52 protein-coding genes and 2 tRNA genes (2 of these 54 cut by a window edge) are annotated in these 56,564 nt (G+C 74.7%); 25 read left to right on the top strand and 29 right to left on the bottom strand.

Features of this window, described 5'->3' with window-relative positions; all coding sequences use genetic code 11:
• The 6 genes in view from dnaG to VKV23_01840 are tightly spaced (at most 45 nt apart) and all read right to left on the bottom strand, a layout consistent with a single transcriptional unit that may run on beyond the window.
• Window positions 1-16 carry the 5' end (the start) of a DNA primase gene (gene dnaG, locus VKV23_01865; protein ID HLI14786.1) on the bottom strand. It extends 1,838 nt beyond the left edge of the window, so only the first 16 of its 1,854 coding nucleotides appear in the window; it begins with the start codon at window positions 14-16; the stop codon falls past the left edge of the window.
• A 45-nt stretch (window positions 17-61) separates the two neighbouring features.
• Window positions 62-1,378 (bottom strand): glycine--tRNA ligase, encoded by a 1,317-nt coding sequence (locus tag VKV23_01860; GenBank protein ID HLI14785.1) that lies wholly within the window; start codon window positions 1,376-1,378, stop codon window positions 62-64.
• Between the two features lie 9 nt (window positions 1,379-1,387).
• The gene (gene recO, locus VKV23_01855) at window positions 1,388-2,134 is read right to left on the bottom strand and encodes a DNA repair protein RecO (GenBank protein HLI14784.1); all 747 of its coding nucleotides are present in this window, start codon (window positions 2,132-2,134) and stop codon (window positions 1,388-1,390) included.
• Between the two features lie 3 nt (window positions 2,135-2,137).
• Window positions 2,138-2,368 (bottom strand): hypothetical protein, encoded by a 231-nt coding sequence (locus VKV23_01850; GenBank protein ID HLI14783.1) that lies wholly within the window; start codon window positions 2,366-2,368, stop codon window positions 2,138-2,140.
• On the bottom strand, window positions 2,365-3,081 hold the full coding sequence (uppS, locus tag VKV23_01845; protein HLI14782.1) for a polyprenyl diphosphate synthase: 717 nt from the start codon (window positions 3,079-3,081) through the stop codon (window positions 2,365-2,367). The genes VKV23_01850 and uppS overlap by 4 nt, the downstream gene beginning before the upstream one ends.
• Window positions 3,082-3,091: 10 nt before the next feature.
• On the bottom strand, window positions 3,092-3,790 hold the full coding sequence (locus VKV23_01840) for a bifunctional precorrin-2 dehydrogenase/sirohydrochlorin ferrochelatase (GenBank protein HLI14781.1): 699 nt from the start codon (window positions 3,788-3,790) through the stop codon (window positions 3,092-3,094).
• A 95-nt stretch (window positions 3,791-3,885) separates the two neighbouring features.
• Between VKV23_01840 and VKV23_01835 the strand changes: the two genes are divergently transcribed.
• The 4 genes from VKV23_01835 (at window position 3,886) to VKV23_01820 (ending at window position 12,922) form a co-directional block, all read left to right on the top strand.
• Entirely contained in the window at window positions 3,886-4,596 is a 711-nt protein-coding gene (locus VKV23_01835; GenBank protein ID HLI14780.1) for a phosphoadenylyl-sulfate reductase, read from the top strand.
• Window positions 4,597-4,681: 85 nt separating this feature from the next.
• Window positions 4,682-7,741 (top strand): PD-(D/E)XK nuclease family protein, encoded by a 3,060-nt coding sequence (locus tag VKV23_01830; GenBank protein ID HLI14779.1) that lies wholly within the window; start codon window positions 4,682-4,684, stop codon window positions 7,739-7,741.
• Window positions 7,734-10,958: a UvrD-helicase domain-containing protein gene (locus tag VKV23_01825; GenBank protein HLI14778.1), complete on the top strand. Its 3,225-nt coding sequence runs from the start codon at window positions 7,734-7,736 to the stop codon at window positions 10,956-10,958. The genes VKV23_01830 and VKV23_01825 overlap by 8 nt, the downstream gene beginning before the upstream one ends.
• Window positions 10,959-10,996: 38 nt before the next feature.
• Window positions 10,997-12,922 (top strand): ATP-dependent DNA helicase, encoded by a 1,926-nt coding sequence (locus VKV23_01820; protein ID HLI14777.1) that lies wholly within the window; start codon window positions 10,997-10,999, stop codon window positions 12,920-12,922.
• 41 nt (window positions 12,923-12,963) lie between these two features.
• On the opposite strand, the gene era is transcribed toward VKV23_01820, so the two are convergent.
• The 15 genes from era to lepA all read right to left on the bottom strand — a co-directional run bounded on the left by era (window position 12,964) and on the right by lepA (window position 27,235).
• Window positions 12,964-13,872 carry a GTPase Era gene (gene era / locus VKV23_01815; GenBank protein HLI14776.1) on the bottom strand — a complete coding sequence of 303 codons (909 nt, stop codon included), beginning with the start codon at window positions 13,870-13,872 and terminating at the stop codon, window positions 12,964-12,966.
• Window positions 13,869-15,179, bottom strand: coding sequence for a hemolysin family protein (locus tag VKV23_01810; protein ID HLI14775.1), 1,311 nt, complete (start codon window positions 15,177-15,179; stop codon window positions 13,869-13,871). Before VKV23_01810 ends, era begins: the two co-directional genes overlap by 4 nt.
• Window positions 15,176-15,703 (bottom strand): rRNA maturation RNase YbeY, encoded by a 528-nt coding sequence (gene ybeY / locus VKV23_01805; GenBank protein HLI14774.1) that lies wholly within the window; start codon window positions 15,701-15,703, stop codon window positions 15,176-15,178. The genes VKV23_01810 and ybeY overlap by 4 nt, the downstream gene beginning before the upstream one ends.
• 4 nt (window positions 15,704-15,707) lie before the next feature.
• Window positions 15,708-16,661: a PhoH family protein gene (locus VKV23_01800; GenBank protein HLI14773.1), complete on the bottom strand. Its 954-nt coding sequence runs from the start codon at window positions 16,659-16,661 to the stop codon at window positions 15,708-15,710.
• A 55-nt stretch (window positions 16,662-16,716) separates the two neighbouring features.
• Entirely contained in the window at window positions 16,717-17,091 is a 375-nt protein-coding gene (locus VKV23_01795) for a histidine triad nucleotide-binding protein (GenBank protein HLI14772.1), read from the bottom strand.
• Window positions 17,088-17,321, bottom strand: a complete 234-nt coding sequence (locus VKV23_01790; protein ID HLI14771.1) for a helix-turn-helix domain-containing protein — start codon at window positions 17,319-17,321, stop codon at window positions 17,088-17,090. The genes VKV23_01795 and VKV23_01790 overlap by 4 nt, the downstream gene beginning before the upstream one ends.
• Before the next feature lie 57 nt (window positions 17,322-17,378).
• Window positions 17,379-18,485: a radical SAM family heme chaperone HemW gene (gene hemW / locus VKV23_01785; protein HLI14770.1), complete on the bottom strand. Its 1,107-nt coding sequence runs from the start codon at window positions 18,483-18,485 to the stop codon at window positions 17,379-17,381.
• Between the two features lie 6 nt (window positions 18,486-18,491).
• Window positions 18,492-19,022 carry a transcriptional regulator gene (locus VKV23_01780; GenBank protein ID HLI14769.1) on the bottom strand — a complete coding sequence of 177 codons (531 nt, stop codon included), beginning with the start codon at window positions 19,020-19,022 and terminating at the stop codon, window positions 18,492-18,494.
• A 68-nt stretch (window positions 19,023-19,090) separates the two neighbouring features.
• Complete coding sequence (locus tag VKV23_01775; GenBank protein HLI14768.1) at window positions 19,091-20,563, bottom strand: aldehyde dehydrogenase (NADP(+)); 1,473 nt, start codon at window positions 20,561-20,563, stop codon at window positions 19,091-19,093.
• Window positions 20,564-20,583: 20 nt separating this feature from the next.
• A complete protein-coding gene (locus VKV23_01770; GenBank protein HLI14767.1) occupies window positions 20,584-21,459 on the bottom strand; it encodes a fumarylacetoacetate hydrolase family protein in 876 nt (291 codons plus the stop codon).
• A gap of 68 nt (window positions 21,460-21,527) precedes the next feature.
• Window positions 21,528-22,310 (bottom strand): RsmE family RNA methyltransferase, encoded by a 783-nt coding sequence (locus tag VKV23_01765; protein HLI14766.1) that lies wholly within the window; start codon window positions 22,308-22,310, stop codon window positions 21,528-21,530.
• Window positions 22,307-23,407, bottom strand: a complete 1,101-nt coding sequence (gene dnaJ / locus VKV23_01760; protein ID HLI14765.1) for a molecular chaperone DnaJ — start codon at window positions 23,405-23,407, stop codon at window positions 22,307-22,309. Before dnaJ ends, VKV23_01765 begins: the two co-directional genes overlap by 4 nt.
• Window positions 23,407-24,453, bottom strand: coding sequence for a heat-inducible transcriptional repressor HrcA (gene hrcA / locus VKV23_01755; protein HLI14764.1), 1,047 nt, complete (start codon window positions 24,451-24,453; stop codon window positions 23,407-23,409). Before hrcA ends, dnaJ begins: the two co-directional genes overlap by 1 nt.
• A gap of 72 nt (window positions 24,454-24,525) precedes the next feature.
• Window positions 24,526-25,437 carry an oxygenase MpaB family protein gene (locus VKV23_01750; protein HLI14763.1) on the bottom strand — a complete coding sequence of 304 codons (912 nt, stop codon included), beginning with the start codon at window positions 25,435-25,437 and terminating at the stop codon, window positions 24,526-24,528.
• Between the two features lie 10 nt (window positions 25,438-25,447).
• Window positions 25,448-27,235 carry a translation elongation factor 4 gene (lepA, locus tag VKV23_01745; protein HLI14762.1) on the bottom strand — a complete coding sequence of 596 codons (1,788 nt, stop codon included), beginning with the start codon at window positions 27,233-27,235 and terminating at the stop codon, window positions 25,448-25,450.
• Window positions 27,236-27,341: 106 nt separating this feature from the next.
• Between lepA and rpsT the strand changes: the two genes are divergently transcribed.
• Entirely contained in the window at window positions 27,342-27,626 is a 285-nt protein-coding gene (gene rpsT, locus VKV23_01740; GenBank protein HLI14761.1) for a 30S ribosomal protein S20, read from the top strand.
• A gap of 13 nt (window positions 27,627-27,639) precedes the next feature.
• Here the strand turns inward: rpsT and VKV23_01735 are convergent, their stop codons facing one another.
• The gene (locus VKV23_01735; protein ID HLI14760.1) at window positions 27,640-28,920 is read right to left on the bottom strand and encodes a glycosyl hydrolase family 18 protein; all 1,281 of its coding nucleotides are present in this window, start codon (window positions 28,918-28,920) and stop codon (window positions 27,640-27,642) included.
• 91 nt (window positions 28,921-29,011) lie between these two features.
• Here VKV23_01735 and VKV23_01730 point away from each other — a divergent pair, with 91 nt between their 5' ends.
• The 18 genes from VKV23_01730 (at window position 29,012) to VKV23_01645 (ending at window position 46,804) form a co-directional block, all read left to right on the top strand.
• A complete protein-coding gene (locus tag VKV23_01730; GenBank protein ID HLI14759.1) occupies window positions 29,012-29,203 on the top strand; it encodes a ferredoxin in 192 nt (63 codons plus the stop codon).
• Window positions 29,200-30,624, top strand: coding sequence for a glutamate--tRNA ligase (gene gltX, locus VKV23_01725; GenBank protein HLI14758.1), 1,425 nt, complete (start codon window positions 29,200-29,202; stop codon window positions 30,622-30,624). The genes VKV23_01730 and gltX overlap by 4 nt, the downstream gene beginning before the upstream one ends.
• Window positions 30,625-30,635: 11 nt before the next feature.
• Window positions 30,636-31,259, top strand: a complete 624-nt coding sequence (locus VKV23_01720) for a YdcF family protein (protein ID HLI14757.1) — start codon at window positions 30,636-30,638, stop codon at window positions 31,257-31,259.
• A 48-nt stretch (window positions 31,260-31,307) separates the two neighbouring features.
• Window positions 31,308-31,379 (top strand) — tRNA-Gln (locus tag VKV23_01715).
• Between the two features lie 69 nt (window positions 31,380-31,448).
• Window positions 31,449-31,524, top strand: a tRNA-Glu gene (locus tag VKV23_01710).
• A 1,203-nt stretch (window positions 31,525-32,727) separates the two neighbouring features.
• Window positions 32,728-33,765, top strand: coding sequence for a LacI family DNA-binding transcriptional regulator (locus VKV23_01705; GenBank protein HLI14756.1), 1,038 nt, complete (start codon window positions 32,728-32,730; stop codon window positions 33,763-33,765).
• 283 nt (window positions 33,766-34,048) lie between these two features.
• Complete coding sequence (locus VKV23_01700; protein HLI14755.1) at window positions 34,049-35,284, top strand: M24 family metallopeptidase; 1,236 nt, start codon at window positions 34,049-34,051, stop codon at window positions 35,282-35,284.
• Between the two features lie 157 nt (window positions 35,285-35,441).
• Window positions 35,442-36,686: an ABC transporter substrate-binding protein gene (locus tag VKV23_01695; protein HLI14754.1), complete on the top strand. Its 1,245-nt coding sequence runs from the start codon at window positions 35,442-35,444 to the stop codon at window positions 36,684-36,686.
• A 70-nt stretch (window positions 36,687-36,756) separates the two neighbouring features.
• On the top strand, window positions 36,757-37,482 hold the full coding sequence (locus tag VKV23_01690; protein ID HLI14753.1) for an ABC transporter ATP-binding protein: 726 nt from the start codon (window positions 36,757-36,759) through the stop codon (window positions 37,480-37,482).
• Entirely contained in the window at window positions 37,479-38,321 is an 843-nt protein-coding gene (locus VKV23_01685; GenBank protein ID HLI14752.1) for an ABC transporter ATP-binding protein, read from the top strand. The genes VKV23_01690 and VKV23_01685 overlap by 4 nt, the downstream gene beginning before the upstream one ends.
• Complete coding sequence (locus VKV23_01680; GenBank protein HLI14751.1) at window positions 38,318-39,190, top strand: branched-chain amino acid ABC transporter permease; 873 nt, start codon at window positions 38,318-38,320, stop codon at window positions 39,188-39,190. Before VKV23_01685 ends, VKV23_01680 begins: the two co-directional genes overlap by 4 nt.
• Window positions 39,187-40,209: a branched-chain amino acid ABC transporter permease gene (locus tag VKV23_01675; protein ID HLI14750.1), complete on the top strand. Its 1,023-nt coding sequence runs from the start codon at window positions 39,187-39,189 to the stop codon at window positions 40,207-40,209. The genes VKV23_01680 and VKV23_01675 overlap by 4 nt, the downstream gene beginning before the upstream one ends.
• A gap of 58 nt (window positions 40,210-40,267) precedes the next feature.
• A complete protein-coding gene (locus tag VKV23_01670; protein ID HLI14749.1) occupies window positions 40,268-41,128 on the top strand; it encodes a cupin domain-containing protein in 861 nt (286 codons plus the stop codon).
• Window positions 41,125-42,180, top strand: a complete 1,056-nt coding sequence (locus VKV23_01665) for a thiamine pyrophosphate-dependent dehydrogenase E1 component subunit alpha (GenBank protein ID HLI14748.1) — start codon at window positions 41,125-41,127, stop codon at window positions 42,178-42,180. Before VKV23_01670 ends, VKV23_01665 begins: the two co-directional genes overlap by 4 nt.
• On the top strand, window positions 42,177-43,142 hold the full coding sequence (locus VKV23_01660; GenBank protein HLI14747.1) for an alpha-ketoacid dehydrogenase subunit beta: 966 nt from the start codon (window positions 42,177-42,179) through the stop codon (window positions 43,140-43,142). Before VKV23_01665 ends, VKV23_01660 begins: the two co-directional genes overlap by 4 nt.
• Complete coding sequence (locus VKV23_01655) at window positions 43,139-44,629, top strand: NAD-dependent succinate-semialdehyde dehydrogenase (protein ID HLI14746.1); 1,491 nt, start codon at window positions 43,139-43,141, stop codon at window positions 44,627-44,629. The genes VKV23_01660 and VKV23_01655 overlap by 4 nt, the downstream gene beginning before the upstream one ends.
• On the top strand, window positions 44,626-45,702 hold the full coding sequence (locus VKV23_01650) for an amidohydrolase family protein (GenBank protein ID HLI14745.1): 1,077 nt from the start codon (window positions 44,626-44,628) through the stop codon (window positions 45,700-45,702). Before VKV23_01655 ends, VKV23_01650 begins: the two co-directional genes overlap by 4 nt.
• Complete coding sequence (locus tag VKV23_01645; protein HLI14744.1) at window positions 45,695-46,804, top strand: carbon-nitrogen hydrolase family protein; 1,110 nt, start codon at window positions 45,695-45,697, stop codon at window positions 46,802-46,804. Before VKV23_01650 ends, VKV23_01645 begins: the two co-directional genes overlap by 8 nt.
• A 30-nt stretch (window positions 46,805-46,834) precedes the next feature.
• On the opposite strand, the gene VKV23_01640 is transcribed toward VKV23_01645, so the two are convergent.
• Genes VKV23_01640 through VKV23_01630 form a run of 3 tightly spaced genes read right to left on the bottom strand, consistent with a single transcriptional unit; the run spans window position 46,835 to window position 50,180 of the window.
• Window positions 46,835-48,232, bottom strand: a complete 1,398-nt coding sequence (locus tag VKV23_01640) for a Xaa-Pro peptidase family protein (GenBank protein HLI14743.1) — start codon at window positions 48,230-48,232, stop codon at window positions 46,835-46,837.
• Between the two features lie 14 nt (window positions 48,233-48,246).
• Window positions 48,247-49,305, bottom strand: a complete 1,059-nt coding sequence (locus tag VKV23_01635) for a transketolase C-terminal domain-containing protein (protein ID HLI14742.1) — start codon at window positions 49,303-49,305, stop codon at window positions 48,247-48,249.
• Window positions 49,302-50,180: a 1-deoxy-D-xylulose-5-phosphate synthase N-terminal domain-containing protein gene (locus VKV23_01630; GenBank protein HLI14741.1), complete on the bottom strand. Its 879-nt coding sequence runs from the start codon at window positions 50,178-50,180 to the stop codon at window positions 49,302-49,304. Before VKV23_01630 ends, VKV23_01635 begins: the two co-directional genes overlap by 4 nt.
• Window positions 50,181-50,316: 136 nt before the next feature.
• On the opposite strand from VKV23_01630, the gene VKV23_01625 reads away from it, so the two are divergent.
• Window positions 50,317-51,093, top strand: coding sequence for an FCD domain-containing protein (locus tag VKV23_01625; GenBank protein HLI14740.1), 777 nt, complete (start codon window positions 50,317-50,319; stop codon window positions 51,091-51,093).
• A gap of 122 nt (window positions 51,094-51,215) precedes the next feature.
• On the opposite strand, the gene lhgO is transcribed toward VKV23_01625, so the two are convergent.
• Entirely contained in the window at window positions 51,216-52,418 is a 1,203-nt protein-coding gene (gene lhgO, locus VKV23_01620; protein ID HLI14739.1) for an L-2-hydroxyglutarate oxidase, read from the bottom strand.
• A gap of 53 nt (window positions 52,419-52,471) precedes the next feature.
• Between lhgO and VKV23_01615 the strand changes: the two genes are divergently transcribed.
• Window positions 52,472-53,482 (top strand): NAD(P)-dependent oxidoreductase, encoded by a 1,011-nt coding sequence (locus tag VKV23_01615; GenBank protein ID HLI14738.1) that lies wholly within the window; start codon window positions 52,472-52,474, stop codon window positions 53,480-53,482.
• Between the two features lie 326 nt (window positions 53,483-53,808).
• Here VKV23_01615 and VKV23_01610 read toward each other — a convergent pair whose 3' ends face one another.
• The 3 genes from VKV23_01610 to VKV23_01600 form a co-directional block, all read right to left on the bottom strand.
• On the bottom strand, window positions 53,809-55,428 hold the full coding sequence (locus VKV23_01610) for an MFS transporter (protein HLI14737.1): 1,620 nt from the start codon (window positions 55,426-55,428) through the stop codon (window positions 53,809-53,811).
• Between the two features lie 122 nt (window positions 55,429-55,550).
• On the bottom strand, window positions 55,551-56,186 hold the full coding sequence (locus VKV23_01605) for a class I SAM-dependent methyltransferase (GenBank protein ID HLI14736.1): 636 nt from the start codon (window positions 56,184-56,186) through the stop codon (window positions 55,551-55,553).
• Window positions 56,183-56,564 carry the 3' portion of a hypothetical protein gene (locus tag VKV23_01600; GenBank protein HLI14735.1) on the bottom strand. The gene runs 2 nt beyond the window's last position, so the window shows 382 of its 384 coding nt (coding positions 3-384); only part of the start codon is in view: it crosses the right edge, with 1 base visible at window position 56,564; the stop codon is at window positions 56,183-56,185. The genes VKV23_01605 and VKV23_01600 overlap by 4 nt, the downstream gene beginning before the upstream one ends.

Here is a 56,564-nt window from a genome sequence, read left to right as displayed (position 1 = left end):
CCTCAGGGATCGCCATGCCCGGACGGTACCCGCTCGGCGGAGCGCGCCGGCGGGCCGGCGGTCAGCCGACGCGCCGGGCGAGCTCGTCGCCGAGGGCGTCGAGGGGGAGGCGCACCTGCTCGGTCGTGTCGCGGTCTCGGACGGTCGCAGCGCCGTCCTCGAGGCTGTCGAAGTCGACCGTCACGCACAGCGGCGTGCCGATCTCGTCCTGGCGCCGGTAGCGCCGGCCGATCGACTGGGCGTCGTCGTAGGCGCACACGAACCGGGATCGCAGGCCGGCGAGCACCTGCCGGGCGAGGGCGGTGAGCTCGGCCCGCCGCGACAGCGGCAGGACGGCGACCTGGTAGGGGGCGAGGCGGGGGTGGAGGCGCAGCACGGTGCGCCGCTCGCCGCCGACCTCGTCCTCGTCGTAGGCGGCGAGGAGGAAGGCCATCATCGTGCGCGTCGCACCCGCGGCCGGCTCGATCACGTGCGGCACGTAGCGCTCCCCGCTCGCCTGGTCGTAGAACTCGAGGCGCACCCCGGCGTGGGCGGCGTGCGCGCGCAGGTCGTAGTCGGTGCGGTTCGCGATGCCCTCGAGCTCGCCCCAGCCCCAGGGGAAGGCGAACTCGATGTCCGCCGTGCCCGCCGAGTAGTGCGAGAGCTCCTCGGCCGCGTGGCGCCGCAGCCGGAGCTGGTCCTTCGGAATGCCGAGGCGCTCGTACCAGGCGAGGCGCTCTTGGCACCAGTAGTCGAAGTACCGGGCGGCCTCCGCCGGCGGGACGAAGTACTCGAGCTCCATCTGCTCGAACTCGCGGGTGCGGAACACGAAGTTGCCCGGCGTGATCTCGTTGCGGAAGCTCCGGCCGATCTGGGCGATGCCGAAGGGCGGGCGGAGGCGCATCGTCGTCATCACGTTGGCGAAGTTGACGAACATGCCCTGAGCCGTCTCCGGGCGCAGGTAGGCGACGGCGGAGTCGTCCTCGACCGGGCCGACGAAGGTCTTGAACATGAGGTTGAACGGGCGCGCCTCGGTGAGGTCGGTCGAGCCGCAGTTCGGGCACCGACCGTCGATCTGGTCGGCGCGCCAGCGCTCCTTGCAGCTGCGGCAGTCCACGAGCGGGTCGGTGAAGGTCGCGAGGTGCCCGGAGGCCTCCCAGACCTTCGGGTTCGTGAGGATTGCCGCCTCGATCGGCACGACGTCGTCGCGCTCTTGCACCATGGCGCGCCACCACGCCTCGCGCACGTTGCGCAGCATGAGCGCGCCGAGCGGGCCGTAGTCGTAGGTGGAGCGGATGCCCCCGTAGATCTCGGCGGAGGGGAAGACGAACCCGCGCCGCTTGCACAGGTTGACGACGGCCTCCAGGCGCGCGCCGCCGTGACCGGCCGCGATCGACATGCGAGGAGACTACCGGCCCGACGCGGCCGGCTCGGGCCGGCCACCGGCGCCGATGGGGTGGCGCACCGAGCGCAGCCGGCGGTCGAGGTGGTGCTCGACCGCGCCGATGGCGAGGTCCTCGAGGGCGGCGACGGCCGGCGTCGCCCCGGTGGACAGCGCTCGCGCGAGCCCTCCCGACAGGACCTGGCGGGCGAGCTCGACGACCGGCGGGGAGACCTGGCGGCCGCGCCGGCAGGTGGCGCAGAGGAAGCCGCCCTCCCCGGCGTCGAACGCGACGAGCGGTCCGTCGCGGCCGCACGACGCGCAGGCGTCGACCACGGGCCCGACGCCTTCGATCGCGAGCAGCTTGAGGCAGAAGGCGCCGAGCACGAGCGGTGCGCCGTCGCGCTCGAGCGTGCGCAGCGCCCGGACGAGGAGGGTGAAGACCGCCGGCGCGCCGTGGCGCTCCTGCGCGACCTGGTCGACGATCTCGAGCATCGTCGTCGCGACCTGCAGCCGCCCGAGGTCGTCGCGCACGGCGCGGAAGGAGTCGATCACCTCGACCCCGGTGACGACGTCGAGGTCGCGCCCGCGCCAGCACAGCAGGGCGACGTGGCTGAGCGGCTCGAGGCGAGCGCCGAAGCGGCTCTTCGTCCTGCGGACGCCCTTCGCGACGGCGCGGACCTTGCCGTGTCCGGGGGTGACGATGGTGACGATCCGATCCGCCTCGCCGAGGCGGATCGTGCGCAGCACCACCCCCTCGTCCCGGTAGTGCACGGCTCAGTCCTCGCGCAGGCGGCCGCCGAGCGCGACGAGGCCGGCGCCGGCGACGACGACGAGGAGGAGCACGAGGGCAGGCTTGAAGCCGGCGGCGGCGAGGAGCGCGATCGCGGCGACGAGGGCGAGGCCGAGGAGGGTGCCGGCGATCCGGCCGATGTGGTCCCACAGCCACGTGCGCCAGGGTACGGGCGCCTCCGCTGCCCCCTCCCCGCGAGGTACCTCCCGGCTCACTGGTCGATCCCGCCGTAGCGGCGCTCGCGGTGGCGGAACTCGGCCACCGCGGCGTACAGGTGCTCGCGGGTGAAGTCGGGCCACAGCACGTCGCTGAAGACGAGCTCGGAGTAGGCGAGCTCCCACAGGAGGAAGTTCGAGATCCGGTACTCGCCCGAGGTGCGCACGACGAGGTCCGGGTCGGGCATGTCGGGGTAGTACAGGCGCGCCCCGATCGCTCGCTCGTCGACCTTGTCCGGGTCGACGCCATCGGCGACGAGACGGCGCACGGCGTCGACGATCTCGGCGCGCCCGCCGTAGTTGAAGCAGATGGTGAGCGTCATCCGGCGGTTGGCACGGGTGAGCTCCATCGCCGCGTCCATGTCGCGAAGCAGGCGCCTCGGCACGCGCCAGTCGCGCCGGCCGGCGAAGCGGATGCGGACCCCCTTGGCGTGCAGCTCGTCCCGGTGGCGCTCGAGGATGCCGCGGTTGAAGTGCATGAGGAAGCGCACCTCGTCCGGTGGGCGCCGCCAGTTCTCCGTGGAGAAGGCGTAGACCGTGAGCCACTCGATTCCGAGCTCGAGGGCGCCGTCGATGACCTCGAGCAGGGCGCGCTCGCCGGCCGCGTGGCCCTCGGTGCGCGCCAGCCCCCGCTGGAGCGCCCAGCGGCCGTTGCCGTCCATCACGCAGCCGACGTGGCGCGGAACTCGCTGCTCGCTCGCGTCTGCGGCCACGGACCGGAAGTTAGCCGCCCCCCGGCGTCCCGCCCTGGCGGGCCCCGCCGTCCGGCCCGGCAGGCCCTCCGGAGCCCGTCGGGCCGAGCGCTGCCGTCACCCAGCGCGCCAGGGCGCGGGCGGCTGCTTCGGTGCCGCCCTCGGCGAGTGCGCCCTCGGCCGTCGCGATCGCCGCGGGCCAGTCGAGGCCCTCGGTCGAGCTGCCCGCCTCGTGCACGGCTCGGCGCGCCGCGCCGACGAGCTCGGCGAGGACCGCCGTCTCCGGGCCGACGAGCGCGGCGATGCGGTCGCGCAGCCAGCTGGCGAGCGCGGGGCTCGCCCCGCCGGTCGACACCGCGACCGTCACGCAGCCGCGGCGCAGCACGGCTGGCCAGATGAGCGAGCAGCTCGCCGGGTCGTCGACGGCGTTGACGAGGACGCCGGCCGCCTCCGCGTCGGCGGAGACCTGCCGGTCCACCTCGCGCCGACCAGTCGCCGCGACGACGAGACGGTAGCTGGCGGCCTCGCCCGGCTGGTAGGGGCGCCGGTGGAGGCGGGCCGGCAGCTCGAGGAAGCCCTCGACGAAGCTCGGCGCGACGGCCGTGAGCGCGGCGCCCGCCTCGCAGAGCGCCGACGCCTTCCGCAGCGCGACCGGGCCGCCGCCGACGACGAGGCAGCGGCGGCCCGCCACGACGAGCGAGACGGGTAGGGCCGGTGCGTCGAGTGGCACGGTGCGAGCCTAATTCCTGACTCGTCAGGTCAGGATATATTCCTGATCGGGTCGATCGCAGTTGCTGCCCACGCCGCGGCGCGCGGGGAGGTACGGTGGCCGCCGTCATGGGCCGGGAACCCGACGCCACCGAGGAAGCGGCGCCTCCCGGGGCGATCGCGCTCGCCGAGCTCGCCGAGGTCGCCGAGGCGCTCGAGACGGAGAGCCCCCTCGAGGTGCTCCGCTGGGCCGCCTCGCGCTTTCGAGAGCGCATCCTCGTCACCTCGTCGTTCCAGGACTGCGTCCTCGTCGACCTCGTGCGGCGCGTGGCACCCGAGGTGCCGATCGCGTTCCTCGACACCGGCTTCCACTTCCCCGAGACGCTCGCCTACCTGCGCCAGGTCGAGCGCCGCTACGGGTTCACCGTGCGCGTCGTCTCCGCCGGCCTCGGGCCCGAGGAGTCCCCCTGCGGCGCGCCGGACTGCTGCGAGCGGCGCAAGGTCGCGCCGCTTCGCGAGCTGCTGCGCGACTACGACGCGTGGGTCACCGGCGTGAAGCGGGTCGACACGCCCGAGCGCGCCGACGCGCCGGTCGTCGGCTTCGACCCTGGCAAGGGGGTGGTCAAGGTGAACCCCATCGCCACCTGGACCGAGGACGACGTCGACGCGTACGTCGCGCAGCGGGGCCTGCCGCGTCACCCGCTCAGCGCACGCGGGTACCGCTCGATCGGCTGCGCGCCGGTCACCGCCCCGGTCGCGGAGGGCGACCACCCGCGTGCCGGTCGCTGGGCCGGCACGGGCAAGACCGAGTGCGGCCTGCACCTCTGACGAGCCGCTCGGGGGCGCGCGGCGCGCGCAGCGAGGCGGCCGCCGGGCCCTGCGGCGCGACAGCCGGCTCGTAGGCTCGACCGCCGTGCCGGGCCGCGTGCGCACCGTCGCCTACGGCCCCCCCGCCTTCGCTGCGCTGGCTGAGGCGGTGGAGGCGGCGAAGGAGGCAGATCCCCTCGCGCCGGTCCACGTCGTCGTCGCCTCCCGTCGCGCCGCCTTCGACCTGCGCCGCCGGCTCGCCCGGGCCGGGGGGCGCACCGGCCTCGTGAACGTGCGCCTCGAACCCCTCGCCGACCTCGCCGCGTCGCTCGCGAGCCGCGCCGGCCTGCTCGGCGAGCGGCGACCGGCTACGGCGGCGGCGCTCGCGGCGGCGGCGCGCGGCGCGCTGCGTGCGTCGCCCGGCCGGCTCGCCGCGGTGGCAGCGCACCCGTCGACGGAGGCGGAGCTCGCCACCGTCTACCTCGACCTGCGCCGCCACGAGGACGGGCTCGCGGCGCTCGCGCGCCTCGAGCGGCACGACCGCGACCTCGTCCGGCTGGTGCGTGCCATGCGCGCCGCCCTCGAGCCGAGGTTCCACGACGACGTCGACCGCCTCGAGGCAGCGCGCCGAGCGCTCGAGTCGTGGCCGGAAGGCCGCATCGGCAGCGTCGTCGTCCACCTCCCCGAGGACCTCTCGCCGGCCGAGCGGCGTCTCCTCGCCGCGCTCGGCCGGGCCGGGGCGCTCACCGTCCACGTCGGACTCGTCGGCGACCCCGCCGCGGACGCGCCAGCGGCCGAGCTCGTGCGCGAGCTGGTCGCCGCCGGCCTCACCCTCGTCGGCGAGCTTCCGGACCCGCCCTCGCCGGGCGAGGCCGACACGGCCGTCGCTGGCCTGCGCGTCCTCGAGGCCGAGGACCCCGACGCCGAGGTGCGTGCCGCCGTGCGCCTCCTCCTCGAGCGCCTCGAGGCGGGTGCCGAGCCCGCCCGCCTGGCCCTCCTGTGCACGTCGTGGCGCCGCTACGCCTCGCGTGCGGCGGCATGCCTGGAGGAGGCCGGCCTCGCCTGGAACGGGCCGAGCCCGAGGCGCCTCGCCGACGCCCCGACCGCGCGGGTCCTCGCCTGCCTCCTCGCGCTCGCGGAGGGCGGCCTCAGCCGTTCGGGCGTCGTGGCGCTCCTCGCGGCCGGTCCGGTGCGCGACCCCGACGGGGGCCTCGCGCCGCTCGGGGAGTGGGACCGCTGCTCGCGTCTTGCGGGCGTGGTCGGCGGCGACGCCGCCGCCTGGCGGCGCCAGCTCGGCGCGCTCGTCGAGGAGGCCAGCGTCGAGGCGCGCCGGCGCTCCGGGAAGGGCGCCGACGGCACCGAGGTGGCGCCGGGCGGCGGCGCCGAGCGCGCCGAGCTGGCGGCCACCGCCCTGGCGCGCTTCGTCACCGGGCTCGAGGCGCGGCTCGCGGCCGGAACCCGCCTCGCGCGCTGGTCGGGTTTCGTCGAGTGGGCGGCGTCGCTCCTCCGGGCGTACCTCGGTCCCGACGAGGAGCGCGCTTCGTGGCCCGGCTTCGCCGGTCCAGCCGACCGCGCCGTCGTCGGTGCCCTCGAGAGCCTCGCCGAGCTGGACGGCCTCGACCCGTCGCCCGACCTGACGCGCTTTTCTGCGGCCGTGGCGCGCGCGCTGGACCGCTCGGCCGCGCCGTCCGGCCACCTCGGGTCAGGGATCCTCCTCGCGCCGCTCGAGTTGGCCGCCGGCCTCGACCTCGACAGCGCCGTCGTGCTCGGCTGCGTCGAGGGTGCGCTCCCCCGGCGGGCGCGCTCGAGCCCGCTGCTCGGCCAGGCGCAGCGGAGGGCCCTCGGGCTCGCGGCCGCGAGCGCGGCGGAGGTGGTGGTCGCCGACCGCAGGCGCCTGCTCGCTGCGGCCAGGTCGTGCGTGCGCGCGGTCGTCGCCCTCCCTCGACGCGACGGGACGACCGGGCGGCGGCCGGTCCGCTCGCGCTTCGTCCCCGCGCCCGCCGGTGACGGCCTGCCGGCCCGGAGCTCCTGGCCACCGATCGGGCGCGACGAACTCGAGGTCGCCCTCCTGGAGCGGGCGCGCCGTGGCGGGGAGCCGCTCGCCAGGCACTTCCTCGTCGGGCGAGCCCCGCAGCTTCGCGCCGGTCTCGAGCTCATCGGCGGGCGGCAGGCCTTCGGACCCTACAGCGGACGTGTGGGCGTCCGCGGCCTCGCCGAGACGCTCGCCACCAGGGCGTTCTCGCCGACGACCCTCGAGCGCTACGCCACGTGTCCGTTCGCCTACTTCCTCGAGCACGAGCTCGGCTGCGAGGTCGTCGACCCGCCGGAGGCCCGCCTCGACCTCGACCCGCGCGAGCGCGGCCGGATCCTCCACGAGGTGCTGGAGCGCTTCGTGCGCGAGCTCGTCGAGGCCCCCGTCGAGGAGGCCGGCGACGGCCCCGGCAGCGAGGCGCGCCTCGCGGCGATCGCGGAGGAGGTCTTCGCCCGCTACGAGCGGCTCGGCCGTACGGGCCGGCCCGCCCTGTGGCTGCGCCGACGCCGGCAGCTCCTCGCCCTCCTCGAGGCCGAGCGCCGACGCGACGCGGCGCGGCGCGCCGCGTCGGGCGCGGTTCCGGTCGCCGTCGAGCGCTCCTTCGGCATGGCCGGGCAGCCCCCCGTGCGGCTGCGCATCGCCGGCCGCGAGCTCGCCTTTCGCGGGACGATCGACCGTATCGACCGCGCACCGGACGGCACGCTCGCCGTCATCGACTACAAGTCCGGCGCCCCGAACGACTTCGCCGGCCTCGAGCGCGACCCGGTCGACGCCGGGCGCCACCTCCAGCTCCCCCTCTACGGTCTCGCCGCGCGCTCCCTCGACGGCGAGCCGGCGCGCGTCGCCGCCACCTACCGCTTCCTCGACCACGGCGGCGACCGTTTCGGTATCGAGGTGGACGAGGCGACGGTGCGGCGCCTCGAGGAGGTCCTCACCGTCCTCGTGTCCTCGATCGATGCCGGGTGCTTCCCGCTGCGCCCGGGCCGAGCCGAGCGCGGCGGGTTCGCGCACTGCCGCCGCTGCGACTTCGACCGCCTGTGCGTCGCGGACCGGGCGCGCGCCTGGGACGAGGCGCGCGCCGCCCCCGAGCTCGCCGCCTACGTGTCCCTCGTCGAGCAGGCGGGCGATGCCTGAGCGCGCCGCGCTCCCCGACGCCGCGGCGCGCGAGCGGGTGCGTGCCTGCCTCGACGAGACGCTCTTCGTCGAGGCGGGTGCCGGCACGGGCAAGACCGGAGCCCTCGTCGGGCGCGTCCTCGCCCTCGTGCGGACCGGGCGCGCGCCGATCGAGGAGATCGCGGCGATCACCTTCACCGAGGCGGCTGCCGCGGAGCTGCGCGAGCGGCTGCAGCGCGCGCTCGCCGAGGAGGCGGCCGGGGCGGAGGGGGGCTGGGCGCGCACCGCCCTCGCGCACCTCGACGACGCGGCGATCACCACGATCCACGGCTTTGCGCACTCCCTGCTCGCCGAGCACCCCCTCGAGGCGGGGCTGCCGCTGCGCTTCCGGGTCCTCGACGAGGTCGCCGGCGCGCTCGAGCTCGAACGCCGCCTCGGTGACCTCGCCGAGCGCCTGGCGGGCGAGCCGGCGGGCGCCGCGCTCCTCGGCGCGGCCCTCGCCGTCGGGCTCACGCTGCGCCACGTCGAGGCGCTCGCCGCGCGCCTCGACGAGTGCTGGGACCGCCTGGAGGGCCTCGCCGTGCCGGACCTCGAGCCCCTCGGCGCCGAGGTCCTCGCGGCGAGCGAGCAGCTCGCCGCGTCCATCGGCGAGGTCCTCGCCGCCTCGAGCGGTGCGCCCGGGGCCGACACCCTCGAGGCGGTGGCCGCCGAGGTGGCTGCCGCCGCGTCGAGGCGCCCGCCCGGGCACGACTGGCTCGACCACCTCGAGTGGCTGTGCTCCGTCCCGGCGTGCAGGGCGGGCCGCAGGAGCAGCGGGGCGGGGGGCGGTCCGCTCGACGGCCTGCGCCGTGCGATCGCCGACCTCGAGGACGAGCGCAGGGCGGTCGTGTCGAGGCTCTCCGGCGAGGTCCTCGCCACCCTCGCCCGTCGCCTCGCCGTCGAGGCCCGCCGAGCGGCGGCAGAGCGCTGCACCCGGGGCGAGCTGCGCTTCCACGACCTGCTCGCGCGGGCGATGGGTCTGCTCCGCTCGTCACCGGCGGTCCTCGAGCGCCTCCGCCGCCGCTACCGCTACCTCCTCGTCGACGAGTTCCAGGACACCGACCCGCTCCAGCTCGACATCGTCCGCCTCCTCGCTGAGGACGCCTCCGGCACGGCGGTGCCCGGCAAGCTCTTCTTCGTCGGCGACCCGCGCCAGTCCATCTACCGCTTCCGCGGTGCCGACCTCGACGCCTACCTCGGCGCGCTCGCCGAGCTGGTGCCGGAGGGGCCGACGGAGCTCGTCACGAGCTTCCGCTCCGTTCCCGGCGTCGTCGACTTCGTGAACGCCGTCTTCGGCCCCCTCCTCGTCCCCGACGGCGAGGCACCGGCCCGCTTCGCGCCGCTCACGCCGGTGCGGCCGGCGCTCGACGGGGGCGCCCCGGTCGTCGTGCTCGGCGGTGCCGCCGAGGGCCGCGAGCGGGCGGACGAGCGGCGCGCCCGGGAGGCGGCCGACGTCGCCGAGGCGATCGTGCGGGCGGTCGAGGAGGGCTGGACGGTCGAGGTCGCAGGCGCGCGCCGCCCGGCGCGCTTCGGCGACGTCGCCCTCCTCGTGCCGCGCCGCACCGGTCTCGCCGTCTTCGAGGAGGCGCTCGACGACGCCGGCGTCCCCTACCGGGTCGAGTCCGTCTCCCTCGTCTACCGGGCGCAGGAGGTGCGCGACCTCCTGGCCTGCCTGCGCGCCCTCGCCTACCCCGCGGACGCCTCCGCCGTCGTCGCGGCGCTGCGTACCCCGCTGTTCGGCTGCAGCGACGACGACCTCCTCGCCCACCGGCGCGCGGGCGGGAGCTGGAGCCTCGACGCGCCGCGGCCCGTCGGCTCCCCCGAGCGGGTCGCGACCGCCCTCGACTACCTCGCCGAGGCCGCCGTGCGCTGCCGACTGAGCGGAGTGGTCGACACCGTCCTCGCGCTCGTCCACGAGCGGCGCGCGCGCCAGCTCGCCGTCGCGCTGCGCCACGGGCCCGAGGCCGTGCGCCGGATCGACTTCGTCGTCGAGGAGGCGCGCGCCTTCGCCGAGGCGGGCGGCACCGGCCTCGCCGAGCTGCTGGCGTGGGCGGAGCTGCGCGCCGCCAACAACGCGCGCCTCGTCGAGGCGCCCGGCGAGCAGGGCGACGCGGTCTCCATTCGCACGGTGCACGGCGCGAAGGGCCTCGAGTTCCCGATCGTCGTGCTCGCCGAGCTCGGCAGCGCTGCGTCCGCCCAGTCCGGCCCGCGCCTCGTGGTCGGCGGGGACGGACGGCCCGAGCTGCGGGTGCGCGCCGGCCTCGAGACCCCGGGGTTCGCCGCGCTCGCCGCCGAGGAGGCGCGCCGCGAGGAGGGCGAGCGGCGGCGGCTCGCCTACGTCGGCGCGACCCGCGCCCGCGACCACCTCGTCGTCGCGCTCCACCACGCGCCGGCGCGCTCGGGCCGGCCGTCGCTCGCCGAGCTCGTCGCCAGCCGCCTCGAGGCGGCGCCCGGCTCGTGGCGTCGCCTCGGCCCGCGCCGCGCCCCGGCACCCGGTCGGGCGCTCGGCGCGCCCGGCGCCGAGCCGGACCCCCCCGTCGACGAGCCTGCCTACGACGCCCTGCTCGCGCGCCGTGCGCAGCTCGCCGCGTCGGCCGGCCGACCGACGAGCGTGGCGGCAACCGCCCTCGTCGCCACCGTCCCCGAGGAGGCCGAGCGCCGGGCCGCGACGGCCCTCGGCCGGGCGGTCCACGCGCTGCTCCAGGTGGTCGACCTGCGGGGCGGCGACGACCTCGCGGCCCTGGCGCGCCGCACGGCCGCCGCCGAGGGCTGCCCCGAGCTCGCCGCGAGCGTGGCCTCCCTCGCCTCGGCCGCGCTCGCGTCGCCGGTCTTGCGGCGCGCGGCGCTCGCCGACGTCGTCGAGCGCGAGGTCCCCGTCACGGCGGTGCTGCCGGAGGGCAACCTCGACGGCGTCGTGGACCTCGTGTTCGTGCAGGGGGGCGAGCTCGTCGCGGTCGACTACAAGACGGACGTGCTCGCCGCCCCCGGCCTGGCCCGCGCCGCCGCGGCCGGCCACCGCCTGCAGGCCGGCGCCTACGCCCTCGCCCTCGGCGGCGCGCTCGGCCGCCCGGTCGACCGCTTCACCTTCGTCTTCCTCGCCGCGCCCGGCGGGGCGGTCGAGGTCGAGGTCGCCGACCTGCCCGCGGCGTGCGCGGCCGCCCGGGCGGCGGCCGCGGCGGCGCTCGGCGGGCGCGGCTGAGGCCGGCCTTCCGGGTGCCTCCTCGGTAGCGTGGTCCCGTGGCGAGCGGTGACCTCGAGCGCGACCTCGCTCGGGTCGTCGCCGCGCTCCCCGAAGGCGGCGAGGCCCGCCCGGGGCAGGTGGCGATGGCGACGGCCGTCGCCGCAGCGCTCGAGGCTCGCCGTCACCTCGTCGTGCGGGCCGGGACGGGCACCGGCAAGTCCCTCGCCTACCTCGTGCCGGCCGTCCGCTCGGGCCGGCGCGTCGTCGTCGCGACCGCGACGAAGGCGCTGCAGGACCAGCTCGTCACCAAGGACGTGCCGCTCGTGCGCGCCGGGCTGCGCCGCCCGGTGCGCGCCGCCGTCCTGAAGGGGCGTGCCAACTACCTCTGCGCCCAGCGCGTGCGCGAGGCCGGCGCAGCCGGGGTGCAGGGCCAGCTCGGTGCGGACGAGCGGGGGAGCGGCCCCCTCGCCGCGCAGGCCCGCCGCGTCCTCGCGTGGGCCTCGAGCACCTCGAGCGGCGACCGGGCGGAGCTCGACTTCGAGGTCGATCCGCGCGTCTGGTCCGCCCTCAGCGTCACCGCCGAGGAGTGCCCCGGCGCCTCGCGCTGCCCGGCGGGCGACGAGTGCTTCGCCGAGGCGGCGCGTGCCGCCGCGGCGGAAGCGGACCTCGTCGTCGTCAACCTCCACCTCCTCGGCGCCGACCTCGCCGGGGGCGGCACCGTGCTGCCCGACCACGACGCCCTCGTCGTGGACGAGGCCCACGAGCTCGAGGAGGTGCTCAGCGCCAGCCTCGGCGCCTCGATCGGCGCGGGCCGGCTGCGCGCCCTCGCGACGGCCGCCCGCCTGGCGCTCGGCCCGGCGCGACGCGCCGACCAGGAGGTCTGCGACGCGCTCGTCGACCTCGCGGCCCGCTTCGAGGGAGCGCTCGCGCCGCTGGAGGGCCAACGGCTCGCCCCCGACGGCCTCGGCGGGCTCGCCGAGGTGGTGGAGCTCGCCGCGACGCGTCTCGAGCGCCTCGAGGCCGCGCTGCGCCGGCGCGAGGCGGCGAGCGAGACGGACCAGCGAGCGGCCCGGGCGGCGCGCGCGGCCGGCCGGCTGCGCGAGCAGCTCGTCGCGCTCCTCGCGCTCGGCCCCGACGACGTCGCCTGGGTGGCGGGCGGGGAGCGGCCGACGCTCGAGCTCGCGCCGCTCGAGCTCGCACCGCTGCTCGCCGAGCGCCTCTTCGCGCGCCTGCCGGTCGTCCTCACGAGCGCGACGGTGCCGCCGGGCCTCGCCGCGCGCCTCGGCGCAGATCCCGACCGCACCGACGAGCTCGACGTCGGGAGCCCCTTCCACTACGAGGAGCACGCCCTCCTCTACTGCGCGGCGCACCTGCCGGACCGCCGACGGCCGGAGGCCGCGGCCGCCATCGCCGAGGAGCTCGCCTTCCTCATCGACGCTGCGGGGGGGCGTACCCTCGCGCTCTTCACGAGCCGCGCCGCGATGCTCGAGGCCGCGGCCGCGGTGCGAGCGCGCGTCGCCTACCCGGTCCTCGTCCAGGGCGACGCGCCGAAGGCCGCTCTGCTGGCCGCCTTCGCCGCGGCGCCCGAGACGTGCCTGTTCGCCACGATGGGGTTCTGGCAGGGGGTGGACGTGCCCGGGCAGACCTGCTCGCTCGTCGCGATCGACCGCCTGCCCTTCTCCCGTCCGGACGACCCGCTCGCCGCGGCGCGCCGCGAGCGCGCCGGGCCCGCGGCCTTCCGCACCGTCGACCTGCCGCGCGCCGCGAGCCTCCTCGCCCAGGGCGCGGGTCGCCTCGTGCGGACGGCGAGCGACCGGGGTGTCGTCGCGGTGCTCGACTCGCGTCTCGCCACCGCCCCCTACCGCTGGGACCTCGTGCGCGCCCTGCCGCCGATGCGTCGGACGCGCTCGCGCGAGGAGGTCGCCGCCTTCCTGCGGGCGCTGCGAGCTGGCACCAGCGCCCCGGCAGCATCGCCCGCCTGAGGGCGGGGCGCGCCTCGGGCCGCGCGTCCTGCGCGGCGAGGTCAGTAGCCGAAGCGCTCGATGACCTCGCTGCGGCGCTGCCAGTCGCGCTCCACGACGACGCGCAGGTCGAGGTAGGTGCCGGGCGGGAGCTGGGCGCGCGCTGCGGTGCCGGCCGCCTTCAGCACCGAGCCGGCGCGCCCCACGACGATGGCCTTCTGGGACTCGCGCTCGACGGCAATCTCGCAGCGCACGTAGGGCCAGTCCCACTCCACGACCCGGCAGGCGATCGAGTGGGGGAGCTCGTCGCGCGCGACGCGCAGGAGCTGCTCGCGCACGAGCTCGGCGACGAAGAAGGCCTCGTCGACGTCGCGGACGGCCTCGGGGGGGTAGTAGCGGGGGCCGGGCGGCAGCCTCGAGACGAGGTGTTCGACGAGCTCGGCGACCCCCGAGCCGGTGCGGGCGGAGACCGGGAAGTACTCGGCGTCCTCGAGGCCGAGCTCGCCGGCCGCCCGGGCGAGCTGGTCGAGGACCTGGCGGCGAGAGGCGCGGTCGACCTTGTTCACGGCGACGACGCTGTCGCTCGGGAGGCGGGCGGCGACGTAGCGGTCGCCGCGCCCGATCGCTGCGCTGGCGTCGACGACGAGCACGGCGAGGTCCACGTCCTCGAGGGCGCCCCGGGCCGTCTCGTTGAGCCGCTCGCCGAGCGGCGTGCGTGGGCGGTGGATGCCCGGCGTGTCGACGAAGACGACCTGGTGGTCCGGGCCGTTCAGGATCCCCCGCAGCCTCGTGCGTGTCGTGTTCGGGCTGCGCGAGGTGATCGAGACCTTCGTGTCGAGGATCCGGTTGAGCAGGGTGGACTTGCCGACGTTCGGGCGCCCGACGAGCGAGACGAAGCCCGAGTGCGCGAGCGCGCCCCCCGCCCGCCCCTGCTCGCCAGGCTCGACTCGCCCGCCTCGCGACCCGCTCACCGCTGCTCGTGCTCGAGGTCCCCGGCCGCTTCGGGCACCTCCTCGAGCTGGACGATGCGCACGGTGCGGATGCGCCGCCCCTGGACCCGCTCGGCGACGAGGAGCTGGCGGCCGGCCTGCACCGTGTCCCCCTGCGCCGGCACCTGCCCGCGCAGGTGGAGGAGGAGGCCGCCGATCGTGTGCCAGTCGTCGCCGACGGGCAGGTCCGTGCCGAGGAGCTCGTTCACCTCGTCGACGGGCATCTTCCCCGAGACTCGGTGCTCGCGCTCGGACAGCGGCACGACGAGTGGCTCCTCGAGGTCGTACTCGTCGGCGATCTCCCCGACGAGCTCCTCGATGAGGTCCTCGAGCGTGACGATCCCCGCCGTGCCCCCGTACTCGTCGACGACGACCGCCAGGTGGTACTGCTGGGCCTGCATCTCCCGCAGCGTCGGCCCGACCCGCTTGGTCTCCGGGACGAAGTGCGCCGGTCGGCAGACCTCGGCGACCGGGCGGTCCTCGCCCCGGTCGCGCACCGCGCGCATGAGGTCGCGCGCGTAGGCGATCCCGACGATGTCGTCGAGGCTCTCGCGGTAGACGGGGAGGCGGCTCATGCCCGCGGCCATCGCCCGTTCGAGCGCGGCGCCGACCGGGGTGGAGGCCTCGACGGCGACGACGTCGGGGCGGGGCGACATCACCTCCCGCACGGTGGTGTCGCCGAAGGCGATGATCGAGGAGATGAGGGCGCGCTCGTCGCGCTCGATCACCTCCTCGTCCACCGCGACGTCGGCGAGGGCGAGGAGCTCGGACTCGGTGACCTCGGGCTGGGCGTTGCCCCGGCCCGGCGTGACGAGGTGCGCGAGCCCGATGAGCAGCGCTGAGAGGAAGCGGAAGGGTGGGAAGGCGACGACGGCGGAGACCACCGGCGCAGCGAGGAGTGCGGCACGGTCGGCGTGGCCGACGGCCCAGGCCTTCGGGACGGCCTCGGCGAAGATGAAGATGAAGACCACCTCGAAGACGGTGGCGAGCGCCACGCCGAGGGGTCCGAAGATGCGGGCCGCCTCGACCCCGACGAGGGTGGCGGCGACGAGCTGGCACACGAGCACGAGGAGCAGGACGGGGGCGAGGAAGCCCTCGGGGTCCTCGACGAGGCGGCTCAGCGAGCGCGCGCCGCGCCTCCCGGCCGCCTCGAGGGCACGCGCGCGCGCCCGGCTCGTGCGCACGAGGCCGGTCTCGGCGAGCGCCAGGAGCGCCGAGAAGGCGAGGAGGACGATCACCGCGAGCAGGATCCCGAGGTCGTCCGCGCCGAGGCGCGCGGCGAGGATCACGGCGTCGGCGCGTGCGGCGCGCCGCCGTGGTGGTAGGCGGCGAGGAGCGCGCGCTCGCGCGCCTCCATCTCCTCGGCCTCGGCGTCGTCCTCGTGGTCCATGCCGAGGAGGTGCAAGATCCCGTGCACGAGGAGGAGCGCGAGCTCGTCCTCGTAGGAGGCGGCGTGGCGCGCCGCGTTCGCCCGGGCGACGCTCGGGCAGATGACGACGTCCCCGAGCAGGACGGGCAGCTCGCCGTCCTCCGGCGGCTCCCAGCCCGGTCCGCTCCCGCCGCCATCGGGCGCCCGCCCCGGCGGGGTGAGCTCGTCCTCGATGGGGAAGGACAGCACGTCGGTCGGGCCGGCGTGCCCGAGGAAGCGCTCGTTCAGCGCGGCGATCGTCGCCTCGTCGACGTAGAGCACCGACAGCTCGGCGTCGCCGCGCACGCCTTGGGCGGCGAGCGCTGCGCGCGCCAGCGCGGCCCAGCGCTCGCAGTCGACCTCCTCGTCGGACTGCTCGTTCGCGACGAAGACCTGGAGGGCCATCGCCTCAGCGGCGCCCGCCCGCCGCTCGCCCGTCGTAGGCGTTCACGATGTCGCGCACGATCCGGTTGCGCACGACGTCGCGCTCGTCGAGGTGGACGAAGGCGAGGCCGTCGATCCCGGCGAGGATGTCCTCGAGCCCGACGAGCCCCGAGCGGTCGGCGAGCACGTCGACCTGCGTGACGTCGCCGGTGACCACGGCCTTCGTCCCGAACCCGATGCGGGTGAGGAACATCTTCATCTGCTCGGGCGTCGTGTTCTGCGCCTCGTCGAGGATGACGAAGCTCGAGTTGAGCGTCCGGCCGCGCATGAAGGCGAGCGGGGCGACCTCGATGGCGCCGCGCTCGAGGAGGCGCTGCGTGCCCTCCGGCTCGAGCATGTCGTAGAGGGCGTCGTAGAGGGGGCGGAGGTAGGGGTCCACCTTCGCCATGAGGTCGCCCGGGAGGAAGCCGAGGCGCTCGCCCGCCTCGACCGCGGGGCGGGCGAGGATGATCCGGTTCACCTGCTTGGCCTGCAGCGCCTGCACGGCGAGCGCGACGGCGAGGTAGGACTTGCCGGTCCCCGCCGGTCCGATCCCGAAGGTGATCGTGTTCTGCCGGATCGCCTCCACGTAGCGCTTCTGGCCGACCGTCTTCGGGCGCACCGGCTTGCCGCTCGCGCGCAGCACCTCGACGGTGAGCACCTCCGAGGCCCGCACGTCCGCCTTCACCATCTCGATCGTGCGTCCGACGTTCGCGGCGTCGAGGAGCTGCCCGGCCTCGAGGAGGGCGACGAGCTCGTCGAGGATCTGGCCGACTCGCTCGGCCTGGGCGCCCTCGACGGTGATCTCGTTGCCGCGCACGTGGATCGCGGTGTCCGCGAACTCCTGCTCGAGGAGGCGGAGGTGCTCGTCGCGCTGGCCGAGGAGCCCGACCATGAGGTCGTTCTCCGGGACGAGGATCTTGAGGGAGGTTGCGGACACGGCGACGCGTCGAGGCTACCAGCACCGGCGCCGGCTCCGGCCCTCCTCCCGTGCCTCAGCCCGGCGGCCAGCCGAGGCGGCGGCCGCCGATGACGTGGAGGTGGAGGTGCGGCACCGAGTTCGAGGCGTCCTCGCCGACGTTGAACACGAGCCGGTAGCCCGAGGCGGCGACGCCCTCGCGCTCGGCGACCCGGCGCGCCGTCGCCGCGAGCTCGGCGAGCAGGGGCCCGTGTTCCCGGTCGAGCACCGAGGCGTCCCGCACGTGGGCGCGCGGCACGACGAGCACGTGGGTCGGCGCGACCGGCGCGATGTCGCGGAAGGCCAGCGCGAGCTCGTTCTCCTCGACGATCTCCGCCGGCAGCTCCCGGCGGACGATCCGGCAGAACAGGCAGTCGGTGGGGCCGGTCCCCTCGGCGCCGGCCTGGGTCACGAAGCGTGCGGACGGGCCGCCGGCTCGGGGTAGAGGTGCTCGAGGCTGCCCGGCTCGATCCGGGCGGCGTCGACGAAGCGCTCGAGGTCCTCCTCCTTCAGGCGGATCACCCGGCCGAACTTGTACGCGGGCAGCTCACCCTCGTCGATGAAGCGGTAGAGGGTGCGCAGGTTGACGCCGAGGAACTCCGACGCCTCCTTCGTGCTCAGCCAGTGTGGTGCTGCACTCATCGCCACTTAGCGTAGCAGGGCTCTCTCGTTTCGTGCCCTCTCATGGCATCGTTCCTCCTAGATCGCCACGCTTCGTGGCGCCGGCGGGACCTGCAGACGGAGGCTGACCTCGCTCGCGAGGAGGCGACCCGCCCGGGTGAGGACGACCCGGTCGCCGCGGCGCTCGACGAGGTGGCCGATCGCGGGGTCGTCGCGCAGCGCCGCCGCCTCGACGCCGGCGCGGGTGCGGAGCGCGAGCTCGAGCCGCTCGAGCTCGCGCTCGGCGTCGCTGCGGCGCACCTCGGCGGCGACCGGCGAGCGCCCGGCCGCGAGGCGCTCGAGGTAGCGATCGAGCGAGACGACGTTGTGGAAGCGCCGGCCCCCGAGGTGGCTGTGCGCCGCCGGGCCGAAGCCGAGGTAGTCGCCCTGGGCCCAGTAGTTCTCGTTGTGGCGGCACTCGTGGCCCGGGCGTGCCCAGTTCGACACCTCGTACCAGCGGTAGCCGGCGGCGGCGAGGACCTCGTCGAGGCGCTCGTAGCGCTCGGCGAGGACGTCGTCGTCGGGGTGGCGCGCCGGGTCGCGCGCGAGCGGCGTCCCCGGCTCCACGCTCAGGGCGTACGCGCTCAGGTGGGGCGGAGCCGCGTCGGCGTCGAGGAGGAGGTCGAGCGTGCGCTCGAGGTCCTCGGCGCGCTCGCCGGGCCCGCCGTAGATGAGGTCGACGCTGAAGGAGGCGAAGCCCGCCGCGCCGACGAGGGCGAGCGCCGCGAGCGAGCGTTCCGGCACCCCCCGCCGCCCGAGGCCGGCGAGGACGTGGGGGACGAGGGACTGGACGCCGAGGGACACCCGCGTCACGCCGGCGGCGTGCAGCGCCTCGAGGAGGGGCGCGTCGACGTCCTCGGGGTTGCACTCGACGGTCACCTCGGCGCCCGGCGCCGGCGCGACGGCGGCGAGGATCTCGGCGAGGCGGGTCGCGCCGAGCAGGGACGGCGTGCCGCCCCCGACGTACGCGGTGGCGGGCCGGCCGAGCAGGCCGGAGGCGCGCGCGCCGGCGATCTCGCGGCACACCGCGCGCACGTAGTCATCCACGAGGTGGGCGCGGTCGGTCCAGGTGGCGAAGGCGCAGTAGTCGCAGCGCGCCGCGCAGAACGGGACGTGGACGTAGGCGCCCAGGCCGGCGCCGGTCATCGCCGCCTACGACGGGCGCCGCAGGAGGCCGAGGCGCTCGAGGCGGCTGACCATCTCCTCGGGCGAGTGGCCGAGCGTGGCGCCGATGACGCGCAGGTCCTCGCTGCGGATGGTCAGGACCTGCCCGTTGAAGTCCTGGCGCTCGAGCTGGATCGTGGAGAGGAAGCGCTGGAGCGCGGCGGCCTCCGGCCCGACGGCGCGGCGCAGCGCGGCGAGGTCGATGCGCACGCCCTTGCGCGTGGCGCGCGAGCGCGCGCCCTCCTCGCCGGCGCGGGCCGCGGCGTCGCCGGCGGGGACGTCGCCGGGGAGGAGCTGGTCGACGGGGACCTGGTAGAGGTGGGCGAGGCGCTGGAGGCGCGGCACGGAGATCGCCCGCTCGCCGCGCTCGTAGGCGCCGAGCACGGAAGCCTTGAACTCCTTGCGCGAGGCGATCTCGACGGCCTGGAGGGAGAGGTGCTTCTGGCGGCGCACGGCGCGAAGGCGCGCCCCGACCGCCGCCGCGTACCTCGCCTCGAAGTCGTCCCGTTCCTTGGCCATGGCGCGTCGTGTGCTGGGCCCCTAGGAGACGGTAGTCGACGGGTGCCTCGCGCTTCGAGGGTCGCGGCTCAACGCCCCGCCACGCCGTCGACGCGCCGGGGGATGCCGAGCGGGTTCGCCTCCTGGAGGGCCGGCGGCAGGAGGGCGTCGGGCACGTCCTGGAAGGCGACCGGGCGCAGGAAGCGCTCGATCGCCGCCGTCCCCACCGAGGTGTGCGACGGCGAGGTCGTCGCGGGGTAGGGACCGCCGTGGTGGGTCGCCCAGGTGACCGCCACCCCCGTCGGCCAGCCGTTCCAGACGACCCGGCCGGCGACCTTGGCGAGCATCGCCACGAGGCGCGCGGCCGTCGGGTCGCCGGTCTCCTCGCCGTGGACGGCAGCGCTGAGCTGGCCGGGCAGACGGCTCGCCACCTCGACGAGCGCGTCGTCGTCGTCGTGGGCGACGATGAGGGCCGCCGGCCCGAAGCACTCGACGAGCAGGTGCTCGGCGTCGCGGACCACGTTGGCGAGGTCGGTGGCGAGCAGCGTCGGGGTGACGCGGCGCTCGTCCGGCGAACCGGCGAGCACGACGTCGACCCCCGGGCGGCGTGCGAGCGCCTCGAGGGAGCGGCGGTAGCCCTCGGCGAGGCGGTCGTTCAGGAGCTCGGCGCCGGCCTGACCCGACGCCAGCTCGGCCGCGGCAGCCTCGAAGCCGGCGCCAGCGGGCACGAACAGCAGGCCCGGCTTCGTGCAGAACTGGCCCGCGCCGAGGGTGAACGAGGAGACGAAGCCGCGCACGATCTCGTCGCGCCGGCGCCGAGCCGCGGCGGCGGTCACGAAGACGGGGTTCAGGCTGCCGAGCTCGCCGTAGAAGGGGATCGGGTCGGCCCGCGAGGTCGCGAGGTCGAAGAGCGCGCGCCCGCCGGCCAGCGAGCCGGTGAACGCCGCGACCCGCACCCGTGCGTCGACGATCGCGGCCGCGCCGGCCTCCTGCCCGAAGATGACCCCGAAGGTTCCCGCCGGCGCGCCGGCCGCCTCGAGGGCTTCGGCGACGAGCTGCCCGGTGCGCGCCGACAGGCGCGGGTGGCCGGGGCTCGCCTTGAGGATCACGGGGCAGCCGGCGGCGAGCGCGGACGCCGTGTCGCCGCCCGCCACCGAGAAGGCGAAGGGGAAGTTGCTCGCCGCGAAGACGAGCGCCGGTCCGAGCGGGACGAGCACGCGGCGCAGGTCCGGCCTCGGTGCCGGCGGCCAGCTGGGGTCGGCGTGGTCGATCGTGGCCTCGAGGTACTCGCCGCGCCGCACGACCTCGGCGAACAGGCGCAGCTGGAAGGTCGTGCGGCGCAGCTCGCCCGAGAGCCGCTCGTGCGACAGGTGCGTCTCCTCCCCGGCGAGCTCCACGAGCTCGGCCTCCGCGGCCTCGAGGGAGGCGGCGACGGCCTCGAGGCAGCGGGCCCGCTCGGGAGCGCCGAGCGCGCCGTAGGGGTCGCTCGCTGCCACGGCCGCGGCGAGCAGCGCGTCGAGCGCCCCGGGCGAGGTGTCCTCGATGGTGGCGAGCTCCGGCACCCGAGCCTCCTTCCGATCCGTCAGGCGGGCGATGCGGCGACGCGCCGGCGGGCCGGCAGGCGCTCGACGGCGTTCTCGAGCGTCCCGATCGCCGAGCAGGAGATGCGCACCGTGTCGCCGACCTCGAGGGTGAGCTCCGACGGCGGGACCATCGACGTCCCGGTCAGCAGGAATGCGCCGAGCGGGAAGCTGAGGGAGTGGTAGAGCCACTCGAGCAGGTCGAGCGGCCGGCGGTGCATGCGCTCGACGGGCAGCTCGTCGGCGAAGACGAGCGCGCCGGCGCGCTCGATGCGCATCGAGACGACGAGCGAGCCCAGCTCGCCGAGGCCGTCGGCGAGGACGAGGCACGGCCCGATGGCGCAGCTGCGGTCGTAGACCTTGGCCTGCGGCAGGTAGAGGGGGTTCTCGCCCTCGATCGAGCGCGAGGAGACGTCGTTGCCGAGGGTGACGGCCTCGAGGCGGCCGTCGGCACCGGCCACGAGCGCGAGCTCGGGCTCGGGCACGTTCCAGCTCGAGTCGGCGCGGATCGCGATCGTCTCGCCGCTGGCGCGCACCGCCTCCCCGTTCGCCTTGAAGAACAGCTCCGGCCGCTCGGCGTCGTAGACGCGCTCGTAGAAGTCCGAGCCGTGCGACTCCTCGGTGCGTGCGTCGCGGCTGCGCTCGTAGGTGACACCCGCCGCCCAGACCGGCTGGTGCTCGACCGGCGCGAGGAGCCGGTGGTCGCCGACGGGCCCCGCCGTCCCCGCCGCCTCGACCGCCTGGCGCAGGCCGCCTGCGGCGAGGGCAGCATCGAGGGAGAAGGTCTCGGCGAGCAGCGCCTGCGGACCCGCTCCCGGTTCGCCGATCGCCCAGCGCGCGAGGCCACCGTGCTCGATGCGGAACAGCGCCGTCGCCATCTCCGACTTCCCTTCCTTCGCGCCGCGAGCGTGAGCGCGCCTGGCACGAGCCTCGGCGCGGGCCCAACCTAGACCGCGCCGACCCCGGCGTGCCCGACGAGCTCGGCGCCTGCGCCCCAGGTGCGCCGGGCGCACAGCAGTACCCCAGCGGCGAGGGCGGCGGTGTCGCAGCGCAGCACGGTCGGGCCGAGCCCGAGGCGCGCGAGGGTGGCGGGCAGCTCCCGCGGCGCGAAGCCGCCCTCCGGGCCGACGACGGCGAAGCGGGCGGACGGTTCGGGCGGTCCGCCGCCGAAGTCGGCGGCGACGAGGCCGTCCGGGGGCTCGGCGAGCAGGTCGGCGAGCGGGAGCGGGTCCGCGACCTCCGGCAGGGCCGGCCGGCGCGCCTGCGCGGCGGCCTCGCGGGCGACCCGCCGCAGGCGCTCCCCGCGCCGGCGCCGCGCCGCGGCGTCGAGCGCGACGACGGTGCGCTCGGTGAGCAGGGGGACGATGCGGTCGACCCCGAGCTCGGTGAGCTTGCGCACGGTCCACTCCGCCCGGTCGCCCTTCGGGAGGGCGAACCCCACGCCGACGGCGAAGGGCGGGCGGGGCGCCTCGCGCACCGGCCCGAGCGCCTCGAGGCGCGCCGCCTCCGAGCGCCGGGCGCGCCGGCGGGCTCCGGCGAGCGCCGCGAGGCACCAGCGCCCGGCACCGTCGGCGGCGACGACGACGGCGCCCTCCCCCAGCCGCAGGACCTCGAGGAGGTGGTGGGCGTCGGGCGGCTCGAGGCGGAGGTCGTCGAGGCGCTCGACGAAGACGAACGCCGCGGCGCGCCGCAGCGCCTCGTCGGGCGCGCCGACGGCGGGCGAGGTCACGACAGGCTCGAGCGGATGCGCGCGATGAGTCCGTGATCGGGATCGGCCACGGCCTCGCCCCGCAGGGCGGCGAGCTCACGCAGCAGCTGGGCCTGCTCCTTCGTGAGGTCCGTCGGGGTGTCGACGACGACGTGGACGACGAGGTCGCCCCGACCCCGTCCGCGCACGTGCGGCACGCCGAGGCCCCGCAGGCGGAAGGTGCGTCCGGTCTGGGTGCCGGCGGGGATGTCGAGCGGCTCGATGCCGTCGAGCGTCTCGACGTCGATCCTGGCCCCGAGGGCAGCCTGGGTCACCGAGACGTGCAGCTCCGTCTCGAGGTCCGACCCCGAGCGCACGAAGCGGTCGTGCGGCGCGACGCGCACGTGCACGTAGAGGTCGCCGCGCATCCCGCCCCGGTACGGCGCGGCGCCGGCGCCCGCGACGCGAAGCGTCGTGCCGTCGTCGACGCCGGGGGGCACGACGATCTCCACCACCTGCTCCTCGACGCGCCGTCCCTCGCCTCGACAGTCGCGGCAGGGCGAGGCGACGACCTCGCCGAGGCCCTGGCAGCGCTGGCACGGAGCGGAGGTCACGACCTGGCCGAGGATCGACTGGCGAACCCGCCGGACCTGCCCGGTCCCGCCGCAGTCCGGGCAGCGCGTCGGGGCCGTGCCGGGCGCGGCCCCCGAGCCCCCGCAGGCCTCGCACACGGCGTAGCCGCGGAAGGCGATCGGGCGGGAGGCGCCGAAGACCGCCTCCTCGAAGCGCAGCTCGAGCACCGCCTCGACGTCGTCGCCGCGCCGCGGCCCGCGCTGGCGCGGCGTGGCGAACGGGCTCTGGCCGAAGAAGGCGTCGAACAGGTCGCCGATGCCGGCGCCGAACACGTCCCCCGGGCCGCGCTGGCCGTCGGGCCCGAAGGCGTCGTAGCGGCGCCGGCGCTCCGGGTCACGGAGCGTCTCGTAGGCGACGGTGACCTCCTTGAAGCGGGCCTCGGCGGCCGGGTCGCCCCCGTTCGCGTCGGGGTGCAGCTCGCGCGCGAGCCGCCGGTAGGCGCGCTTGATCTCGTCCTCCGACGCGTCGCGGCGCACCCCGAGGAGCTCGTAGTAGTCGGTCGCCATCACTCGCCCCCGCCCGAGAGCTGGCGACCGAGGCGCTCGCTCACCACAGCCACGGCGGCGAGGGCGTGGCGGTAGTCCATGCGCGTCGGGCCGAGCACGCCGATCGTGCCGACGACGCGCTCGTCGACGGTGTAGGGGGCGACGACGAGCGAGCACTCGGCGAGGGAGGACACGCCGTGCTCGGTGCCGATCGAGACCGACTGGCCCTGCGCGAGGACGTCGCGGATGAGCGAGACGACGACGAAGGACTGCTCGAGGATGGCGAGGACCTCGCGTACGGTGTCGACGGCGCGGAACTGCTCGGCCATGCGCGCCGCGCCGCCGACGAAGACCTCGTCGGCGTCCCCGACCTCGCGCACCCCGGCGAGCGCCCGGTGGCAGGCCGACACGATGCCGTCGAGCGCGCGCCGACCGGAACGCCTCGGCTGGCCGAGGGCGCCGAGGCGCTTGCCGATGAGCTGCTCGCGCAGCGCCGCGGCCGCGGCGTCGATCTCCTCGTCGGTCGTCTCCTCGGGGACGTCGACGACGTGCTTCTCGACCGCCCCGTTCGAGAGCACGACGACGAGCAGGCATACCCGGGGGCCGAGACGGGTGAGCAGGAGGGAGTGGACGCTCAGCGCGTCGTGGGCGGGGCCCACGACGACCGCGGCGTAGTCGGTGAGGCGCGAGAGCAGCTGGGAGGTGTCGCGCAGCATCCGCTCGAGCTCGCCGTGCGCTCGCGCGAAGAAGTTCCGCACCTGCTCCTCGTGTGCCGGGTCGAGCGCGGAGGGCTCCTCGAGGCTGTCGACGAAGAAGCGGTAGCCCTTGTCGGTCGGGATGCGTCCGGCGCTCGTGTGCGGGTGGGTCAGGTAGCCCTCGCGCTCGAGCGCGGCCATGTCCGCGCGCACCGTCGCCGGCGAGACGTCGACCGCGCCCTCGCGCACGATGTGCGCCGAGCCGACGGGCTGGCCGCTCTCGATGTGCTCGGCGACGACGCGCCGGAGGATGGCCGCCTTCCTCGCGTCGAGCACCTCGTCTGTCGGCGTGTTCTGCTTCCTTGCTGCCAACGGGCTCTCCCGTCCCTCGCTCGCGCCGCCGGGGCGGCCGTGCCGGGCGCTAGCACTCGATTCTACCGACTGCTACCTGGCCGGTCGCAGAGCGCAGCGCGCTCGGGCCGCGGCGGCGACGAGGGAGGGTCCGATGGCCCAGCGCATCGCCGCCGTGAAGGCGCGCCCCGCCGTCCGCACGGGCACGGTCCGCAGCGCACCGCAGGGCGTCGCGCCGAGCAGCGCGCGGGCGTGCGCGGGCAGGAGGTCGAACGCCGCGTCCGTGAGGACGCGGTGTCCCACCACGGCCTCGGGCCGGCGCGCCAGCGGCCGGCGCAGGAAGGCCACCGTGTCGAGGGCTTCCGGGGTGGCCTCGAGCTCGCCGGCCACCGCGGCGAGGTAGGCGCGCACCTCGGCGACGCTCGCCGGCACGTCGCGGGCCCCGAGGCGCTCGGCGACCACCACCACCTCGGCGAGGTAGCGGTCGCGCTCGGATCGAAGCAGCGGGCGAGGCCCGTAGCGCTGGAAGGAGCGGAGGAAGCACCAGACCTCCGTGACGTGCACGTAGGTGAGGAGCGCCGGGTCGTTCGCCGAGTAGCGCCGGCCGTCTCGGGCGGTCCCGACGACGCGCTCGTGGGTGCGGCGGACGCGGTCGAGGAGCTCCTCGGCGAGCCGCGTCGGTCCGAACGTCGTCCCGGCGACGAAGCGGGCCGTCCGCTCGAGGCGGCCGAGCGGGTCGGACCGGAAGCCGGAGTGGTCGGCGACGCCCGCCATCGCCAGGGGGTGCAGCGTCTGGAACATGAGCGCGGCGAGGCCGCCGACGAGCATCGAGGGCAGGTCCGCGTGCACGACCCAGGCGAGCGAGCCTGGCCCGAACAGCCCCGGGTCCCCCGCCGGCTCGGCGTAGCGCGCGAGCTCCGCCGGATCGGGGCGCAGCGCGCCGGCGAGGCTCGCCGTGAGCAGCGAGCGCAGCGCGGCGCGGGCACGGGCGGCGGGCCAGGCCACCACGCGAGCCCTAGCCCTCCAGGCGCAGTGCGGAGACGAACGCCTCCTGGGGAACCTCGACGCGCCCGATCGACTTCATCCGCTTCTTGCCGGCTCGCTGCTTCTCGAGGAGCTTGTGCTTGCGGGTGATGTCGCCGCCGTAGCACTTGGCGAGGACGTCCTTGCGCTTGGCCTTCACCGTCTCCCGGGCGATGATCCGCCCGCCGATCGCGGCCTGGATCGGCACGTCGAAGAGCTGGCGGGGGATGAGCTCGCGCAGGCGCTGGGTCATCTTGCGCCCGTAGTCCTCGGCTCGGCTGCGGTGGACGATGGCGGAGAAGGCGTCGACCGGCTGGCCGTTGAGCAGCAGGTCGACGCGCACGAGGGGCGCCGTCTCGAGGCCCGCCGGCTCGTAGTCGAGGCTCGCGTAGCCCTTCGTGCGGCTCTTCAGCTGGTCGAAGAAGTCGACGACGATCTCCGAGAGCGGGAGCACGTAGACGAGCTCGATGCGCTCGGCCGACAGGTAGGCCATCTTCTCCTGGCGCCCGCGGCGCGACTGGCACAGCTCCATGACGGTGCCGATGTGCTCGGCGGGGGTGATGATGGTGACGCGCAGCACCGGCTCCTCGATGCGCTCGAGGTTCTGCGGCGGGGGCATCGCCGAGGGGTTGTCGACGACCCGTGTCGTCCCGTTCGTGAGGTGCGCCACGTAGGCGACCGAGGGAGCGGTGGCGATCAGCGAGAGCCCGAACTCCCGCTCGAGGCGCTCGCGCACGATCTCCATGTGGAGCAGGCCGAGGAAGCCGCAGCGGAAGCCGAAGCCGAGCGCGCTCGAGGTCTCCGGGACGTAGGTGATGCTCGCGTCGTTGAGCTGGAGCTTCTCGAGCGCGTCGCGAAGCGACGGGAAGTCGTCGCCGTCGAGCGGGTACAGGCCGCAGAACACCATCGGCTTGGGGTCCCGGTAGCCGGGCAGGGGGGCGTCGGCGGGCCGGTCGGCGTCGGTCACCGTCTCGCCGACGCGCGCCTCGCGCACGTTGCGCACGCCGGCGACGAGGTAGCCGACCTCGCCCGGCCCGAGCTCGTCAACCGGGCGAGCGCTCGGCGTGCGCACGCCCAGCTCCTCGACGTCGTGCGTCGTGCCGGCCTGGAAGAAGCGGACCCGGCCGTTCGCCCGCAAGGTCCCGTCGACGACGCGCACCGAGGCCACGACGCCCCGGTACTGGTCGTAGTAGGAGTCGAAGACGAGGGCCCGCAGCGGGGCGTCGGCCTCGCCGCGCGGCGGGGGGATGCGCTCGACGACGGCGTCGAGCAGCGCGGGGACGCCCTCGCCGGTCTTCGCCGAGATGCGCAGGACCGTCGAGGCATCGAGCCCGAGGACCTGCTCGATCTCCGCCGCGCAGCGCTCCGGGTCCGCGGCGGGCAGGTCGATCTTGTTCAGCGCGGCGACGATCTCGAGGTCGTGCTCGAGCGCGAGGTAGCAGTTGGCGAGGGTCTGGGCCTGGATCCCCTGGGAGGCGTCGACGAGGAGGACGACCCCCTCGCAGGCGGCGAGGCTGCGGCTCACCTCGTAGCCGAAGTCGACGTGGCCCGGCGTGTCGATGAGCTGGAGGACGTGGTCGCCCCAGGCGACGCGCACGCTCTGGGCCTTGATCGTGATGCCGCGCTCGCGCTCGATGTCCATCGAGTCGAGGTACTGCTCGCGCATCTCGCGGGGGTCGACCGCGTGGGTGAGCTCGAGGATCCGGTCCGAGAGCGTCGACTTGCCGTGGTCGACGTGGCTGATGATCGAGAAGTTGCGGAGCCTGCCGGGGTTGACCACGGGTCCATCGTGCCACCCGCCGGGGGCCGGCCCGCTCGCCCGCCCGGCGGCCGCGGCCGGTCGGCCTGCTAGGCTCCCCCGCGAGCAGCATCGCGTCGAGGGGACGATGGCGAACATCAAGAGTCAGCTGAAGCGGAACCGCCAGAACGAGGCGCGCCGGAAGCGGAACAAGGCCGTCCGCTCCGAGCTGCGGACGCGCACGAAGCGCGCCCTTCGCGCCGCCGAGGCCGGTGCCGAGGACGTCGCCGAGGCGCTGCGGGCCGCGGTCCGGCGCATCGACAAGGCAGCGGCGAAGGGGATCATCCACCCGAACCAGGCGGCGCGCCGCAAGAGCCGCCTGATGCGCCGCGTCAACGCCGCGAGCGGGGAGCGGCAGGCGGCGGCGGGCTAGCGGGCGCTCGACGCTACGGCGCGGGGTGGAGCGGAAGCTTCACTGGCGGCGCCGTGCCGGCGAGGGCGTCGAGCATCGCCGTGTCGCCACCTTCCATGCCGAAGGCCCACGCGCCCACGCCGGCGATGCGGAACTGGGCTGCGAGAGCGGTCTTCAGCGCGAGCGAAACCGGGTCGTCGTACCAGGTCTGGTGCCAGCGGCCTGCGCGGCGGAAGCGGGTGAACACGCTGTAGGAGACGCTGTCCCACAGCGCTGGACGACCGACGCTCGAGATGGCGGCGTAGGTGACCGGGACCGGGTAGCGCGTCGCTGCCCGGGCGCCAGGCCGCGGTCCCACGGTCGTGTAGTCGTTGCCGTAGAACGGGGTGCCGAGGATCAGCTTGCGTCGGGGGACGACCCGCACGTACTGGAGGAGCGCCTGCACGTCGCTCAGGTGCAGGGTCGGGTCCGCGAGAGGCGCCGACGCGCTCGCGCTCGCGTCCTCGTTCATGTCGTAGGCCATGATGAAGAGGCGGTCGGCGATGCGACCGAGCGCGGCGACGTCGAAGAAGCCGTCGTCGCCGGCCGACTGCGGGTAGGTATCGACGACGAGCTCCGCCGCCGGGTCGAGCGCCGAGAGCCGGGCGCGCAACGCGCGCACGAACCGGACGAAGCCGGCCCGACCCGAGCGCCCCTGGCCCTCGACGTCGAGGTCGAGGCCGTCGAGGTGGTCGCTGGCGAGCAGCGGACCGACGACCCCCATCAGCTGGTCGGCGCTTCGGCGCGGCGAGCGCACGAGGGCGCCGATCGCGTTGCTCGCGGTGCTCGTCACGGTGAGGAGGACCCGGTCGCCGGCGCCATGCGCGCTCGCCACGAAGCTCGAGAACGCGGGCGAGGTCAGGGCCTCCCAGGCAGGCCCGCCCTGCGCTGGGACGCCAGTCGGGGTCAGGGTGAGCCCGAACCAGGCGAGCTCGCTCGCCTTCGCGAAGTCGGCGGCGCCGAGGGCGCCCATCGTCCAGTAGGGAACGTAGCCGAGCACCTCGTGGCGGGCGATCGGCCGGGCGAACAGCCTCGTCGGGTCCTGCGGCGCGGGGGCGCCGGTCCTCGCGGGGAGGCGGACGGCGACGAGGCGTACGCACGCGGCGACGGCACGCTCCTCCGCGGCGAGCAGCCGGCGTGCGGCGCGCCTCGCCGCGAGTGCGGCTCGTTCGGCGGGCGAGAGGCCCGGCTGGAAGGCGCCGAGGCCGGCGGCGGCGCCGAGGCCGGCGGCGAGGAGGGCGAGGAGGAGGAGGCCGAGCACGACGCGGCGCGTCACGGCCCTCCACGGTAGTTGGGGCTGCCCCGCTGCTCGCGGCCTGCGTGCGTCGCTACGCTTCGGACGTCACATCCGCTGCGGGGAGGCCTCGATGCGCATCGTCGTCGACTACGAACGCTGCATGTCCAACGGAGTCTGCGTGGGGATCGCCCCCGACCTGTTCGAGATCCGCGACGACGGCTACATGTACGTCCTGGACGAGACGCCGGGCGAGGACGCCCGCTCCCTCGTCGAGCAGGCCGTGCGCTCCTGCCCGACGCAGGCGATCTCGATCGAGGGGTGAGGGCGCCGGGCGCGGTGCGGGTCCGCTTCGCACCGTCCCCCACCGGGTACTTCCACGTCGGCGGCGCCCGCACGGCCCTGTACAACTGGCTCTTCGCGCGCCGCGTCGGGGGATCGTTCATCCTCCGGATCGAGGACACCGACCGGAGCCGCAGCGACGAGGCGTTCACGGCGCCGATCCTCGCCGCCCTCTCCTGGCTCGGGATCACCTGGGACGAGGGGCCCTACTACCAGTCCGAGCGGCGGCACCTCTACGACGCGGCTGCCCGTCAGCTCGTCGCGCGCGGCCACGCCTACGCGTGCGACTGCACGCGGGAGGCGGTCGAGGCCCGCACGAGGGGCAACGCGGTCCCTGGCTACGACGGCTTCTGCCGGGACCGCCACCTCGAGCCCGGACCTGGCAGGGTGCTGCGCTTCAAGGTGCCCGACACCGGCGTGACGAGCGTGCACGACATCGTGCGCGGGAGGGTCGACTTCGACAACGCGACCATCGAGGACTTCGTCCTCGTCAAGTCGAACGGGGACCCGCTCTTCGTCCTCGCCGTCGTCGTCGACGACATCGACATGGCCATCACCCACGTGATCCGCGCCGAGGAGCACCTGCCGACGACGCCGAAGGCGGTCCTCCTCTGGCAGGCGCTCGGTGGTGGCGAGCTGCCCGCCTTCGCCCACCTGCCGGTCCTCGTCAACGAGCGGCGCCAGAAGCTCTCCAAGCGACGCGACCGGGTCGCCGTCGAGGACTACCGCGCCCTCGGCTACCTACCGGAGGCGATGCGGAACTACCTCGCCCTCCTCGGCTGGGGACCGGGGGAGGACCGCGAGATCTTCAGCCTCGAGGAGCTCATCGAGCGCTTCCGCCTCGAGGACGTCAACCGATCGCCCGCCTTCTTCGACGAGAAGCGCCTCGCCCACTTCAACGGCGTGTACATCCGGTCGCTCGACCTCCCGGAGTTCATCGAGCGGGCGCGGCCGTTCCTCGAGTCGGCGAACGCCTGGTTCCCGCCCGATCGCTACCGAGAGGACGTCTTCGTCCGGGTTGCGCCTCTCGTGCAAGAGCGCGTCGCGGTCCTCTCGGAGATCCCCGCGCTCGTCGCCTTCCTGTTCGCCGAGCCGTTCGCGTGGGACGAGGCCTCCTTCGACCGGGCCGTCCGGGCCGACGACGGCGCCCTCGAGATCCTGCGCGAGGCGCGGGCGCGCTTCGCCGAGTGCCCCTTCGACGCCGATTCGCTGAAGGCGGTCGTGCGCTCGCTCGGCGAGGCGGCGGGTCGTCCCCTCGCCAAGGCGCAGGCGCCGATCAGGGTTGCCACGATGGGCCGGACCGTCGGCCTGCCGCTGTTCGAGTCGCTCGAGGCGCTCGGGCGCGAGCGCGTCCTCGCGCGTGTCGACGCGGCCATCGCGGCGGCCGAGCGGCCCGCCGCGTAGCCGGGTGCCCGGTGCTCCTCGCGCCCGTCAAGCTCGCGCTGCGGATCCTGCGCCTCGCGATCCTCGCCGCGGCGGTCTACGTCGTCGTCTCGGGCGTCCAGGTGGTCGAGGCCTCCCACCTGCCGTCGGCTGCCGACGCGGTCGACCCCGCCTCGGCGATCGTGGTGCTCGGCGCGCCGCTCGTCGGCAGAGAGCCGGGCCCCGACCTCACCGCCCGACTCGGGCAGGCCCTCGCCCTCTACCGGGCGCACCGGGCGCCGCAAATCCTCCTCACCGATGCCGACTCGCCGCCCGGGGCACCCTCGGCCGCGGACGCCGGACGCGCCTGGCTCCTCGGCGAGGGCGTCTCGCCCTCCGCGCTGCGCGCGCTGCGCACCGGGGGCGCTGCCTCCGGGCTCGCGCAGGCCGCCCAGCTGCTCGGGGCCCACGCCCGCGTCGTCCTCGTGACCGACGCCATCGACGCGCTCTTCGCGAAGGGGCTCGCCGCCGGCGCGGGCCTCGACCCCGAGGTGTCGCCGGCGACGGGGTCGGAACGGAGCCTCCTCGCGGAGTCCGGCCCGCTCTGGCGACAGGCGACCGCGGTGGCGGCCGGCAGGATCATCGGCTACGGGCGGGTCTCCTGGGCGGCGCCCTGAGCAGAGACGGCCGGCCGTGCGCGGCTGTTAGGATCGGCGGGCACGCCTTCGGGGGTGGTGTAATCGGCAACACGACAGGTTCTGGCCCTGTTATTGGGGGTTCGAGTCCTCCCCCCCGAGCTGAGCGTGGCGCACGCGCCACGCTAGGATCCGGCCGGTTGGCGAAGGCCCTCGGCCCGAGCGCGACGTGGCCCCATCGTCTAGAGGCCGAGGACACCACCCTCTCAAGGTGGAGACACGGGTTCGAATCCCGTTGGGGCTGCCAGGCAGGTGGCGGCGTTTCGGCACGCTGCCCCGCCGCCGCGTCCAGCCGGAGGGCTGCACCCGTTGCCGGCGAGAGCCGGCTGCGAGCCATGGCGGTCCCAGCGGGGCCGAGCGCCCAGGCGGGGCGGCCGGGTCGCCGGGCACGAGGCCGGGTCCCCGCCGTGCCCGCCGCTCGTGATGCGCGCTGCTCGCGGCGGCGGCCGACGGGGCAGGCGGCCAGCCTCGCGTCCACGCGTGTGGCGTCGCTGCGGGCTTGACCGCCGCCCCCACCGGGCGACGCGCCTGCTCGGGGCAGAGCTCCTCCTGTCCGCCAGACGCTGCCGTCACGGACGGGGCGACCTGGTCGCCGTCACGATTCCGGCGTGCTCTCGCGTGAGGCTGGCCCGTCTGCGACCGCCGCGCCGCGCCGGTCTGCCACGAGTCATCGCTGCAGCCACCGTCGAAGGACGAGCCCGCCGCTGTCCTCGAGTGCGAGCAGCGGCGGTGTCAGCGAGCCCGCGCGTCGCCCAGCGCGCTGCAACCGGGTGGCTGCGGAGGTGCCGCCGGATGGCCCGGAGGTTGGGGTGCGCCCCGCCACGCGCCTCGTCGAGGGCCCCGTGCGATCCCGGCGCTGCCGGGTCCGCGGCGCCGGGTGGGCAGGCGAGCTGACCGACCAGCTCGGCCGACCGTCGGCGCGCCGGTGGAGAGCCAACGAATCTTGCAGTTCCTGTGGCACTCCAGTGCGCCCGCGTCGCGACTCCTTGCGGGTGAGCCGGCGTGCTCCGCCCCGGCCACGGCTGGCGAACCCCCGTCGGGGTGCCATCGGAGCGAGCGCAACGAGCGAGGCAGCAGCGGCCGCCCGCGCACGGATCTGGCGGGAGGATCGGGACCGTCCGCCGCTCGAAGGTGGGCAGTGCCGGGAACCGCTGCCTCGGCCGGCGTGTCGGCGCAGGTTGCGCGCTCCGAGTCGCTCCGCGTGCGTGTCGCGACGCCGCGCCCGACGGCGCCGGGCTCGGGTGCGCACGCGGCGGAGGGCGGCGATGCGAGGTTCCGGCTGACGGGCCCCCCTCGCCGCGAGCGAGCGGTTCGCGCAGCAGACCTCCGGGAGCGCCTCGGCGGGCTCGATAGAGTGCAGCCGTGGGTTGCTCGAGAGGCGTTCGGCGGCGGGAGGTCGCGCTCGAGGCGCAGGCGGCGAGTGCCCGCCGGACGGAGTTGGGCGGCTGAGGTGGCAAAGGTCACGCTCTTCGAGGTCGCGAAGCTGGCGAACGTCCATCCCTCGACCGCCTCGCGAGCGCTCAGCCCGACGATCTCGCGCGAGGTGAGCGAGGCAACTCGTCTCAAGGTGCTCGAGGCTGCGACTGCCCTCGGGTACCGCCCGAACGTCGTGGCACGAGGGTTGCGCCAGGGGCGCACGGGCACGATCGGCGTCGTCATCACCGACTTCGAGCACCTCTACAACGCGCCGGTCCTGCGCGGCGTCGAGGTGTCCCTCGAGGAGGCCGGCCTCATGCCGCTCGTCGCGGAGACGCACGACTCCTCGAAGCGCCTCGAGCGCGCGCTCGACCACCTCGTCGGCCGGCGCGCCGACGCCATCATCGTCACGGCGGCGCGCTTCGGCGACGAGCCGGCGATCACGAAGGCCGCCCAGTTCCTCCCGGTGATCCTCGCCGTGAGGACGCTGCCGGGTACCCGGCTCCCGACGGTCGCGCACGACGACTTCGAGGGCGGGCTCCTCGCCGCGCGCCACCTCGTGTCGCTCGGCCACCGGCGGGTCGCGGAGATCGGCGGCGCTCGCGACGTCTCGTCGTTCGTGCAGCGGCGTGCAGGCTTCCGTGCCGGCCTCAAGGAGGCCGGCATCGTCGAGCTCCGCAGCGAGGGAGCGGCCCGGGTGCCCGGCATCGAGGAGGGCTACCGGCTCGCCTGCGAGCTCGTCGAGGAGGCGGCGGAGCTCCCGACGGCGGTGTTCGCGCACAACGACCTGCTCGCTGCGGGGGCGATCGACGCGTTCGCCGAGGCGGGCCTGCGCTGCCCGGACGACATCTCGATCGTGGGCTACGACGACATGGTGCTCGCGGACCACCTCAGCCCGCCGCTCACGACCATTCGCCTGCCCTCGTTCCACCTCGGCCGGCTCGCCGCCGAGCTCGCGCTCTCCCTGCTCGACAAGCCCGGCACGCCGGCTCCCCGCGTGGCGCTGCCCCCGGAGCTCGTGGTCCGGCGCTCGACCGCGCCAGTCAGGACCGTCGAGGCGCGGGTCGGCTGAACGGCGGCCCCCAGGCCGTTGTGGCCGGCCGCTCCGGCGGGCGGCCCCCTGCCCCCCTCTCTCGACCCCCTGCCCCCTCTTGACAGCGCGGGCGTGCTGACGCACGATGGTTACGCAAAGGTTTGGGATCAAGGCAGCAGCGCCGTGAGCAGGGGGAATGACTGAGGCGCTGGTCGTGTGGCCTGCGGGGGAAGGGGTGCCTGGCTGAGGCAGTGCGATGGCAATGCCTCCTACCTGGGAAAGTAGAGGATCGTATGGAGCGCAATCGATGAGCCGCACCGGCATGAGCGCAGCGCCTGCACCGGGCGCGATGGCGGTCGACTTCGAGCAGCGGGTCGACTTCCGACGCCTCCACGAGTACCGGCTCGGCCGGGCGCGCGAAGCACTGGAGCGCTCTGAGCTGGGCGCGCTGCTCTGCTTCGACCTCAACAACATTCGCTACATCACGAGCACGGCGATCGGGGAGTGGACGCGCGACAAGCTGAGTCGCTACGTGGTGCTCGCGCGCAACGCCGAGCCGGTCCTGTGGGACTTCGGCTCGGCCGCGGTCCACCACCGGCTGTACTCGCCGTGGCTTCGGCCGGAGAACTCCCGCGCCGCGTGGACGACGATGCGGGGTGCCGTCGGCCCCGAGGTCGGGCTCGCGGACCTCGCCGTGAGCGAGATCCTCGACACGCTGCGGCAGGCAGGCGTCGCCGACATGCCGATCGGCATCGACATCGTTGACGCACCGACGATCTTCGCGTTGCAGCGCGCCGGCATCGAGGTGCGCGACGGCCAGCAGGTGATGCTCGACGCTCGCCAGATCAAGTCGCCCGACGAGATCATGCTGCTGTCTCGCGCTGCTGCCATGGTGGACGGCGCGTACCAGCTCGTCGCCGAAGCCCTGAAGCCGGGCGTGCGCGAGAACGAGATCGTGGCGCTCGTCAACGACACCCTCTACCGGATGGGCTCCGACGACGTCGAGTCGGTGAACGCCGTGTCGGGCGAGCGCTGCGTCCCCCATCCGCACAACTTCTCCGACCGCATGATCCGCCCGGGCGAGCAGGCCTTCTTCGACGTCATGCACGCCTTCAACGGCTACCGGACCTGCTACTACCGGTGCTTCTCGGTCGGCTACTCGACCCAGGCGCAGCGGGACGCCTACAAGCGAGCCCGCGAGTGGATGGACGGTGCGATCGAGATGATCAAGCCGGGCGTGACGACCGACCAGATCGCGAGGAGCTGGCCGACTGCCGAGGAGATCGGTCTCGCCTCCGAACGCGAGGCCTTCGGGCTGCTCTTCGGTCACGGGCTCGGCCTGGCCCTCCACGAGCGGCCGATCATCAGCCGCCTCAACTCCCTCGAGCACCCGATGGAGATCAAGGCGGGGATGGTCTTCGCCCTCGAGACCTACTGCCCGGCCTCGGACGGGCACTCGGCCGCCCGGATCGAGGAGGAGATCGTGGTGACCGACAACGGTCCGCAGGTCATCACGTTGTTCCCGGCGGAGGAGCTCTTCGTCGCCAACGCCTACTAGCGGCGCGCTTGGCGGCGGCCGAGAGCGGACATCTACGAGCGAGGAGGGACCTTTCGGCGAGCAGGGAGCGCGAGCGAGGAGCGCTCGTGCGGTGTCAGCAGGGGGCCTCGGTGCCCAGGAGAGCCGGCAAGGCGCCGGCAGAGGAAGGGGGGTAGTGATGAGACAGCTCAGACGACGAGGCGTCCGCATCGCGGCATCGGTGCTGGGTGCGGGGGTGCTGCTGGCGACGGGCTTCGCGACCGGGGCCTTCGCGGGCACGCCGAGGACGCACCGGAGCACGAAGACGCCGATCACCATCGGCGGCACGCTCGGCATCACGGGCGCGTTCAGCGAGCCGTCCGCCGAGTACCGGGCCGTCTACCAGCTCTGGCAGAGCCAGATCAACGCGCACGGCGGCCTCCTCGGCCACCCGGTGCGCATCACCATCCTGAACGACAACAGCCAGCCGTCGACGGCCGCGGCGGAGTACCAGACGCTGATCAGCCAGGACCACGTCGACTTCCTGCTGGCCCCGTACACGACCTACGTCGGCGCACCCATCGTCCCGATCGCCAAGGCGGCCGGGAAGATCCTCTTCAACGGGGGCTTCGTCGGGGTCCAGTACTTCAACCAGGACAACGGGTGGATGGTCGGCTCCTACACCTACCAGGAGCCTGACTACCCGCTCGGCGTCTTCCGGCTCATGCAGCGCATGCCGGCCTCGAAGCGGCCGAAGAAGATCGCGATCCTCACGGCGCAGAACCCGTTCACGATCGTGGCCCAGAACGGCTACCAGGGCGTCGGTGGCGCGCTGAACTTCGCCCGTCAGAACCACATGAAGGTGGTCTTCGACCAGGAGTACCCGGCGTCGACGACCGACTTCACCTCGACGATCGAGCAGGCGAAGGCCTCCGGCGCCCAGGCGCTCATCGTGCTCGGCCTGCCGGACGACTCGGACCTCATCGCGAAGACCGTGAAGGTTGTCGGGTGGCGGCCGATGATCGAGTGCATGTGCGGCTCGCAGGTCACCACGCTGCCGAACTGGCCCTCGCTCGGCGCGGCCACGAACGGCGTGCTCGGGACCGACGTCGCCTGGCCGACCCAGCACTTCCCGGGGATGGCCACCCTGCAGGCGTTCGCCCGCCGGCGTGGTGAGCGGGTGATGCCGAACTACGACCTGACCGCCTACGCGATCTTGCAGATGCTCCAGCAGGGCGTCGTCGGCACCCACTCGTTCAACCAGGCGAAGATCCGGGCGTGGCTCCTGAGCCACGTGGTCCACACGGTCGTGGGAAGCTTCAGGCTGCTGCGGAACGGCACGCCGCCCTTCCACGAGATCGTGACCCAGACCGTCGGCTCCCTGCAGCGGCCGGTCTGGCCACCGAGCGTCGCGACGGCGAGACTTGTCGCACCGCTTCCCTAGCACCGCAGTCCGCAGCGGCGCCGTTCGGCTCGAAGCCGAGCGGCGCCGCTCGGCGGAAAGGCTCGAGCTCATGCCGAGGCTGGCAGTCGACAAGCTGTCGAAGCGCTTCGGCGGCGCGGTGGTCCTCGACCAGCTCAGCTTCGAGGTCGACGGCGGGCGCGTGCTCGGCATCATCGGCCCGAACGGGTCGGGCAAGACGACGCTCGTCAACGTGCTGAACGGCGTCTACCGGCCCACGCGAGGGACGATCACCCTCGACGGCGAGCGGATCGAGGGACGGTCCCCGCACCGGCTCATCCGGCTCGGCATCAGCAGGACGTTCCAGAACCCGCGCGTGTTCCAGTCGCTCACCCTGCTCGAGAACCTGCTGATGGTCACCGACGGCATGGGCCGCGAGGCGCGCTCGGCGAGTCGCGCGCGCGAGCTCCTGGAGTTCGTCGGGCTCGCGGACTTCGCCGACTCGGTGGCGAGCGAGCTGTCCGGCGGGCAGAAGAAGCTCGCCGAGTTCGCCCGCGCGCTCATGACGGAGCCCCGGCTCGTGCTCATGGACGAGCCCTTCGCGGGGATCCACCCGACGATCAAGGACTCGCTGATGAGCCGAATCCGCGAGACCTGCGACGAGCGGGGCATTACCTACCTCGTGGTGAGCCACGAGGTGAGCGAGCTCGTCGCGCTCTCCGACCAGTTCCTCTGCATCGCCGAGGGCAAGGTCCTCGCGGCTGGCAGCCCGCGGGCCGTCAGCGAGGACCCGCAGGTCATCGAGGCCTACCTCGGGATGCCGGTGGGAGCGGCATGACGGGCTCGGCCGGGCACGCCGGCGGCGAGGCGGTCGCGATCGAGCTCGTGGACGTGGTCGCGGGCTACTACGCCGACCAGCCGATCCTGCGAGGCCTCGAGCTGGCGTGCGCGGCCGGGCGCGTCACCGCCCTGCTCGGACCGAACGGCGCGGGCAAGTCCACGGCGCTGCGGGTCATGGTCGGACTGCTCCGCCCGGCGGAGGGGCGGGTGCTGCTCTTCGGCGAGGACGTGACGGGCCGCTCCGCGCACGAGCTGGCCCGCCTCGGCGTCGCCTTCGTTCCCCAGGGCCGCTCGGCCTTCCCCGAGCTCAGCGTCCAGAGCAACCTCGAGCTCGGTGCGTGGACGCTCGGACGCAGGCGGCGCAGGGAGGCGGTCGACGCCATCTTCGACCGGTACCCGTCGCTGCGGGACAAGCGCAAGGTGCCTGCCGGGCGCCTGAGCGGCGGCCAGCAGCGGCTGCTCGAGATCTCGCGGGCGCTCGTCGCCGACCCGAGGGTCGTCGTCGTCGACGAGCCCTCGGTCGGGCTGTCCCCGATCCTCGCCGAGCGCTCGTACGAGGAGCTGCGGCGGGTCAAGGCCGAAGGGCGAACGGTGGTCCTCGTCGACCAGAACGTCCGGCCCGCGATCGCCCTCGCCGACTACATCTACAGCCTCCGTCAGGGCAGGGCCGAGCGAGCCGGCAGGCCCGACGAGCTCGCCGGCGACCTCACCGAGCTCGTGCGCGAGTGGCTCGGCGTGGAGCACGTGCAGCGCGCGCCGAGCGGCGGCGCCGTCGGCCCCGCCGACGCGCCGGGATGGGGAACCGGCGAGAAGGACGAGAAGGAGCAGGTCGGATGACGACGGTCCTCCAGGTCGTCATAACGGGCGTGCTGCTCGGGCTGATCTACACGCTCATCGGCGCCGGGCTCACGATCGTGCTCGGCGTGCTGCGGATCGTGAACCTCTCCCAGGGCATCCTCGTCGTGATCGGCTCCTTCCTCGCCTTCGACCTCTTCGTGCGTTGGGGCATCGACCCGATCCTGTCGGTCCTCATCCTCATCCCGGTCTTCTTCGTCGTCGGCGCTCTGGCCGAGCTGCTGTTCGTGCGCGTCCCGGCGCGCGACTCGTCCTCGCGGGCGATGCTCGTGCTCTTCGGCCTCATGATGGTCGGGGAGGCGGTCGCCACGCTGGCGTGGACGACGGACTCGCGCTCGATCGCGGTCGGCTACGCCAACGGCAGCATCGCCTTCAGCGGGATCGTCGTGCCCGAGGACTACCTCATCATGGCCGGCGTCGCGATCGCCGTGCTCGGCCTCACCGAGCTCCTCCTCTACCGGACGATGCTCGGCAAGGCGCTGCGCGCCGTGGGCCAGAACCGGCAGGCCGCCGAGGTCCTCGGCATCGACTCGGCCTGGATGGCCACCGTCGTGTTCGGGCTCGGCACCGCGCTCGCCGGGGCCGCTGGCGCCGCCCTCGGCGTGCTCTTCCCCTTCTCGACGCAGCTCGACAGCCAGTGGCTCGCCTACAGCTTCATCGTCGTGCTCATCGGCGGCCTCGGGGGCGTCCGCTCGTCGCTCGTCGGCGGCCTCGCGCTCGGCGTCGGCCAGGCGGTCTTCAGCCAGGTCCTCCCGCTCGACATCGTGCCGGTCGTGCTCTACGGGATCCTCGCCGCGGCGCTCATCGTGCGGGGCGGCGGGATCGGCCTCGCCCGGGTGAGGCGGATATGAGCACGACCGAGGTCCGCGTCCCGCCGCCGGCGAGGGCGCCGGGGCGCGGCCAGCTCGCCGTGCCCGGCGGCGAGCGGCTCTGGGCGCGCGTCGGCTGGGCGGTCTTCGCGCTCGGCATCGGCCTGCTCGCGGCGTTCGGTGCGACGACCGGCCAGCTTGGGACGCTGCGCGTCGCGACGACGGTGCTCATGTACGTGGTGCTCACCGAGGCGTGGAGCGTCCTCGGTGGCTTCGGCGGCTACCTGAACTTCGGCATGGCGATGTTCTTCGGCGTCGGTGCCTACACCGCCGCCATCGTCTCGAACCACGCGGGCATCCCGCCGCTCGCGACCGTCGTCGCCTGCGGCGCGGTCGCGGGCATCCTCGCCGTCGTCGTCGGGATCCCGAGCCTCCGTCTGCGCGGCGCCTACTTCGCGATCGTGACCTTCGTGCTCACGCTGGCGATCCAGCAGCTCGTCTCGGTGCTCGGGATCACGAACGGAGCGCTCGGGCTCTACCTGAAGCCGGTGTCGATGAGCCCTCGGGCGAGCCTCGAGCTCTACTTCTTCATCTTCCTAGGCGGCGCCGTCGCCGCGACCCTGCTCACGCGCCAGCTCGCCCGGTCCCGCTTCGGGAGCGCGCTCGTCGCCATTCGCGAGGACGAGGACGCCGCGGAGATCCTCGGGATCCCCACGACGCGGGTGAAGACGCTCGCGTTCGTCCTCGCTGCCGTCATCGCCGGCATGGTCGGCTGCGTCTACGCCTCGCAGCTGTACTACATCGAGCCGACGGGCACCTTCGACTTCGCGATCTCGCTCAACGTCGTGGTCGGCGCGATCGTGGGCGGCGTCCAGAGCTGGGTCGGGCCCCTGCTCGGCGCGGGCACGACCCAGCTGCTCTCCCAGGAACTGCTCACGAGGACCCAGGGCGTCGAGGGCAACCTCGTCCTCGGCGCGCTGCTCGTCCTCTTCGCCCGGTTCGTGCCGGGCGGGATCGTCGGCGTCGTCAGGCGCCGGGGCGGGACGAAGGTGACCGTCTAGCTCGTGGCTGTCGGCCGCCGGACCCCCGGCGGGGAGCGTGGAGGAGCGGAGGTAGCGAATGCGACACGAGGTGCTGCGGTCGGGCGACCGACCCTGGAAGGAGCACGCCGACGGGCCGGACGGTGCCGCCGGCTACCGACGGCAGGTCCTCATCGACGAGGCCTGCGGGAGCGTCCACCTGACGCTCGGCTGGGCGGCGCTCGACCCAGGCGCCGAGGTCCGCACGCACGTCCACTCCTTCGAGAAGACGATCTACGTCGTCGAGGGCTCGCTCGACCTCGCCCTCGGGGGCGCGGTCCACCGCCTCGGCGTCGACGACTACGCCCTCGTGCCGCTCGGCTCGCTGCACGCGCTCCGCTCGGTCGCCGGCGCGCGCTGGCTCGAGGTCATCGCCCCCCAGGCGCGCCTCGAGCCGCGGGACACGTTCGCGCTCGGGGAGCCTCCCGACTGGAGCCGCGCGGCGGTGCCCGACTTCGCGAGCCCGGTGCGCGGCCTGGTCGGCCACTTCAGCGAGGACCAGCTCCCGCCGCCGTCGAAGCTGCAGATGGAGGGCTACAGCGGGGGGGACGTGACGGGCATCCGGCTCAAGATGCTCGTCGACCGCGTGTTCGGCGCGCAGCACATGAACGTGTTCATGGTCGAGTTCCAGCCCGGCGGCGCGGGCAACTCCCACGACCACCCGCTCGAGGAGGCGTACGTCATCCTCTCGGGCAGGGCGGACGCGCTGCTCGACGGGCAGCGCTACGAGGTCGGCGTCGGCGACGTCGTGTGGACCGGCGTCGGGGGGGTCCACGCCTTCTTCCCTGCCGGGGGGGCGCCGGTGCGCTGGATCGAGGTGCAGGCGCCGCAGCCGCCCGCGCAGCACGCCTTCCGCTTCCTCCAGCAGTGGCGGCACGTCGAGGAGCACCTCGAGCGATGAGGTTCCGAGCCGCGAGGAGCGCTGGGTCGACGGACGAGGTGTCGTCCGAGCCGCCCGCGCTCGGCCCGCCAGCGCCCCCGCTCGAGGTGCGGATCCAGCTCTACCGGTCGATGGTCGAGATGCGCGCCTTCGAGAAGCGCGCCTACGACCTGTTCCTCCAGGGCCTGGTGAAGGGGACGAGCCACCTCGGCCTCGGCCAGGAGGCGGTCGCCGCCGGCTTCGGCGCCGCGATGCGACGCGAGGACTACACGTTCGCCACCTACCGGGGGCACAACCACACGCTCGCCCGGGGGGTGCCCATGGCGCCGGTCATGGCCGAGCTCATGGGACGCCAGCTCGGCCTGATGGCGGGGAAGGGCGGCTCCATGCACCTGACGAGCGTGGAGCACCGCATGATGGGCTCGTACGCCATCATCGGTGCCCACCTCACGATCGCGAACGGTGCCGCCTGGTCCTCGAAGCTGCGCGGGTCGCCGGAGGTGACGGTCTGCTTCTTCGGCGACGGGGCGACGAACATCGGTGCCTTCCACGAGGCGCTGAACCTGGCCTCGGTGTGGCGGCTGCCGATCGTCTTCGTGTGCGAGAACAACCGCTGGATGGAGTACACGCCGATCGCGTCGGTCACCGCCGTCGCCCACCCCGCCGCCGACCGCGCCCGCTCCTACGGCCTCGAGCCGACGGTGGTGGACGGGAACGACGCGGACGCGACCTACCACGTCGCGCGCGAGGCGATCGAGCGGGCTCGAGCAGGGGGCGGCCCGAGCCTCATCGAGGCCGAGACCTACCGCCACGGCGGCCACTCGCGCGCGGATCCGGGCAAGTACCGTCCGGAGGCCGAGGTGCAGGCCTGGCTCGAGCGGGACCCGATCCCCCGCTACCGCGAGCGCCTCGCGGCGGCCGGCGTCGCCGAGTCGGTCCTCGCGCAGATCGAGGACGCCGCCCAGGCCGCGGTCGACGAGGCGACCGAGCGGGCCAAGGCGAGCCCGACGCCGGACCTCTCCCTCGTCGAGGCGGACGTGTTCGCCGACGGAGGTGCCTCGTGGCGGAGATGACCTACCGCGACGCCGTCGCGCACGGCATCGCGCAGGAGATGGCGCGTGACCCGTCGGTGGTCCTCGTCGGTGAGGACGTCGCGGCGGCGGGCGGGGTGTTCAAGGCGACCGTCGGCCTGCTGGAGCGCTTCGGTCCCGATCGCGTCTTCGACACGCCGATCTCCGAGCAGGCGATCCTCGGCGTGGCGATGGGCGCCGCCATGACCGGCATGCGCCCGATCGCGGAGATCATGTTCTCCGACTTCTTCGCCGTCTGCTGGGACCTCGTCGCCAACGAGATCGCGAAGGCCCGCTACATGACGAACGGGCAGGTCAGCGTGCCGCTCGTGATCCGCTCCGGCAACGGCGGCGGCTCGCGCTTCGGCGCGCAGCACTCCCAGAGCGTCGAGAACTGGGCGATGGCGGTGCCGGGCCTCAAGGTGGTGGCACCGTCGACCCCCCGCGACGTCGTCGGCCTCCTCGCCGCGGCCGTGCGCGACCCGGACCCGGTACTGTTCTTCGAGCAGAAGTCGCTCTACCCGACCAAGGGCGAGGTCCCCGACGGTGAGATCGTCGACGAGCTCGGGAAGGCGAGCGTCCTGCGCCGCGGCGGCGACGTGACGATCGTGGCGCTCGCCGCGATGGTGCCTCGGGCGCTCGCAGCCGCCGAGGAGCTCGCCCGTGACGGGATCGAGTCGACCGTGATCGATCTCCGCTCGCTGGTGCCGCTCGACGTCACGACCGTCGCCGAGTCGGTCGCCGCGACCGGCCACCTCGTCACCGTCGAGGAGAACCCGCGCCTGTGCGGCTGGGGCGCCGAGCTGTCCTCGATCATCGCCGAGGAGAACCTCTTCGACCTCGACGGCCCGATCGTGCGGGTGACCACGCCCCACGTCCCGCTGCCCGCTGCCGATGCCCTCGAGGATGCGGCGATGCCGAGCATCGCGCGCATCGCCGACGGCGTGAGGAGGTCCTGCAAGTGACCACGACCGCTGACCGCCCGGCGGATGCCCGCCGGGTCGCCGAGGAGCTTCTGACCTGGGTCCCGACGGGCCTGCTCGTCGGGGGCGAGTGGCGGGACTCCTCCGACGGCTCGCGCTTCGAGGTCCTCGACCCCGCGAGCGAGGAGGTCATCGCCACGGTCGCCAACGCCACGCCCACCGACGCGAGCGCCGCCGCCGACGCTGCCGCCTCGGCGATGCCGGCGTGGGCGGCGACCGCGCCGCGCGCGCGCGCCGAGGTGCTGCGCCGCGGCTTCGAGCTCATGGTGGGCCGCGCCGAGGAGCTCGCCCGGCTCATCGTGCTCGAGAACGGCAAGGCGCTGCGCGACGCGCGCGCCGAGGTCGCCTACGCGGCCGAGTTCTTCCGGTGGTACGCGGAGGAGGCGGTCCGCAACGTCGGCGAGCTCATGACCGCCCCGTCCGGGGCGAACCGCATCCTCGTCACCCGCCAGCCGATTGGCGTCGCGGCGCTCATCACCCCGTGGAACTTCCCGGCGGCGATGCTGACGCGCAAGATCGGCCCCGCGCTCGCGGCGGGCTGCGCCGTCGTCTGCAAGCCGGCCTCGGAGACCCCGCTCACGGCGCTCGCCATCGCGCGCCTGCTGGAGGAGGCGGGCGTCCCACCGGGCGTCGTGAACGTCCTCGCCTCCAGGCGCTCCGGGCAGATCGCCGCCACCTTGCTGGGCGACGAGCGCGTGCGCAAGCTCTCCTTCACGGGCTCGACCGAGGTGGGCCGCGAGCTGCTCGCCCTCGCCGCCAGGCGCGTCGTCAGCTGCTCGATGGAGCTCGGCGGCAACGCCCCGTTCATCGTCTTCGACGACGCGGATCTCGACGCGGCCATCGCCGGGGCGATGGTCGCGAAGATGCGCAACGGCGGCCAGGCCTGCACGGCGGCGAACCGCTTCTACGTCCACGAGGGCGTCGCCGGAGAGTTCTCGCGACGCCTCGCCGAGGCGATGGGGGCCCTCAAGGTCGGCCCCGGCCTCGACGAGAGCGTGGACGTCGGCCCGCTCGTCAACGGCCCGAGCAGGGACAAGGTCGACGAGCTCGTGAGCGGCGCGCTCGAGGGGGGGGCGCGCACGCTCGTCGGCGGGAGCCGGCCCGCGGGCAGGGGCTTCTTCTACCCGCCGACGGTCCTCGAGGGCGTGGCGCCGGGCGCGGCGCTGCTCGGGACCGAGATCTTCGGGCCGGTCGCGCCGGTCGTCACCTTCGCGAGCGAGGCGGAGGCGATCGAGCTGGCGAACGCGACCGGCTACGGCCTCGTCTCCTACCTCTACACGTCGGACCTCGCTCGCGGGCTGCGGGTCGCCGAGGCCCTCGAGTCCGGCATGGTCGGGTTGAACCGTGGCCTCGTGTCGGACCCCGCCGCTCCCTTCGGCGGCGTGAAGGAGAGCGGGATCGGGCGAGAGGGCGGCCACGAGGGGATGCTCGAGTACCTCGAGCCTAAGTACATCGCCTGCTCGTGGTGAGCGACCCCGTGGCGAGGGGCGCGGACGTGCCCGGCGCGCGCGCCCCGGGGCGTGCCGTCGACGTCCACCAGCACCACGTGCCGGCGTCGCTGCGCGCGTCGCTCGAGGAGCGGGCCCGGCACGACGCCGCCTTCGCCCGGCAGTTCGCGACGGTGCTGACCGACTTCGCCGAGGCGCTCGCCGACGTCGACGGGCGGCTCCGCCAGATGGACGCCGCCGGCGTCGAGGTGGCGGTGCTCGCCGCTCCTCCACCGGCCGCCGAGGCGGTCCCCGTCGAGCGGCGCGCGGCGCTCGCCGCGGCCGTGAACGACGAGCTGCTCGCGCTCGCCGAGAAGCACCCGGGCCGCTTCGCGATCGCCCTGTGCCTCCCGCTGCCCGACGCGGCCGCAGCCGTCGCCGAGGTGCGGCGTGTCGGCAGCGCCGGGGCCGCCGAGGCCGTCTCGCTGCTCGCCCACCTCGACGGCGTGGCGGTCGACGACGACGCCTTCGACGAGCTCTACGGATCGTGCGCCGCGGCCGGCCTCCCCGTGCTGCTCCACCCGGCGCTCGACCCGATCGCGCCGGCCTTCGGTGACTGGAACCTCGCGAGCGCGATCGGCGCACCCGTCGAGACGACGCTCGCCGCGGCACGCCTCGCGCTCGGGGGGACCCTCGACCGGCACCCGGCGCTCGACGTCGTCGTGCCGCACCTCGGCGGGCTCGTGCCGTTCCTCTTCCAACGGCTCGAGGACCAGGCGAGCCCCGGGGAGGCGGCGCACCCGCTCAGCCACTACTGGCGCGAGCGCTTCTACTACGACACGTGCTCGTTCCACGCGCCGGCGCTCGCCTGCGCGATCGACAGCGTCGGGGCCGAGCGCCTCCTCCTCGGCTCGGACTACCCGTTCCGCGGCGGGGTCGCCCGGGCGGTCGACGACCTGTCGGTGCTCGGTCACGGCGAGCGCGCGCTCGTTGCGGCAGCCAACGCCGCGCGCTGGTTCGGCGGCGGTTCTCGTGGCAACGGAGGAAGCGAGCGAGACCGGGACAAGCGAGACCGGGACAAGCGAGACAGGGAGAAGGAGGAGAACGGTGGGTGACACCTATCCGAGGCTCCGGATCGCGGCCGTGCAGGCGGCGCCGGAGTTCCTCGACCGCGACGGCACGATCGACAAGGCGTGCGAGCTCATCCTGCGAGCAGGGCGCAACGGCGCCGACCTCGTCGGGTTCCCGGAGAACTTCGTTCCGGGCCACCCGGTCTGGTTCTACTACCACGCGGCGACGAGCAGCGAGAGCCAGGCGTTCAACGTCGCGCTCTTCAAGAACAGCGTCGAGATCCCCTCCGACGCGACGGACCGCATCTGCAAGGCGGCGGCGCGCGCCGGCACGAACGTCGTGCTCGGCATGACCGAGCGCCGTCCGGGCACGACGGGGACGCTCTACAACACGCAGCTGTTCGTCGGGCGCGACGGCCAGATCCTCGGCCGGCACCGCAAGCTGGTGCCGACGGTGGGGGAGCGCCTCGTGCACGCCTGGGGGGACGCGGGGACCCAGCGCGCGGTGCTCTTCGACATCGGACCGGTGAGCGGCCTCATCTGCGGCGAGAACTCGAACCCGCTCGCCATCGCCGCGCTCTCCTGCCAGTACCCCTACGTGCACGTCGCAAGCTGGCCGAACCACTTCATCCCCGACTGGTGCGGGATGCAGGAGACGAGCCTGCTCGCGAGCCGCAACGTCGCGTACATGAACAAGTGCTACGTCATCAGCTCCTGCGGGACGAACAGCGCGCGCATGCGCGAGCTGCTGCCGGTGACCGACGAGGACCGCCGGTTCCTCGCAGACCCGCGCACCTCGGGCGGCTCGGCGATCATCGACCCTCTCGGCTCGATCGTGGCGGGTCCGATCGCCGGCGACCGCGAGGAGATCCTCTACGTCGACACCGACCCGGACCTCATGCTTCGGGGCCGGATGGTCCACGACTTCGTCGGCCACTACAACCGCGCCGACATCTTCCGTCTCCACGTCAGCACCCGCTCGCGAAGCGTCGTGGAGTTCGAGGACGGGGTCGCGCTCGCCTCGACGCCGCAGGCGACCGTCGAGCGCGAGGTCGCGCTCGCCGTGCCCTCCCTCGCCCCGGCGCAGCCGATCGACCAGGGACGCGCCGTCCCCGCCGTCGAGGCGAGCGTCCCGGCCTCGACCTGAGCGGCGACGCCGAGGCCGCTGCCCGGCGCCTCAGGCGCCGGGCAGCGGAGAGCTCCCGGTCCAGTAGCGCGTCCCGGCGACGAGGAGGTCCGCGGCGGGGAAGCGGGTGATGACCCGGCACCCCGTCTCGGTCACCACGACCTCCTCCTCGATGCGCGCGGCGGCGCTCGAGTCGGTCGTCGGCCAGTAGGTCTCGAGGGCGAAGACCATCCCGGTGACGAGCTCGACCGGGTGCTCGAAGGAGTGGTAGCGGCTCATGAGGGGAGGCTCCCAGTTGCTGAGGCCGATGCCGTGGCAGTACTGGAGGCCGAAGGCCTCCTCCTCGTCGGCGTAGCCGAAGTCCTCGGCGGCGGGGAAGGCGGCGACGACGTCGGCGCTCGTGGCGCCGGGTCGGATCCGGGCGATGGCCTCGTCCATGAAGGCGCGCGCACGCGCGTAGGCGTCTCGCTGGTCGGGCGAGGAGCTCGCGACGTTGAAGGTGCGGTAGTAGCACGTGCGGTAGCCGTTGAAGGAGTGGATGATGTCGAAGTAGGCGGTGTCTCCCGGCCTGATCAGCCGGTCGGAGAAGACGTGGGGGTGCGGGGCGCAGCGCTCGCCGGAGATGGCGTTCACCGCCTCGACCTCCTCACTGCCGTGCTCGTAGAGGTAGCGGTTGACGAGGGCGACGCACTCGTTCTCGCGCACCCCCGGGCGCAGGAACTGGTAGAGCTCGTCGTAGGCGCCGTCGACGAGGCCCGCGGCGTGCTCGAGGAGGGCGATCTCGTCGGTCGTCTTGATGGCGCGCAGCTGCTGCATGAGGCCCTGGCCGTCGACGACGTGGAGCCCCTCGGCCTCGAGCGCCCGCAGGACCGGGAGCTCGACGACGTCGACCCCGAGGGGTTCGCCGGCGAGGCCGCTGTCTCGCAGGATGCCCGCGATCCTCCGGGCGTTGCCCGCCTCGACGCCGACGTCCTCGGGGATCGAGCCGCGCCAGCTCGACAGCCCGGCGCGCCAGGCCCCCTCGTCGAGCCAGTCGCCGTAGCGTCGGTGCTGGCGGGCCGCGGACCCGATGGTCCACAGGATCGGGTCGCGATCGCGCTGGAGCAGCACGCAGCGGAAGAGCTTGTCGCGCGCCCAGTTGCCGATGTGCGTACCCGTCGTGTAGCGGATGTTGTTCATGTCGAACAGCAGGAGGGCCCCGAGGTCGCTCGCCGCGAGGCCGGCCTGGGCTCGCGCCAGGCGCTCGGCGCGCAGCCTCGCCATGTCGGCGCGGTGCTCCCAGTCGACGGCGGTGACCGCCCCCGGCGACGCGACGGCCGCCGGCTCGGTGCGCGGCGGGCCGACCGCCCGGCCCGCTGCAGCCACGGCGGCGGCGATCGACGACGGCGAGACGCTCGGCGCTCGCGGCCCGTTCGAGGCGGGGCTGGTGACGGGGGTGACTGGTGGCACGGCTCCTCCTTCGCTCACACGGCCGCGTACTCGCCCGTCTCGACGGGGACGTCGCTCGCGCTCGGCGGCTCCCCGGCGCGCCCGAGAGCGGCCCAGGCCGCGGCGATGACCGAGCTCGTGTCGAGGCCGTAGCGGCGGAAGAGCCAGGGGGCGCTCGACGCCTGGGCGTAGGTGTCCTGGACGCCGACACGCCGGAGCAGCCGGCTCGCCCCCGCCTCGGCGAGCACCTCGGCGACGGCCGAGCCCAGGCCGCCGATGACCGAGTGGTTCTCCGCGGTGACGACGGCCCGGGCGCTGCGAGCGGCCTCGAGCACGCTGTCCCGGTCGATCGGCTTGAGGACGGCGACGTTGAGCACGGAGGCCTCGACGCCGGCCTCGGCGAGCACCTGCGCGGCGCGCAGGGCCGTCGCGACCAGCATGCCGGAGGCCACGATGGCGACGTCGTCGCCTCGGCGAAGCCACTGCGCCCTGGCGAGGTCGAGCTCGTGGCCCTCGCCGAAGAGCACCGGCACCTCGCCCCGCTTGAGTCGCAGGTAGCACGGGCCGCGCCGGCTGGCGAGGAGGCCGACGACCTGGCGGACCTCGGTCGCATCGGCGACGTCGACGACGGTCATGTTCGGTAGGCAGCGCATGAGCGCGACGTCGTCGACGGCCTGGTGGGACGGTCCCCCCGGGCTGGACAGGCCCGGCATGAAGCCGACGAGCTTGACGTCGAGGCGGGGGTAGGCGACCTGCATGGCGACCTGCTCGAAGGGGCGGCGCGTGGCGAAGACGCCGAAGGTGTGGACGAAGACGCAGCGACCGGCTCGGGCGAGGCCGGCGGCGACCCCGATCATGTTCTGCTCTGCGACCCCGACGTTGACGAACTGCGCCGGCAGCTCGTCCCTGACGAGGTCGATCTCGGTCTGGCGCGTGAGGTCGGCGCTCAGCACGATGACGTCGGGTCGTCGCCGGGCCAGCTCGAGCAGGGCCGTCCCGTAGGGCTTGAGGACCGTCCGGTACGGCGGCGCGAGCAGCTCCGGCGCGGTCGCGCCGGGTCGCAGCTCGGCTCGCTCGGGTGCGTCGTCCCTCACGGCGCACCCCCTCCTGCCGGGCCGTCGAGGGCCGCGAGGGCCTGTGCGACCTGGTCCGGCGTGACCTTGACGAAGTGCGAGTCGCCCGCGGGCACGAGGCCGGCGGGTCCGGTGACCACCGAGGTGCGCGCGACGACGGCGCTCGGGCGGCTGTCGGCGAGGGCGGCGGCGAGCGCCCGGTCGAGCGCCACGACGTCGTGGCCGTCGACCTCCTCGGCGTGCCAGCCGAAGGCACGCCACTTGTCGGCCAGCGGCTCGAGCGTCGTGACGGTGGACACGGCGCCGTCGACCTGGGAGCCGTTGCAGTCGACGACGGCGACGAGCGAGCCCAGCCGGTGGTGGGCCGCGAACATCGCTGCCTCCCAGGTCTGGCCCTCCTCGAGCTCGCCGTCGCTGCACAGCACGAAGACCCGCCGGTCCACGCCCGCGAGCTGGTCGGCGAGCGCGAGCCCGGCCGCGACCGACAGCTCCTGGCCGAGGGAGCCGCAGGTCGCGGCGACGAGCGGGGTTCGCTCGCTCGAGATGCTCTCGATCGGCGAGCCGTCGGCCCCGTAGGAGGCGAGGTCCTCCTCGTCGAGCAGGCCCGCCTCGGCCGCGGCCGCGTAGTGGGCGATGACGTAGTGGCCCGGGGAGAGGACGAAGCGGTCCCAGCCGTGGCGCAGGACCGAGCGGTACAAGACGGCGAAGAGCTCGGCGGACGAGAACGCCTGGCCGAGGTAGCCGGCGCCCGCGGGGGCCACCATCTGCAGGGCCCGCCGGCGGATGCGGCGCGCCGCGGCGCGCAGCTCCTCGGGGTCGTCGGTCGGGGGGCGGGCCCGCCGGAACGGGTCGCCATCGGCGCGCGGCCGCGACGCAGCGTCGGGCTCGGCCTGCATCCGATCCCCCTCCTCGTCCCGGGCAGCTTCCCGGCTCGGCCCTCGACTGGGAAGCAACTGGTCAAGTGGCTGAGCCACTCTCTCCTTCTACGCCGCCTAGGCTTGCGTGTCAAGGTCGGAGGAGAAGGTGGGAGCGATGACCCAAGCGGCGCAGCGCGCGCCGAGGCCAGGCGCGGTGGCGGTCGAGTCGTTCCGGCCGGTGCGCGCGCAGCGGCTCGCCGACGAGCTCGTCGACCAGATCCGGCGGCTCATCGCCGAGGAGGGCCTCGCCGAGGGCGCGCGCCTGCCCTCCGAGCGCGACCTCGCGCGGCGCTGCGGCTCGAGCCGGGCGGTCGTGGCACAGGCGCTGCGGATGCTGGCGGTGATGGGCCTCGTCGAGATCCGCCCCGGATCGGGGGCCTACGTCCTGCGCAACCCCTCGACCATGGTGACGGCCTCGGTCCACCTCATGCTGGACCTCCGCCAGGGCTCGCTCGAGCACCTCTGCCAGCTGCGCCTCTGGCTCGAGACGCTCGGAGCGGTTGAGGCGTCGGCCGCGGCGAGCGACGGTCATCTCGCCGAGCTCGGCGTGGCGCTCGAGCGGCTCTCCGCCGGTGGCGAGAGCGCGTCGTCCCTCGTCGCCGCCGACACGAACTTCCACGCCCTCGTCGTCGCGGGGGCGGGCAACCCCTACCTGTCGGCCATCTACGAGAGCGTGCACAGCGCCGTCGTGATGACCGAGTACGAGCGCTGGATCCGGACCGACGACGCGCCCGACTGGCTGCGCTCGGAGCACGCCGAGAAGCACGCCCGCCTCCACCGGCCCATCGTCGAGGCGCTCGTGCACCGCAGCGAGCGCGGCGTGCGGCGCGCGCTCGTGACGCACCACCTCGCGCTCCTCGAGCACCTCCGGCTGGTGCGAGCGGAGCGGTGAGGAGCCGCCCGCAGCGCGCGACGCGGTGGCGTCCGTGGGGCGCGCGCCGGCTGCCCGACCTCTCGGGCGTGCTCGGGGGCCGCTGGGCGCGAGCGGTGCAGCGCAGCGAGCTCGCGCCGCGCTCAGGCGCCGCCGGCGACGACGCGCTGCGCGAGGAGCTCGGCGATCGCGAGCGACGAGGTCGCGGCGGGCGACGGGGCGTTCCGGACGCTCACCACGGGCCCCGTCTCGTGGATGACGAAGTCGTCGACGAGCGAGCCGTCCGGGCCGACCGCCTGGGCTCGCACGCCCGCAGGGGCCCGGACCGCATCGGCGGCGGACAGCTCGGGCACGTACGAGCGCGCCTCGCGCACGAAGGCTCGCTTCGAGAGCGAGCCGACGAGCTCCCGCAGTCCGACCCGCCAGTAGCGGCGAACGAGCCGGCGGAACCCAGGGAAGGAGAGCAGCTCGGCCACGTCGCCGAGGCTGACGTCTCGCCAGCGGTAGCCCTCGCGGGCGAGCGCGAGCACGGCGTTCGGCCCGATGTCGACGCTCCCGTCGAGGCGCCGCGTGAAGTGGACCCCGAGGAAGGGGTAGGCGAGGTTGGGGACCGGGTACACGAGGCCACGCACGAGGCTGGCTGCCGGCGGCAGCAGCCGGAGGTACTCGCCCCGGAAGGGCACGATCGCCGGGTCCTCGGTGTCCCCAGCGAGCCGGGCCACCCGGTCGGCGTGCAGGCCGGCACAGACGACGACGCGGTCCGCGACGAGCGCGCCGTGCCCGGAGACGACCTCGACGCCGCGCCGTCCCCGCCGCAGCGACCGGACCTCGTGCGCGAGGCGGATCTCGCCGCCGTGCGCGATGACGTCGGCGGCGAGTGCCCGCGCCACGGCGGCGAAGTCGGTGATCGCGGTGCGAGGCGAGTGGAGCGCGGCCCGGGCGCGCACGTGCGGCTCGATCGCCCTGAGCTCGTCTGCCGACAGCCGCCGCAGGCCCGGCACGGCGTTGGCCCGCGCCCTCGCCTCGATCTCGGCGAGCGCGGCGAGCTCGGTGTCGTCGCGGGCGACGACGACCTTGCCGCACTCGACGTAGGGGATGTCCCGGGTGCGGCTGAGCTCGCGCAGCAGCTCGCCGCCGCGTCGGCACAGCCGGGCCTTGAGCGAACCGGGCCGGTAGTACAGGCCGGCGTGCACGACCCCGCTGTTGCGACCGGACTGGTGGGACGCGATGGCGCGCTCCTTCTCGAGCACGACGACGCGAAGGTCCGGTCGCAGCTGGCAGAGCTGGCGGGCGGTCGCCAGGCCGATGATGCCGCCGCCCACGATCACGACCCGCTCTCCGCTCATCCTCACGCCCCTCCGCCGCGCCGGAGGCGACCCTCCGCCGGGTCGCCAGAGTCTTGCGCGCGCGCCGCCCTCGTGGCGGCGCCGGGCTCGCGTCGGCGACGCGGGGAGGGGCGTCGGGAGCGCAGCGCTCACAGGATGTGCTGGATCGGAGGTACGAGATGAAGGTTGCTGTCGTGGGGACCGGCCGGATGGGCAGCGCCCTCGCGCGACGCCTGCTCGCCCAGGGCGTCGAGGTGGTCGTCTGGAACCGCTCGCCCGAGCGCGCCGCTCCTCTGGTGGCCGAGGGCGCGACGGTGGCGAGTGGCCTCGCGGCGCTCTGGCAGGGTGCGGCAGCGGTCGCGACCTTCCTCGCCGATGACGCTGCGGTCCGCGACGTCCTGCTCCGGCCCGGGGGACTGCTCGAGTCGGCCCCCGAGGGCTCTCTCCTCCTCGAGATGAGCACCATCTCGGTGAGGGCATCCGCGCAGATCGCGGCGGCGGCTGCCGGCCGCGGCGTCGGCTACCTGCGCTGCCCGGTGAGCGGCAACCCGGACGTGCTCGCGGCAGGCAACCTCTCGCTCCTCGTCTCCGGCGACGAGGCGACCCTCGCGGCAGCCCGGCCGGTGCTCGCGCTCGTCGGGTCGCGGGTCGTGCGGGTCGGGGCCGGCGAGGAGGCCCGGGTCGTGAAGCTGGCCATCAACGCCATGCTGGCCGGCACCGCCGAGCTCCTCGCCGAGGTCGTCCTCCTGGCAGAGGCGTCGGGCGTGAGCCGCGAGGTGTTCCTCGAGGCGGCCAAGGTCTCCGCCATCGGGTCGCCCTTCGTCCACTACAAGCAGCGAACGCTGCTCGAGCGCGACTACGAGGCGACGTTCACCCTGGAGATGCTCGTGAAGGACCTCGACCTCGCGGCGGACCTCGCCGACGAAGGCCGACTGTCCCTGCCCGTCACGGAGCTCGTGGCGCGCCTCGCGCGCGAAGGCTGCGCCGAGGGCTTCGGCGGGCTCGACCTCCTGGCGCTCCTCCCGCGCCTGCAGGTCGCGAACGGCAGGGCTGCCGACGTCGAACCCGGCGAGCCCGCTGGGTGAGGGAAGGACCGCCCGACGGCGGAACGGGGCGCGTCGAGGCGAGCCCAGCGTTCACAGGCGCCCGACCCCGGTCCGCTCCTCGTCGGGCGAGGCGCGAGCAGGGGCGAGGCGCTCTCTTCTGGACGGGCCCTCGTTCTCCCGGCATGGCGATGCGCAGGCGCCACCTGCCTACCTCCGGTGGTCGAGCGTCCCGTGGCCGTTGGCAGGCGCCTGCACGCGTCCTCGCGGCCGGTATCGGGACCTGCGGCCCGTGACGGGCCGAGGGCCACGACGGTTCGCCGACCGGCCGCCGGGCGGAGCCCCCTGCGCCGCGGCAGGCTGGCAGGCTACGGACAACGGACCGGCGTCTCGACGTGATCCGTCCGCCGTCGACCACGGCTCGCGCGCGCCCGGCCTCGGCTTCGGAGTCCCGACGTCCGCATCAGCCGCTGACGGGTACCCCGGCGGTGCGCTCGAACGCTCCGACCCTGCCTCTCCGGGCTCGTCTGCCTGCCTCCGAGCGGCTGGTGGGGGGCGTCCCGCACGGCGACGAGCGCGACGAGGAAGGCGAGCGCCGCCGCGGCAGCGCCGGCGAGTAGGGCGGCGTCGTAGCCGCTCGTACGGGCGAGCAGCATCGAGGTGCTCGGCCCGTGCGCCGGCATCGCCGCGGCGCCTGCGCCGAGGCGGTCGCGCGTCACGGTCGCGGCCACGGTGACGAGCACGGCGAGCCCGAGCGAACCACCGACCTGCTGGCTCGTGCTGAGCAGGGCGGACGCGAGCCCCGCCTGACCGTGGGCCACGCCGGAGACGGCCCGCAAGGTGAGGGGGACGAAGGACAGGCCCATCCCGACCCCCACCACGACGAGAGGCAGCAGGACCGCGGGGTAGCCGCTGTGGATGCCGAGGCGCGACAGCAGGACAAGGCCGGTGCCCACGAAGGCGGGCCCGGCGACGAGGAAGGGCCTCGTCCCGTGCCGCCCCACCTTGCGGGAGACGAGGGCACCGGTGCTCCCGACGGCCAGGGGGAGCGGGACGTAGGCGAGCCCGGCAGCGATCGGGCTGTAGCCGAGGACGTCCTGGAGGTACTGGGTGAGGAAGTACAGCAGCGACAGCATCGCTCCGCCGAGCAGGAGCATGACGGCGTACGTCCCGGCCCGGTGGCGATCGGCGACGAAACGCAGGGGCACGAGCGGTGCGGGGCTTCGCGACTCGGCGAGCACGAACGCACCGATCAGCGCGCCGGCGAGCACGAACGCCCCGAGGGTGAACGGGTCCGTCCAGCCGGCCTCGGGAGCGCGGACGAGACCGAAGACGGCGAGCGCGACGCCAGCGGAACCCGTGAGCGCCCCCCGCACGTCGAGACGACCAGGGCGCCCTCGGGCCGGGGCGAAGAGGAACGGGGTGCTCGCGACGACGGCGGCTCCGATCGGCACGTTCACGAAGAGCACCCAGCGCCACGAGGCGATGTCGACCAGCATCCCGCCGAGCAGGAGGCCGAGTGCCCCTCCCGCCGCCGACATGGCCGCGTAGACGGCCATGGCACGGTGCCGACGTGGCCCCTCCTCGAACGTGGTGGCGATGAGCGAGAGCGCCGTGGGCGAGGCGATCGCCGCGCCGAGGCCCTGCGCGACGCGGGCGGCGACGAGCCACGCCTGGCTCGTCGCGAGCCCGCCCGCGAGCGAGGCCGCGGCGAAGAGGGCCACCCCGGCCATGAAGACCCGCCGGCGACCGAGGAGGTCACCGGCGCGTCCCCCGAGGAGGAGGAAGCCCCCGAAGGCGAGGACGTAGCCGTCGACGACCCAGGCGAGCCTCGTCGAAGAGAACGCGAGGGCGCGCTGCAGGGCCGGCAGGGCGATGTTCACGATCGTGAGGTCGAGCATCACCATGAGCTGTGCGGTCGCGAGCACCACGAGGGCGAGGCCCTGGCGGTGCGCGCGACTCGCGTGCGGGCGTCTCAGGATGCCCACGGGCCGTGCTGGGATGGTCGATGGGCTGGCCGTGTCCACGTCCTCCAGAGCGAGCTGGCTGGGGTCGGGCCTCGGGACGCCCGGCAGGCGGGCCTGGAAGCGGCGAGGCGCTCGGACGGGCCTCACCGCGGCCGCAGCGCCCAGGCGACGAGGTCGACGAGCGGGGCCTCTCCCTCGCCGCCAGCCCGCGTCCGCTGCTCGAGGACCTCGACCACGAGGCCGGAGAGCTCGTCTCGCAGGCGCTCCTCGGTGTAGAGGCGCTCGGGATCGGGCGGGCCTGCCCGCCCGAGCGAGTCGAGGTGGTGGCCGATCACGAAGAGGTGGCCACCGGGCGCGAGCGCCCTCTTCGCCAGCTCGACCAGGCGGCGGTGCTCGGGAGGGGGCAGGTGGACGTTGGCGAGCACGACGAGCTCGGCGGCCGCTGGCACCACGTCGTAGGCCAGCAGGTCGGCCTGGACCCAGGTGATCTCGACCCCCGCCTCGCGGGCGCGGGCGCTCGCGAGGGCGAGGCCGACCGCCGACGCGTCGACGCCGGTCACCCGCCAGCCTCGGCGGGCGAGCCAGATCGCGTTCCGTCCAGGACCGCAGCCGAGGTCCAGCGCCGTACCGGGCGCGAGACCGCCCGCGAGCTCGACGAGGGCGTCGTCGGGCTCGCTCGGCCAGTCGTGGGAGGCGAAGCGCTCGTCCCAGAAGGCGCCGACGGACTCGTCGGGCGCCGACGTGGGGCCTTGGTCGTGCAGGTGCCTCGGGCTACTCATCGCTGCCCCTCCGCCGTCCTCGCGTGCCGTCGTCCTCGGGCATGCCCTCTCGGTGCCGGCGAGCCCGCCAGGCGCGACGAGCCCACGAGCGCGAGGTCGGCCGTGCGGTACCTGGCCAGGCCGAGCGACTCCTCGAGGCGCGCGAGCGTCGCGGCGAGCGCATCGGCACCGTCCGCGCCGAGGACCGCTGCGGGCCACTCCTCTTCGGCGGCTGCCGCCTGCACGGCGCGGCAGGCGAGCTCCCGGCCTCGCTCGGTCAGCTCGAGGCCTCGCGGTCGCCGGTCACCGGGCACCGGTCTGCTGCGGAGGAGACCTCGCGCCTCGAGCTCGTCGGCGCAGCGCTTCACGTTCATCGGGTCCGCGGAGAGCCGGCGTGCC

This window comes from Acidimicrobiales bacterium, assembly GCA_035294085.1.
Taxonomy (GTDB): domain Bacteria; phylum Actinomycetota; class Acidimicrobiia; order Acidimicrobiales; family Bog-793; genus DATGLP01.
This window is presented reverse-complemented; position numbering and strand designations above follow the sequence as displayed.

What these genes read in the sequence shown, in the direction of transcription:
- hemW (HLI14770.1), bottom strand. Translation starts at nt 18,485, where the DNA reads ATGACCGGCGCCGGCCTGGGCGCCTACGTCCACGTCCCGTTCTGCGCG.
- VKV23_01695 (HLI14754.1), top strand. Translation starts at nt 35,442, where the DNA reads ATGAGACAGCTCAGACGACGAGGCGTCCGCATCGCGGCATCGGTGCTG.
- VKV23_01670 (HLI14749.1), top strand. Translation starts at nt 40,268, where the DNA reads ATGCGACACGAGGTGCTGCGGTCGGGCGACCGACCCTGGAAGGAGCAC.
- VKV23_01625 (HLI14740.1), top strand. Translation starts at nt 50,317, where the DNA reads ATGACCCAAGCGGCGCAGCGCGCGCCGAGGCCAGGCGCGGTGGCGGTC.
- VKV23_01680 (HLI14751.1), top strand. Translation starts at nt 38,318, where the DNA reads ATGACGACGGTCCTCCAGGTCGTCATAACGGGCGTGCTGCTCGGGCTG.
- VKV23_01660 (HLI14747.1), top strand. Translation starts at nt 42,177, where the DNA reads ATGACCTACCGCGACGCCGTCGCGCACGGCATCGCGCAGGAGATGGCG.
- ybeY (HLI14774.1), bottom strand. Translation starts at nt 15,703, where the DNA reads ATGGCCCTCCAGGTCTTCGTCGCGAACGAGCAGTCCGACGAGGAGGTC.
- rpsT (HLI14761.1), top strand. Translation starts at nt 27,342, where the DNA reads ATGGCGAACATCAAGAGTCAGCTGAAGCGGAACCGCCAGAACGAGGCG.
- VKV23_01630 (HLI14741.1), bottom strand. Translation starts at nt 50,180, where the DNA reads ATGCAGGCCGAGCCCGACGCTGCGTCGCGGCCGCGCGCCGATGGCGAC.
- VKV23_01825 (HLI14778.1), top strand. Translation starts at nt 7,734, where the DNA reads ATGCCTGAGCGCGCCGCGCTCCCCGACGCCGCGGCGCGCGAGCGGGTG.
- VKV23_01860 (HLI14785.1), bottom strand. Translation starts at nt 1,378, where the DNA reads ATGTCGATCGCGGCCGGTCACGGCGGCGCGCGCCTGGAGGCCGTCGTC.
- VKV23_01690 (HLI14753.1), top strand. Translation starts at nt 36,757, where the DNA reads ATGCCGAGGCTGGCAGTCGACAAGCTGTCGAAGCGCTTCGGCGGCGCG.
- dnaJ (HLI14765.1), bottom strand. Translation starts at nt 23,407, where the DNA reads ATGGCGACCGACTACTACGAGCTCCTCGGGGTGCGCCGCGACGCGTCG.
- VKV23_01665 (HLI14748.1), top strand. Translation starts at nt 41,125, where the DNA reads ATGAGGTTCCGAGCCGCGAGGAGCGCTGGGTCGACGGACGAGGTGTCG.
- lhgO (HLI14739.1), bottom strand. Translation starts at nt 52,418, where the DNA reads ATGAGCGGAGAGCGGGTCGTGATCGTGGGCGGCGGCATCATCGGCCTG.
- VKV23_01780 (HLI14769.1), bottom strand. Translation starts at nt 19,022, where the DNA reads ATGGCCAAGGAACGGGACGACTTCGAGGCGAGGTACGCGGCGGCGGTC.
- VKV23_01730 (HLI14759.1), top strand. Translation starts at nt 29,012, where the DNA reads ATGCGCATCGTCGTCGACTACGAACGCTGCATGTCCAACGGAGTCTGC.
- VKV23_01700 (HLI14755.1), top strand. Translation starts at nt 34,049, where the DNA reads ATGAGCGCAGCGCCTGCACCGGGCGCGATGGCGGTCGACTTCGAGCAG.
- VKV23_01605 (HLI14736.1), bottom strand. Translation starts at nt 56,186, where the DNA reads ATGAGTAGCCCGAGGCACCTGCACGACCAAGGCCCCACGTCGGCGCCC.
- VKV23_01770 (HLI14767.1), bottom strand. Translation starts at nt 21,459, where the DNA reads ATGGCGACGGCGCTGTTCCGCATCGAGCACGGTGGCCTCGCGCGCTGG.
- VKV23_01790 (HLI14771.1), bottom strand. Translation starts at nt 17,321, where the DNA reads ATGAGTGCAGCACCACACTGGCTGAGCACGAAGGAGGCGTCGGAGTTC.
- VKV23_01675 (HLI14750.1), top strand. Translation starts at nt 39,187, where the DNA reads ATGAGCACGACCGAGGTCCGCGTCCCGCCGCCGGCGAGGGCGCCGGGG.
- VKV23_01685 (HLI14752.1), top strand. Translation starts at nt 37,479, where the DNA reads ATGACGGGCTCGGCCGGGCACGCCGGCGGCGAGGCGGTCGCGATCGAG.